We start from the raw sequence: 57,671 nt of genomic DNA, 5'->3' as shown, positions 1-57,671 counted from the left end.
AAAGTGCTCACCACCGTGTACAACACGATGGCCTACGGCAATTAAATGCTCATCTAAGTGGTGATCTTTAATTAGGCTCACAAGCGTATTAATTGCTTCACCATGCGCTTGATTAGCAGCTAAGGTGATAACGGTTTTATCACCTTGGTATTTATATTTAATAGATGGATTTTCTGAACCTAGGCGTTCAGCTAAGCCCGAAATAATTTCATGCCCGTTATCAGCATCAATAATGGCAAATTTTAAACTCGAACTACCACAGTTTAATACTAAAACGTGTTGTGATTTAGAGGGCGTAGTTGGCATAGATACAGTTTCCATAAACAATAAATTTAGTAAGTGTACGTTAAGATATGAACAATACACTTAAGGTGCAAATTAAAGGTAAACTTAGCCACCATATAGGTGATAAAAAAGCGACTAAAGTCTAATTTATAAGATGAGTATTTTAACCCAGTTAATAAATTTAGTTTAGTGTTTAGTTGCTTATATATACTAAAACAATAACTTTTACTGCTAAAGTGTGAAGCTATTTATTTGTGTTACACTTACAGGCAGTGGCAAGCAGGCGCTACGGGTATAAAAGTTTAGATGTGAGGAGTCATGATGCAAAAAAGTGTGATGTCACAATTACAAACGGGTAGGGCATATGCAAAAAAATGGCCTATGCGTAAAGAGTTAGCACCGTTGTTTAACGAATTTAAAGTAATTAAGGCAACCGAGCTGGCAATTACTGTAATGCCAATATTAGCCATGCTTACGTTATTTTTTCAGCTTAACTATTTAGGCCCCGATTTTTTACCGCAAGCGATTGCCAGTGCATTGTTTTTTTTATCGTTGCCGTTGCAAGGCTTGTTTTGGTTAGGTAAGCGAGCCGAAACACCATTAGAACCGAGCATGCAAAAATGGTACAACGAGTTATATACCAAAATGGTGGCAAATGGCTACCAAGCCCAAATAAGCGAAAACAAGCCCCGTTATATGGAACTTGCACACTTATTAAAAGACATGTTTGATAAAATGGATAAAGCGTTTACTAAAGAGCAATTTTAGAGCGCGTTTATCTATAAGTGTATGAGCAGAGCGCACGCTTTGCTCCATTTATTTATAACACTCCCTCTGGCATATGAGCTTACTCAATATAGCCTGTCAGTAATTTCTTCACAAACACTCGTTATTAAAATATCAATCGGCTTTACTAAACTCGGTAATGTAAAATGATAGGGTGACGCTTTGGGCGCCTTTTTCTTCAAGAGTTTGCCAATGTTCAGGTCTAAATTTCCACGCAAATGGTGTCATCATTATTAAATTTTTAATATCTGAAAAATTAAGCGTAACCTGCTCTGTAATGAGCTTTTGATCTGCTTTTATAAAGCCGCTTGGCGTGTCAATTTCAGTGTGTTTTGCTACATCTGCATAAATATATTCTTTAAGCTCTTTTAAATGCCACGGCCCTGGGCTTGCAACTACTAATGTGGCATTTGGCGCTGCTAAACGCGCCAGCTCTTGCTCAAACAAAGGCGCAAAAACACTCAGTAATACGTCAGCAGAGCCTGACTTAAAAGGCGCCTGGCTAATTGATGCAACGCTAAAATGACATTGTGGGTATCGCTTTGCTGCATATTTTACGGCTGATTTAGAAATATCGACGCCGTATACCTGCGCCTCTATTTTATCGGCAATGGCATGAGTATAAAACCCTTCGCCGCAGCCTAAATCTATTAGCACGTTTGGTTTGCGCTCACTAATTATATTACTTAATGCGCGCTGTAAAAATGCGTAAAAGCCTTGCTCTAAAAAAGCACGCCTTGCTTGTACCATTTCGAGCGAATCACCCGGTTGCTTTGAGTTTTTGTGTTGCACCGGTAATAAATTTACATAGCCTTCTTTGGCAAAGTCGAAGGTGTGATTATTGTCACATCGAAGTGATGAACTATGTTTTAAAAGTGCGTGGTTACATAAAGGGCATTGGTATTGCAGACTCATGAGTCTAGGTAGTCCTTATCATAAAAAGTTTTGACCCAGTGTGGCCGATAAGTGATCAAAAGCGTAATGGCCATACCGTTGAGCATTGCCTCAGGAAACCAAATGATAGCACTTAGGTATACGTAATTATCTGCCAATTCTTGCCAATTATATTGCCCTATAAGCAAATAAAATAAAGCCCCTAAGCTTATTTTTAGACATGCAATAAAGCCTGCCAATATAAAAGAGCACACAAAAATATAAACAAAAAAGTGACGCGGTAAATACTGATAACTCATTATAAAGCCAAGGTAGCTTAATAATGTAGGAATAAATGCACCAAACAGTATTTGCATGGGTAAAAGATTAAGATCAATGTTTGCAAAAGCTGCCAATAGGGCACTGGCCAGTAGGCTACTTAAAATAGCAAGGCGCCACCCTAAAATTAGCGTTGCGGCAGTTACACCTAAAATGTGTAAATCAAGACCGCTTAAAATACCCGCTTTAATTTGCCATAACATGGCAAACACTAACGCACACGCAAGTACCCCTATTTGCCGTGCAGGCGTTTTATAAAGTGCTTTATAGGTATTTTTTTCTACGCTTATAAAGGTAATAATTAAAACAAGGGCCCAAAGTAGCCCTTGCATTTTAAGCGTTAACATAGCAATTATTTAAAGGTTGACCAAATTGGCGCATGGTCAGAGGGCTTTTCTATGCCGCGTAATTCGTAATCTATGCCGGTATCAATACAGCGCTCGGCAAGGGCGTGGGTAGCAAGTACAACATCAATGCGTAGGCCACGATTATCTACAAACCCTTTAGAGCGATAATCAAACCACGAGTATTTATCGCTTGTATCAGGGTTTTGCTCTCTGAAGGTGTCTTTAAAGCCCCAATTTAATAATTTAGCAAGCCATTCGCGCTCCTCTGGTTGAAACGAGCACTTACCTGTTTTAAGCCAGCGTTTAGCGTTTACTTCACCAATACCAATATCTAAATCGGTAGGCGAAATATTGATATCGCCCATAACTATAACATCTTCATCGGGCGTGTGGTTTGTTTCTAAATGGGTCATTAAATCTTTGTAAAACTGGCGCTTATAAGGGAATTTTGTTTCGTGATTTATATTATCGCCTTGTGGGAAATAACCATTCATTACTGTTAGGTCGCGGCCATTTTCTTGCTCAACTGTCACACTTATCATGCGTTTTTGTGCTTCTTCAGTGTCGCTGGCAAAACCTTTTAAGACCGATTTAGGCTCATTTTTGCATAACATTGCCACACCGTAGTGCGCTTTTTGACCATGAAAATAAACGTGGTAACCCATTTTTTGTACGTCCTCGAGAGGGAACGCCTCATCATGAACTTTAATTTCTTGCAAACCAATAATGTCTGGCTGGTGTTTATCTATAATTGCTTGTAACTGGTGTAAGCGAGCTCGCAGACCATTGATATTGAAAGAAATAACCTTCATAAAATTTACCTTTAATTAGACTCTGTTTTTATAACTAAATTGTATCAGTAAATAAGCCTACATAACATGATCGAAATGAGAAAATAGCTGCGCAAATGTTGATCAATTGGTGCGTAAAGTTTAAACATTGTAAATGCTTTATTAATTATTTAAATAAATAAAAAATTCAATTGATATCGTAATTATTGAATATATAATGCGCAAAAATTACTTGTTTAGTCGTTCAAATAGGATCTCTCTCATGAAAACACAATTACTTTTAGCTACTGCTTTATTAGCCTCTGCGTCTGTATCAGCAAAAAGCAACACTTACTTTAGCCAAGATAATAAACTTGAATCTAAATTATGTGTATTAAGTGCAAATGAAGGCTTTAGCGCAGCGCGTAAAGAAGCAGCACAACACGGTGTATACTTATCGCGTTTTTCTAAAAGTGTTTTATGTAATGGTCAAGATATTCGCGACATTGCTAAAAAAGTAACGTCTAACCAAGCTGCTGAATCAAAAGTTGAAGTGTTTGCAAAAGATGCACACCAAGAAACACAGTTATGTATCACAGCGTTAAAGCAAGGCCTTGCGCCTGTTCGCCAAAAAATTGGTAACTTAAACTCATTAAAGTGTAACGGACAAAACGTAACTGAATTTGTAAAGCGTTACCAAAACGCAGCAATCTAATTGCGCGGTAACATGTAGATTAAAATAATGCCCAGTTTGTACTGGGTATTTTTTTGCAAAAATTACAAGGTATGCAGCAATCATTGCAAAGCTAAGTAATTGATTAATGTATATAAAATAAGCTAAATACACGTAACTTATTGATTGTTGGCGGCTTGTGCACTTTGGCATTGGACTTGTATTAGTTAAAGTGACATTTACTAACTACAAGGATACGTCTTATGAAAAAGTTAACACTCGCAACAACTATTTTAGCTTCGTTAAGTTTAGCCGCTTGTGCCTCAAACCAAGGCCTTGAAAAAATCGATAGCGATTTTGCAAGTTTAGATAACGACAGTGATGGTTATATTTCAAAAGTAGAAGCAGATGACGATAGCATCTGGGGCCACTTTTCAAATATTGATACCAATATGGATAACGAGATCAGTCGTAAAGAATTTAACACTTACATGCAGTTAAATACCGGTAAGGTAGCGACTGACAGCGAAGTAAGTGAGTCGGCATTTAAAGCTAAAATAGCTAAATTTGATAAAATCGAAAATGATTTTAGAAGTTTAGATAACGACAAAAATGGTTACATCTCAGTAGAAGAAGCTGACGATGATGATATTTCAAACCATTTTGGTTACATGGATGGCAACAATGATAAGCGCATCAGTAAAGGTGAGTTTAAAGGCTACATTAGCAAATACGGTAAGGCCGTTGCTGAAGATGATGCACTAAAGCATTATAAAAACAGCTAATATTAGCTAAATACGCTACACATAAGAGCCAGCATTAATTGCTGGCTTTTTTGTGCATTTAATTTGTTTTAAAAGCAGATATATTTTCCCCCTTTTGCGATGTTCTGTCATAATAGATGGCTACGTATTTTAAAGGGCAAAGCAAAATATTATGGCGGGTCGTCGAATTAGTGATGAACAATTAATTGAGATCATTGAAGCGGCTATATTTGTCGCAGACAAACCTGTTAGCAAACGCCACTTAAAAGATACTGTATTGGCTGATTTAGCTATTTCAATGTCACGAATTAACACTGCAATAGACGCTATACATACCCACTATCAAACACGTGGCATTAAGCTAGTTGAAGTAGGCAGTGGCTATCGCTTTCAAGCGTGTAGTAGTTTAAGCCCTTGGCTTAGTAATTTATGGCAAGAACGGGCACCTAAGTACTCTCGCGCACTACTAGAAACATTGTCGTTAATTGCCTACAGGCAACCAATAACGCGTGGTGAAATAGAGCAAGTACGAGGTGTAACAACCGGATCAGCAATTATTAAAACCCTCCTTGAGCGAGAGTGGGTTAAAGTAGTAGGGCATAAAGAAGTACCTGGTAAACCAGCGCTTTATGCAACAACAAAATTATTTTTAGATTATTTTTCGTTAACCGGTTTAGATGAACTCCCTGCATTGCCAGCGCAACAGGAAAGTAAAATAAACCAGTTATTAAGTGATCCTTCTGTGAGAGAACCATCCGAATGAGTATTCAAGGTGAAAAGTTACAAAAAGTCCTAGCCCGTGCAGGGGTAGGCTCACGACGTGAAATGGAAAAATACATTGATGCAAACCGCGTTAGTGTTAATGGTAAAGTGGCTAAATTAGGTGACCGTGTTGAGGAAACAGACTTAATACGTGTTGATGGCCACAGCGTAAAAATTGAAGAAAAAGCCGACCGTATTTGTCGTGTAATTATGTACAACAAGCCAGAAGGGGAGTTAAGTACACGTAAAGACCCAGAAGGACGTCGTACTGTTTTTGACCGTTTACCACGCATAGACGGTGAGCGTTGGATTGCTGTTGGTCGTCTAGATATTAACACGGCAGGTTTAATGTTATTTACCAACGATGGTGAGTTAGCTAACCGCTTAATGCACCCAAGTTATGAAGTTGAGCGTGAATATTCAGCCCGTGTATTTGGTGAAGTGACCAATGAAACCATTAAAAACCTAACGCGTGGCGTAGAGCTTGAAGATGGTCCGGCTAAATTTTTAACGGTTAAATCACTGGGTGGCGAAGGCATTAACCGTTGGTACAATGTAACGCTAAACGAAGGGCGTAATCGCGAAGTTCGCCGCTTATGGCAATCGCAGGATGTAGAAGTATCGCGACTTATTCGTATTCGTTACGGAAAATTAGAGCTAGATAAGCGCCTTCCTCAAGGTGGCTGGGCTGAACTTGATTTAGAAACCGTTAACTATTTACGCAAAACCGTTAAATTAGGCCGCGAAACACAAACTAAACTGTCGGTTATGCCTGAAAAACGCAAAGACAAGCGTGCTAAAATTAACCAAATTCGTAAAGCGGTTAAAAAGCATAACCAACGTGTTAAGCAAACTAAGCGTAAGTAATACTAACCCGCAATAATACTTAATCATTTTGCGGGGCTAAACGTGTCGCTACCTAGGTAAAAAAATGCTCATTTAGCACAGCTAAATTGTGAATTTTTTGCCTAGCGATCAACACGTTTTTCTAGCCTTAAAATAGATAATTTAATTAAGCTAATTGGTATAATTACCAAAAATTACCGACAAAAAAGCCGCAATGTATGCGGCTTTTTTTATAATTAAAAATGTAGTTTATTTTTTTTGTTGCGCATCGAGAGATTCACCGTTTACATCACTCGAGTCATCACTCATTAAATATAAATACGTTGGCATTAAATCTTCTGGGGTAGCAAGCTTATCGCGATCCTCCCCTGGATACGCTGATGCACGCATAGAGGTACGCGTTGCGCCAGGGTTTATACAATTTACACGGATATTGGTTTTACCTACTTCGCAGGCCCATGTTTGCATCATGCCTTCAACTGCAAATTTAGATATTGCATAAGGCCCCCAAAATTCGCGCCCTTTACGGCCAACGCTTGATGAAGTGAAAACAATAGAGGCATTCTCTGATTTACGCAGCACAGGGAATAGCGCTTTGGTGATCATTGCTTGCGCAGTAACATTCACTTTCATGATGTTTTCAAACGTAGAAGAGCAAAAGTACTCAAGTGGCCCTAGCGACCCTAAAATACCGGCATTATTTAATAAGCCGTCTAATCGGCCAAATTGACTTTCGATTGTAGCTGCTAAATCACGGTAGTTTTGTTTTGTCGCGCCTTTTAAGTCCATTGGCACAATAGCAGGCTGAGGGTAACCAGCATTGACAATCTCATCGTAAACGCATTCGAGCTTATTTGTTGTTTTACCAAGTAAAATAACTGTCGCGCCATGCTTTGCGTAGGTAATTGCTGCTACGCGGCCAATACCATCGCCGGCACCTGTAATTAAAATTACTTTATTTTGAAGTGCATTTGGAGTTGCTTGATAAGTTTGCATATAAATACCAATTTATAAAATTTTTTTGATTTTAACATAGCAAATCGTCAAGTAATCGAATTTATTGAAAATTTAGGTGGCGGAATTATAAACTTTACGTTAAGTTTAACTGGTCTAATGTCTCATTAATAAACTGATTACATTGTTTTAACTTTACTACACTGATTAAACACACTTACTTTGAACGAACACACTATAAAAATAAAGATATGTGCGGAGCCAACAATATGAAAAAAATGCTACTCTCACTCTCGGTTACAGCTGCGTTAGCAGGTTGTGGCGGCGGAGAAACATTAGAAGATGTTAAAAACGATACTGCAACCATAATACCTAATGCCACGGTGACCTTTGACCCTGCAAATGGGGTTTTATCTGTCCCTAACGATTTATTAATGAGCGGCACTCAAGACGGCACAATTAATATTCCAGGTGAATTAGACGATGATAACGTCTCTGTGCCTCGCACTGCTTATGCAGATCCGCAATTAGCGCTAGGTGCGTTAGATGGCTGGTCATCGCAAGTGCCTTACAAAATTGATTTAACTTTCCCTACAGGCGTATCGCTTGATGAAACCTCTGCAGCGTCGCCTGGTACAGTAAGAATTTTTGAAGTGGTTATGGGCGCAAGCTTAACTGACGCAGAATGTGCTGTTGTTACAGCTGGTTCAGCGTGTAAATTGGTAGGTGAATTAACCTACGGCGTAGACTTTATTTCTCAAGCCTCTGGCGATGCAGTTGCTATTATCCCATTAAAACCTTTCACACCAGGAAGTTCATACATAAATGTATTAACCACTGGATTAAAAGACTCTCAAGGGCGTTCTATTCAGCCTTCTTCTACTTACGCTTCTGTAAGTGAAGAAGCTCCATTGATTACTGATGCTCAGCTTGGTCTTCAAGCGGCAGTAAATAGCTATGAGAATGTGGTTGTAAGCTCAGGTGATATTACAAAAGATGATATTATATTTTCTGCTGCTATGACCATTCAATCAGCAGGCCCTGTGCTTGGCACAATTAAAAACTTACTGGCAGCTAGCTTACAAAATGATGCATTACCAACACCAATGGTAAGTGTACCTGAACAAGCAATGGTAAATGTGCAGCAAGTATTTGCAGCTGCGGGTGTTAGCGTATCGGATGCGTTCTCTGGTGTGCAATATTTAAAAGGTAGCGTTATGTTACCTATGTATTTAGGCACCCCAACAGGCACTGAAATAAGTGATTTAAATGATACATATTGGCAAGGTATGTGTGACAACGCGGTAGCTGTTTTAGGTTACAAATCTGCAGCAGGCGAGGCTTTCCCTGCAGAGCCAATTAGCGATAATGATGGGCTTTGTGCTGCGTTAAGTGACGGACAGTTGCGTGATTTAGGTTTAGACACTACGCGCCATTTAACTAAGTATAACTCTATTCCTAAAGTGCAAAGCATGGCGAATGTGCCAGTGCAAATAACCAAACCTATTTTACCGGTTATTAATTTTATTCGTGATTCACAAGGTCTTGATCCAATTGAAATGCCAGAAACTGGCTGGCCAGTTGTTATTATGCAACACGGTATAACAACAGACAAAGAAAGCATGTTGGCATTAACTGCACAACTTTCAATTCAAGGTTTTGCCACAGCGGCGATTGACCATCCTCGCCATGGTGAGCGTGGTGTAGATGTTGATGCTGATGGGACAGATGACTTTAATGCAACGACGGGTTCAGTACTAAGTTACATGAACTTAAACTCGTTGTTAGTGGCTCGTGATAGCTTGCGTCAATCATCAGCAGATTTATTAGGCTTACGCTTAGGTTTAAACTTTATTAATGATGCGACGATTAACGCACAAGATGTAACCTATGTAGGGCATTCTTTAGGCTCTATTGTTGCACCTGCATTTATAGCTCAGGCTAATACTCCGCTTGCAGATACAGTTGACCCATTATTTAAGGTAAACACGGTAGCACTTGCCAGTGGCGGTGGCGGTATAGCAAGCTTTTTACTTGAATCGGCTGCGTTTGGGCCATTTATTCAAGGCTCTGTATTATCGCAAGCTGGTACAGCAGAGTCGCAAGAGTTTAACGAGTTTCTACAAGCGGATGCTATTTCAAACTGTGGTACATTATTACCAGATATGGAAGCGTTTTTAACTTGTGGCTATCAGGCGTATGTAACCTCACTTACTACGGCAGGGGAAACTACAAAACTTGCTAACATCCAAGCGGTAATGACCGAGTTTGCTTTTGCAGCGCAAACCGCACTTGATAGCGGAGACCCAACAAACTATGCAGCAGCGGTAAATGCATTAGGTACACCTGTATACACTAATGTAGTTGTAGGCGATGGCGCAGATAACAAACCAGACCAAGTAATTCCGCCAGCGGCAGCAAATAACCCTATATCGGGCACAATTCCGTTAGCAACATTAATGGGGCTTGAAACAGTAAGCACTTCACAAGCACTAAGTGAAACCCCGGCGAGTTATTTGGTGAAATTTACAAAAGGGCACCATGGCTCAATTTTAACGCCAGCACAAGACGACGCCCAAGCGGCAACTGTTGAGGGCAGTGCAGCAGCAAACGCTGAAATGCAGCTCCAAGTAGCTACTTATTTAGCTGCACGCGGGCGTATGTTATTAGTCAGTAACCCAGAGGTTGTGACTGATTAATCAGCAAATACCTTATTAACCTTGAAAAGCCACTGTTTAGTGGCTTTTTTTTGTTATAAAGCATGATAAATTAGCTTAAATTTATAAATGGAGAGACCAGTTGGAATTTTTATACGAATACGGTTTGTTTTTTGCTAAAACGGTTACCTTTGTTATTGCTATTGCAATTATTTTAACCCTTATTGTGGGTTCAGCAGTAAAGCCTAAAGCTAAAAAAGGAGCCATAGAAATAGACGATTTGTCTGAGCAACTAGATGACTTAAAACACAGCTTTTTAGAAAATACTTTAACTAAAAAAGAGTTAAAGGCGCATCATAAAGCGCAAAAAGTCGAGTCTAAAAAAGCGGCAAATGATGAGCCGAAACCACGCCTATATGTTATTGATTTTATAGGTAGTATGGACGCTCATGAAGTTGAAAGCCTACGCGAAGAAGTGACCGCAATTATTGCCATTGCTAATCCTGAGAAAGATAAAGTATTAGTTCGCTTAGAAAGTGGGGGCGGCGTGGTGCATGGCTATGGTTTAGCTGCATCGCAATTACAGCGTTTTAAAACTGCAGGTATTAAGCTTTCGGTTTCTATTGATAAAGTAGCAGCGAGTGGCGGTTACATGATGGCCTGTGTGGCCGATGAAATATTAGCGGCTCCTTTTGCTATTGTTGGCTCTATTGGTGTAATTGCACAAATACCTAACTTTAATAAAATTTTAAAGAAAAACGATGTAGAGTTTGAGCAAATTACCGCAGGCGAATTTAAACGTACGTTAACCTTGTTCGGCGAAAACACAGATAAAGCCCGCGAAAAGTTTCGCGATGAAATAGAGCAAACACATGGTTTGTTTAAAGAGTTTGTAAGTAGCCAACGGCCAACACTTAATATTGATAATGTGGCAACGGGTGAGCATTGGTTTGCAACACAAGCAATTGAAAAGGGCTTAGTTGATGTAATTAAAACCAGTGATGATGCGTTATTAGAGCAACAAGCTGAGCGTCAAATATACAAAGTAAAATACAAAATTAAGAAAGGATTAAGTGATAAGTTAGCAATTGGGCTAAGTAGCTCTGTAAATAAAGCAGGCGTTAATTTAATGTCGCGTTTTAAAGCAATGAACCCATAAAACGTTATTAAAGGTAATAAAAACCCTTGCATAGCAAGGGTTTTTTTATGGGCTTAAATAATTACTCAGTAGATTTGTGGTAATCTTCTAAGTCTTTAGCTGCGTTCGGGTCGTTAAATATTGTTTCATCTAATTGACCTTCTGACTTAGCAACCACACAAGTTACCATACAGTCACCCGTTATATTAACGGCTGTGCGCGTCATATCGAGTAATCTGTCAACACCAATAATAATTGCAATCCCTTCTACTGGTAAACCTACTTGGTTAAGTACCATTGCAAGCATGATTAAACCCACACCAGGCACGCCCGCAGTGCCTACCGAGGCAAGCGTTGCGGTTAGAATAACCATTAAGTAATCAGAAATCGTTAAATCAACAGCAAACACTTGTGCAATAAATACTGTTGCCACGCCTTGCATAATGGCTGTGCCATCCATGTTAATGGTAGCGCCTAGCGGAATAGTAAAAGAGGCAACCGAGTTATTAGCGCCGAGTTTTTTGGTCGCAGTTTCAAGTGTAATAGGCATAGTTGCGCTTGAGCTTGAAGTGCTAAAACCAAATAAACACGCATGTTTCATTTTAGCTAAAAAGGTAAGCGGGTTAAGGCCTGTTAATACTTTTAAAATAATACTGTAATTAATAAACGCGTGAATTAATAACGCCGCCACTACTACAAGGAAGTACTTAGCTAGGCTGAGTATTAATCCCATTTCGATAGTGGTAAAAAGTTTAGCCATTAAAAAGAACACACCGTAAGGCGCAATGTTCATTAGTAGCGTTACTAGTTTTAAAATAACCGTGTTTAAATCTTCAAATACTGCGGCTACGCGTTTACCTGCTTTGCCACTTAGCGCCATTGATACACCAAATAAAAGCGCAAACACAATAACTTGCAGCATGTTCCCTTTAGCCATTGCTTCGAATGGGTTAGTAGGGAACATATCGATAATCACTCGCGCTAAGGTAGGGGCTTCTTTAGCATTAAAGCTTGCATCTGATGGCAGTGCAATGCCTTGACCTGGGTTAAATAATAACGCTAGTGAAATAGCTACGGTAATTGCCACGGCAGTTGTAACTAAATATAAGCCAATTGATTTACCACCTAAACGGCCTAATTTTTTAGGATCGCTCAAGCTACACGTACCACATACAAGCGATACAAATACCAGCGGAACAACCAACATTTTTAAGCTGGCAATAAAAATTTGTCCGCCAACATGGAAAAGGCCATCTACAAAAAAAGCTTTAATTGGCAAAGAGAATAACCCAAGAGGAATTAGATAATCGTCTTCACCAGCTAATATAGCCTGAAATAAAAAGCCTACTGCAATACCCAGTGCCATGCCAATCATGATACGGGTAGTTAAACTCATTGAACGTATTTTAGACATATTCCCTAATCTATTTTTTCAAATTTGCCATAGACTACCAGCAAGGAAATATTTACTACAGAAAAAAATAGCCTTTGCGGAATTATTTACATAAAAAAGTGACAAAAAACTGTGATATTAGACTAAGTTATAGGTTAATATTAGGTAAACAACTATTAGTAAATAATAACAACGCTAGGGAGAGGTCCATGCCTTTAACGCGACTACTCAGCATTACACTATTTAGCATTTTGCTTTGCGCTTGTGGTGGTGGTGGAACAATCGAAAAAGACGGCACCATCGGAGATGATGGCGATTCTACTACAGAAACATCCACTTACACGGTAACTTTAAAAGGTTACTTACAATCTAGTGACACTGAGTCAAACACGGTCACAGCGGCTGCTCCTTTAGAGCTTAGAGCTACTTTAGAAGATGAAGATGGCGATGCAGTGTCAGGTGAGCGTATTACTTTTACCCTTGCTGACTCAATTGGTGAACTAAACCCTATAGCAGGTACAGCGTTAACCCAATCAGATGGTATAGCGATACTGGAACTTACCGCGGGTGAAAATGCAGGAGCTGGTGAAGTAACAGCAACCTATACAGTAGATGGCGAAAGTTACACCGATACGTTTGCATTTGAGTCGGATGGCGCACAATCAACAGATCCACAATTGAGTGTAACGCTTGTTGATTCATCTGGGGCTACGACTCGAAGTGTTGATTATTTAAACCCTGTTACCGCGCAGGTTGAACTATTAATTGATAATGAACCCGCTGCTTACCAATTAATTGAGTTTGTACTTACTGGTTTAGGGAGTATAAATCCTACAAATGGTACAGCTTTAACAAACGAACAAGGCATTGCAACAATTAGCTTGCTTGCAGGGACTGAAGCTGGGGCTGGCTCTATTGTGGCCACCTACACCGATAACGAAAATACTGTTTATAGCTCTGAAGGTTATACATTTACAACTGAAGGGGATGCGCCCATTCAAGGTGAATCATTAGACTTTTCTATCGGTTTAAGCCTTACCTCTTCAACGACGTTATCAGAAATTAGCACAATCAGCGCCGCAGATAGCGCAGTTGTTAAAGCAACTATTCTTGACGGAGATGGCGTTGAAGTTGAAGGGGCAGTTGTAAACTTCTCATCAACTTTAGGTAACTTAATCCCAAGTATTGGTACTGCACTAACGAATGAAAGTGGTGTTGCATCAATTAACTTAACTTCGGGTACTGTAGAAGGTGCAGGCGTTATAACAGCCCAGTACGAAGGTGTTGAGCAAACGCTGGGTTTTTATACAAAAGGTGATGCTGTAAATCCAGACCAAAGTACTGCAGATATTAGTTTTTCAATCCTAGAAAATTGTCCAGCAGACTTTAAATCTCAAAGAGATGCAAGCCAGTGTGATCTAGTAACTAGTATCTCAGGTGATTCAACGGCGATTCTTTATATCGAAGTGACTAACGAGAATTCGACAACTCCTCTTACGCAGACCCTAGTAACAGCGAGTACAACAATTGGCTCAATTACACCTTCAACTGGCACGGCTATTACCGATGCAAATGGTATCGCACTTTTAGATATAGTTCCTGGTCAAGATGTAGGCGCCGGTGAAATTACTGTGTCAGTGCTCGATAGCGATTTAACTAAGGCATTTCAAATTGCTGCTGTAGATGTTGAAATTGCTATTAGCAGCTCGGTTGCAGACGATGAACTATTAGCTGCAGGTGCAACAGCACTTATCTCAATTGAAATCTCAAAAGACGGTGAGCTATATACCACACCACTTACTGTTGAATTTTCATCTGGTTGTGTTGGCTCTGGCCAAGCACTTATAGACGAAACAGTAACCAGCATTGGCGGCTTTGCACGCTCTACATACCGTCCGCTTACTTGTGTGGGTGGGGATATAATTACGGCTACCGTGATCACCGGTGGCGATACGGTTTCTGCTAGTACCACTATAAATGTATCACCTGCCAATATTGGCTTTTTACAATTTGTAGAAGTGACTGAACCAGTAATTGCATTAAAAGGTACGGGTGGTGCTGACAGAACTGAAATCTCTGAAGTAACATTTAAACTTGTGGATTCAAATGGCAATGATTTAGCTTCAAGAACGGTTAACTTTGAGCTGTCAACGGCAGTCGGTGGTATAACGTTAGGCACAGCCAGTGCAATTACTAATGCCAGCGGTGAAGTGACTACCTCAGTTCAATCAGGTTCAATTGCTACGCCTGTGCGTGTTATCGCATCTAGCGAAGAAGACGTAGATGGCGACACGGTTATTGTAACCGCCCCTTCAGATATTCTTGTAATTAGTACTGGCATTGCGGATCAAAATAGCTTTTCGCTATCGCGTTCTATATTTAACCCTCATGCGTTAAATGTTGATGGTAATACGGTATCGGTTAATGCTCGCCTAGCTGATCACTTTAACAACCCTGTGCCAGATGGAACAGCTGTTAGCTTTATCACAGAAGGGGGCGTAATAGAGCCAAGTTGTACAACAACCAATGGTACGTGTAGCGTAACGTGGACCAGCAGTAACCCACGCCCGTTTACTGACTCTATGTATGAAAATACCATTACGCAAAAGTGTGATGGTGGCTTACCATGCCCATTAGGAATTTTAAATAATGACTTAACGGTAGATTTACCGTTAGGTGGACGTGCCACTGTACATGCTTATGCAATTGGTGAAGAAACGTTCTCTGATTTAAATGGCAACGGCTACTTTGACAGTGAAGACTTTTTTGATGATTTATTTGATATTCCGGAAGCCTTTATCGATAACAATGAAGATGGCACCTATGGCGGTAAAGATTGTAATGATGGAACCGACCCATGTTCACGCGATAACTCAACCGGTGATGAGTTTGAAGAATTTGTTGATTTTGATGGCAATGGTACATGGACCACAGAAAATGGCCTATACAACGGCTTACTGTGTCGTGAAGAAGACGAAGCCGCAGGTATTTGTAGTCGTCAAATGGTTAACGTATTTCAAAACCAAGAAATCGTAATGTCGGGTGATACTGCATACTTTAGGCTAGTTACATACGCGGATGATTGTTCTGCTATCGCGGGTGCAACCGCTTCAGAGGTACGTGTAAACAGCGACCCTGCAAGTCCACTTGTTCGCCGTGTGCAAAACGATCCCACTAGCGCAATAATGTGTCAGGTTGATGCAATAGATTTAACTCAAACTGCATCAGGCACTGCTAGCCTAGGGCTTACGGTATTTATAGCAGATATATATAACAACCCAATGCCTGCTGAAACAACCATCTCTATTGACACAGACAATGGTATTTTAACAGGTAGTGATAATTACACTTACCCTAATACAACAAGTATTGTGCCTGTTGGTTTATCATTTGGTATTACGCGTGAAGACTTAGATGGAGGAAATGAGCAGTTTAGTGGTATTTTAACCGTTACTGCCGAAGCGCCTTCAGGGTTGGAAAGTACGCTTTCTGTTAGCGTAACCGACGATTTATAATCGGTAGAATGTAAAAAATGCCAACCTTAAGGTTGGCTTTTTTATTTGTGTTCTATATATTCCACAGCAATTATTTTAAAAACACCGGTTTGTATAATTTAACAACAAAAATTGTTTGTTTATTCAGTAAATACTGAAAAGTTTGTATTAAAAGCTTGTAACAATAGGTGTTTGTAGATATACCTATAAATATTCGCGCCGTTTATGTCGGCAAAACACATTTAAATATTTGGTTAGAAATAGGCAACTATGGGCAAATCGCTAGTAATTGTAGAGTCACCTGCTAAGGCTAAAACAATTAATAAATACTTAGGTAAAGACTTCATCGTAAAGTCCAGTATTGGACATGTGCGTGATTTACCTACTTCAGGTTCGAACAAAGCTAAAGTACCGGCGACTAAAACGCCAGCTGAAGTTCGTAAAATGGAGCCTGAAGAAAAGGCAGCGTATAAACAGCAACGAGATTACACTAACTTAGTTGCACGTATGGGTATTGATCCTGAAAAAGGGTGGGAGCCACATTACGAAATTTTGCCAGGTAAAGAGAAAGTAGTTCAAGAGTTAAAAAAGCTGGCCGAAAATGCAGACCAAGTTTATCTCGCAACGGATTTGGATAGAGAAGGGGAAGCAATTGCTTGGCACCTTCAAGAAATTATTGGTGGTGAGCCTGAAAAATATAAACGCGTTGTATTTAACGAAATTACAAAAAATGCGATTCAACAAGCGTTTGAAACACCTGGTGAACTAAATACCGACATGGTATATGCACAACAAACACGCCGCTTCTTAGACCGTGTAGTTGGCTTTATGGTATCGCCATTATTATGGGCTAAAGTAGCGCGCGGGCTTTCTGCTGGGCGTGTGCAATCGGTTGCGGTACGTTTATTAGTAGAGCGCGAACGTGAAATTAAAGCGTTTATTCCAGAAGAGTTTTGGGATATACACGCCGACGTTAAAAATACTGAGTCACAATTACGCTTAGAAGTCACTAAACAAGCAGACAAGCCATTTAAGCCGGTAAATGAGGCTCAGGCTACAGCCGCAGTTAAAAGCCTTGAGACAGCCGAATATAAAGTAATAAGTGTTGAAGAAAAACCAAGCAAAAGCCGCCCAAGTGCGCCTTTTATTACTTCAACCATGCAACAAGCCGCCAGTACACGTTTAGGCTATGGCGTTAAAAAAACAATGATGCTTGCACAGCGCCTCTACGAAGGCGGTTACATTACTTATATGCGTACCGATTCAACTAATCTGTCAAAAGATGCAGTTGAAATGTGTCGTGATTATGTAACCCAAGAGTTTGGCGCAAAGTACTTACCTAAAGACCCAATTAGCTACAGCTCTAAAGGCAATGCACAAGAAGCGCACGAAGCGATCCGTCCTTCAAGTGTCACTGTACTTTCTGGGCATGTTGAAGGTGTTGATGCCGATGCCAAAAAACTGTACGAATTAATTTGGCGTCAGTTTGTTGCCTGTCAAATGGTACCTGCAGAGTACGACTTAACAACGCTTACTGTGGCCGCTGATGAGTTTCAACTAAAAGCAAAAGGGCGAGTACTTCGCTTTGATGGTTGGACAAAAGTGCAACCTGCGGTACGTAAAAAGAATGAAGAAGATCAATCGCTGCCAGCAGTAAAAGAAGGCGAAGTACTTAGTTTAATTGAGCTTGACCCTAAGCAGCACTTTACTAAACCGCCAGCGCGCTTTAGTGAAGCAAGTTTAGTAAAAGAGCTTGAAAAACGTGGTATTGGTCGTCCATCTACGTACGCATCAATTATTTCAACAATCCAAGACCGTGGTTATGTACGGGTAGAAAACCGTCGTTTCTTCGCTGAAAAAATGGGCGAAATAGTAACCGACCGTTTGGTTGAAAACTTCACTGATTTAATGAACTTTGACTTTACAGCAAAAATGGAAGGTCGTTTAGATGATATCGCCGAAGGCGAGCGTGTATGGACCCAAGTGCTTGATAAGTTTTATGCTGATTTTTCTACGCAATTAAACATAGCCAAAGATGAGCCAGAGCAAGGCGGAATGCGCCTTAATCAAATGGTCGAAACCGACATTGACTGCCCTACATGTGGCAGAAAAATGGGTATTCGCACGGCATCTACAGGGGTGTTTTTAGGGTGTACAGGTTATAACTTACCGCCTAAAGAGCGTTGTACAACCACTATGAACCTAGTATCAGGGGATGAAGCGGTTGCGGCAGATGTTGAAGACATTGAAACTGAAACATTAATGCAAATGAAGCGCTGTCCAATCTGTGAAACGGCTATGGACTCTTACCTAATAGACGAAACCCGTAAATTACATGTTTGTGGTAATAACCCTGCATGTGAAGGGTATATCGTTGAGCAAGGTACCTTTAAAATTAAAGGATACGATGGGCCTATTATCGAATGTGATAAATGTGGTTCAGACATGGAGCTTAAATCGGGCCGTTTTGGTAAGTATTTTGGCTGTAACAACGAAGAGTGTAAAAATACGCGTAAGTTACTTAAAAACGGCGAAGCTGCACCACCAAAAGAAGATCCTGTACACATACCTGAACTTGAATGTGAAAAGTCAGAAGCTTATTTTGTTTTACGTGATGGGGCTGCAGGTATTTTCTTGGCGGCTAACACTTTCCCTAAATCACGCGAGACGAGAGCGCCTAAAGTGGCTGAGCTAAAGCGTTTTAGAGAGCGTATTTCACCTAAGTTTTATTACTTAGCTGATGCGCCAGAAAAAGATCCTGATGGTAATTTAGCCGTAGTACGTTATAGCCGTAAAAATAAAGCGCAATACGTGATGACTGAAGTTGACGGAAAAGCCACAGGCTGGACTGCTCACTATGAAGCGGGTAAATGGGTAGAAGAAGCGAAGAAAAAAGCAGCGCCTAAAAAGAAAGCGGCTGCAAAAAAATCGCCAGCTAAACCTAAAGCAAAAAAAGAAGCTGAATAAACCTTAAAATTTATTTAGCCTAAGATAAACAAAAACCGGAATGCACAGCTTGTGTCATTCCGGTTTTTTTATGATTATATGCGTCGCAATGGCTTTATTAGCCGCATATTTTTTATTGTTTAGATTTGTACAGTAGATACTTTTTTGTAACCTTCAGACTCTAATTCATCATTAACGCATTGAAGAACATAGCCAAATAGATCGTCGTTACTTACATCATCATCTTTAGCCCAATTTACACACATATCTGTGTATTCTTTAATTGTTTGTGCAGAAGCTACTGGTGCATCGTCTGCGATTGCAACCGTTGCAGATACAGCAAAAAGTGGTGCAACTATTAATGCTAGCAATGCTTTATTCATTTGTTGATTCCTAAATAAATGGTTTTACGATTTAAATACATTTTAAAGCTGTATTTAAATAGTGCCCAATGCAGAACAACTCTGTTGGTGCAGTGATTTTTAATCGAAATTAAAATAAAAGATAACGAAAAATTTTTATCGTCAAGATGAGTAAATTACGCTTAAATAATTATATAAGTAATTGTGTTGTAATAAATTATAAGCTAAGGTCGCTTTTTTATAAAAAGATAAGTTAATGTCAGAACACCGAGCAAAACCAACCAGTACGCCTCGTAAAATACACATAGTAGAGCAAGGCTTAGAGTCGTTTATATTTAAAGGGCGCTGGTTATTAGCCCCGTTTTTTGTAGGCCTACTATTTGCTGTTATATTGCTATTAATAAAGTTTTTTAAGCAACTTTATTTAATGGGTATTGCCACTTTTAGTGCAACAAACCAAGAGTTATTGGTGGGTATACTTACCCTCGTTGATACCGCTTTACTGGCTGGTTTATTACTTATTATTATTTTTAGTGGTTATGAGAATTTTGTTTCAAAGCTTAATATTGAGGGCCACGAAGATAGGCCGTCATGGATGGGGAAAGTAGGTTTCTCTGGCTTAAAAATGAAGCTTATTAGCGCTATTGTTGCCATATCTGCGGTTGAGCTTTTAAAGGTATTTATTAATTCTAATATTCATTCAAGTGATGAGTTATTTTGGAAAGTGATTATCCATGTCACCTTTGTAAGCTCTGGCGTATTATTTGCGTTCACTGATTATTTAAATAGTAAAACACAATCACATTAGAAATGTTAAGTTAGTGGTTTGGAGGTCGGTATTTCGTCTTAATACCGGCTATAGCAGCCCCACTATTTGAGCGCACAAAAAAGCCCGATAAAATCGGGCTTTTGAGCATCATACGTCAGGGCATTCTTATTTTACAAAAGCAAAGTAACAGTCAAAACCATTCATGTTTAGCTTATTACCATCTAAAGTAGCATTACAATGAGATAGTGAGTCATGCGCCTCAGTCACTGTTTTAGTCAACTCAAATGTTTGATTGGTATCAGCTAAGTTAAACACACATAACATAGTTTGCTCGTTTAGCGTTCTGTAAAAAGCGAGGATAGGCTCAGCAGTATCAATAAACTTAATATCGCCTGCTAATAACACAGTATGCTGTTTACGCCATGCCATAAACTCACGATAAGCATTAAGTATAGAGTTTGCATCTTTATCTTGTACAGACACAGCCTGCTGCGTATGCGCGCTATCAACCGGTAACCACGGTTTAGCAGCACTAAATCCTGCGTTTTGTGTGTTGTTACCTTCCCATGGCATTGGCGTTCTACAGCCGTCGCGACCTTTAAAGTTTGGCCAAAAGGTAATGCCATATGGGTCTTGTAGGTCTTCAAATGCTACAGAGGCTTCACCTAGCCCCAGCTCTTCACCTTGGTACATACATACGCTACCACGCAAAGAAGCTAATAAAGCAGTAAGCATTTTGCATTGTGCTGGGTTTATTTCACCATTTTGGCTCCAGCGGCTCGCAACACGCTCTACATCGTGGTTGCTAAACGCCCAGCACGGCCAACCTTCAGTCATGCGTTGCTCTAGAGTCTGTACGGTTTCTCTTATGTATTCACTTGAATAATCATCAGTGAGTAGCTCAAAACTATAGCCCATATGCAGCTTATCACCGCCTTGGGTATATTCTGCCATTGTTGCCAATGAATCTTCCGATGAAATTTCACCAAGTGATACAGTACCCGGGTATTTATTAAGTAGTGCACGTATGTCTTGCATAAACTCAATGTTTTCTGGTTGGGTGTTATTATAATAATGGTACTGAAACGCGTATGGGTTATCTTCACTAAAGCCACGGCCTTGGCGTTTATCTTTAGGCTTTGCAGGATTGTCACGTAATTGTGCATCGTGGTAGCAAAAGTTAATAGCGTCTAATCTAAAACCATCTACACCTTTTTTAAGCCAAAACTCTACGTTTTCTAAAACAGCTTTTCTTACATCTGGGTTATGAAAGTTTAAATCAGGCTGTTCGGTTAAAAAGTTATGTAAATAGTATTGACCGCGACGAGGCTCCCATTGCCAAGCACCGCCACCAAAAATAGATAACCAGTTATTAGGCGCTGTGCCATCTTCTTTAGCATCTGCCCATACGTACCAGTCAGCTTTATCATTGTTTTGGTTTTCGCGGCTATCTAAAAACCATTGATGTTGGTCTGATGTATGGCTTAACACTTGGTCAATAATAATTTTAATGTCGCGTTTATGTGCTTGATCTATTAACTCATCAAAGTCGTTTAAGTCACCAAATATGGGGTCTATATCGCGATAGTCACTTATGTCGTAGCCAAAATCTTTCATTGGAGATTTGAAAAAAGGAGAAATCCAAATAGCGTCAACGCCTAAGCTTTTAATGTAATCAATGCGATTAATTATCCCTTTAAGATCACCAATACCATCGTTATTGCTGTCTTGAAAGCTTCGCGGGTAAACCTGATAAATAACCGCACCTTTATACCACTGCTGTTGGGCCATGCTTTTCTCCGTCGTTCCACACAGTATTTATATTGTTATTAGTTTGATTGAAACAATCACTAAATTTTCAAAAAGCATACGTGAAGGGTGCTGCTCTGTAAAAAGTCTGCATACGTATGCAGCTAATTTACTTACATAAAAGCGGTTTTAGCTAAGCAGAAAGTTACGCATAAAAACCGCTGCAGCACTTTTACCAATCATGTTTATTTATGTGTAACTAAAACAACTGACTATTTTGGTGCTTATTTTTAAAGGGCTGCACAGCTTTGGTGATTCCACTCCTTGGTCAGACCAATTTAATCTGGTAATCTTTACAAAAGATATGCGTGTAAATTTATAAAAAACCTTTAATTAACGCTATTTACAAACGATGACAAAGGGATTTCAGTTAAATAATTGATGTATTTTTATAATGATAATAAATCACTAAGTTGCACCAAAATAAAACTTTTTAAAACAGTAGGTTAAAGTTTTATTTGTGAACTCATTGTTAACTTTTAGCGTTTTGCATAGTACTGAATACGTATGCATAAAGTTGTTAATAAAATAATTCGAGCGTTAATATTGATGCTGACAACAAAATTAGCTCGCCTGTTTGACTATCACTCAAATAAAGAAGCGGGTATCACAATATGGGTAACGGGAAAAACATCATGTCTATGTTCAAACCAAGTATATTAACTTTGGCATTAGCAACTGCAGGTTTAGCAAGCTTTACCTCTGTAGCAGCGCAAGAAGATACAGTTAAAAATGATGACGTTGAGGTTATCGAAGTAAAAGGCTTTCGTGGCAGTGTTGTTGAATCTATCAACACAAAACGCTTTTCTACACAGGTTGTAGAATCTATCTCTGCAGAAGATATAGGTAAACTACCTGACTCATCAATTGCTGAGTCTATTGCACGCTTACCTGGTTTAACAGCGCAGCGTTTAGATGGTCGCGCAAGCAGAGTATCAATTCGTGGTTTTGGTGAAAACGAAAGTGGTACTACATTTAACGGCCGTGAACAGGTATCTATTGGTGATAACCGCGGCGTAGAGTTTGACCTTTACCCATCAGAAATTATGAGCGGCGTTACGGTATATAAAACACCAAACGCAAGTATCGAAGCAGAAGGTATTGCCGGTGTTATTAACATGCAAACCGTGCGTCCTTTAAGTAAAGGCGAGCGTGTATTTCAAGTTAATGGCCAATACGAGCAAACCAGCTTTGATAAACTAAACCCAGACGGTAACGACGATGGTTACCGCGGTACTATTTCATACATCGATCAGTTTGCTGATGACACCATAGGTGTTGCATTTGCCTTAACTTCAATGAGCTCACCAAACCAAGAAAAACGTTGGAACGCTTGGGGCTACCCCGAAAGAGAAGTAGGTGGCCAAACATATTCAATTTTAGGTGGTGCAAAACCATTTGTACGTTCATCGACACTTGAACGTGATTCAGCCATGCTCGTACTAGAAGCTGCACCGACTGACAAACTAAATATGACGTTTGATGCATTATATGTAGATTTTACAGATGAAAAAATCTTACGTGGTATCGAAATTCCATTTGCATGGGGGCAAGGTGCACGGGACGAAGACTCATTCGTAATAGATCAGGAATCTGGTTTTATTACGAGTGCCGTTACCGAAGGTCAACGAGTTGTTGTTCGTAATGACTACGAAGAGCGTGAAGCAGAATTAACCGCGTTTGGTTTTAATACTAAATACGATATTGACGATTCATGGTCAGTTGAATTTGATGCAAGTTACTCGCATGTAGATCGTAAAGTGTGGAGCCTTGAAAGTTACTCAGGTACAGGGCGCGGTGATTCACGTGGTGTTGCAGATAATTTAGGTTACACCTTTAATGGTAGTAATACAGGTGCTACGTTTACTCATGACTTAGATTATAGTGATTACAGCCTTATTCAATTAGGTGGTCCTTTATCGTGGGGCGCAAGTAAGGCCTTAAATAATCAATATGGTTTAATTGATGCTGATGGAAATGACATTTCCGGTTATAAAGATCAGGCACAGGATGGATTCATAAATGCACCAACGATTGAAGATGAGCTGTCTACGTTAAAGCTAGCTGCATCAAAAGTATTAGAAAACGAATACTTCAGCTCAATTGAGTTTGGTATGTCTTATAAAGAGCGTGAAAAAACAAAAGATTCGCAAGGTTTCTTTATGACGTTATCTGGCTTTTCGCTTGATAATCCTGGCATGCTAGCTGTGCCAGAGCAATATCGCATGGGTAGCGTTGATCTAGGCTTTATTGGCATGGGTGACATGATTGCTTACGATGTTAATGGGTTAGTAAATGACGGTTACTACAGCTTGTTAGATGAAAGCTTAACGAATACGAGCCATTTAACAAAATCGTGGACGGTAAAAGAAGAAATTACCTCAGTATTTGCACAGGCTAATATTAATGCCGAAGTAAGCGGCTTAGCACTTACAGGTAATGTGGGTGTACGTTATGTTCATACCGACCAGTCATCGCAGGGTAATGCATTTAACACTGTTGATGATATTGTGGTGGCATCACCTACCAATATTAGCCACGATTACTCACACGTATTACCAAGCTTAAACTTATCACTTGCGATTGATGAGCAACAAACAGTTCGCTTTGGTGCGGCTAAAACAATCTCTCGTGCACGTTTAGACGAAATGAATGCATCTATTGACGCATCTTACAATACTACACAGGATGAAAATGGTAACTACTGGTCTGTATCCGGTGGTAATCCTAATTTAGAGCCAAAAGAAGCAACTGGTTACGATTTAACGTACGAAAACTACTTTAGTGATGAAGGTTACTTCTCTGCTGCATTTTTCTATAAAGACTTAACCCAGTGGATTTTTGATGGTAAATACGAAATTGATATGTCGGGCGTTGCTGACCCTTCAACAGGTGAAATCCCAGCTACATCTGAAGGGACTGGTAGTGGTAAAGTAAATGGCGGTGGCGGCGACCTATACGGTTACGAGCTATCTCTCGCATTGCCATTTAAAATTTTCCACCCGTCACTTGAAGGCTTTGGTTTAATTGCAAGCCATACCGGTATTGAATCAGACATTGAAGATCAAAACGGTAATGAGTACGAGCTACCGGGCCTGTCTGACAAAATTCAAAGCTTAACGGTTTACTACGAAATGAATGGTATTCAACTGCGTACCAGCATGCGAAAACGTAGTGCCTTTAAAGGTGATGTATACGGTTTAGGTTTTAACACCGAGCAAGTGGATATCCTAGGCGAAACAATTTGGGACATTCAAGCTGGTTACGACTTTAGTGAGGCCGGTGTTGAAAGCCTTGAAGGGTTATCAATTCAGTTCCAAGTTCAAAACTTAACAGAAGAGCCGTTTACATCGCTTTCTGGCGATAACGCGCTACAAGTTCGTGACTACCAAGATTACGGTCGTACTTACTTGTTAGGCTTTAGCTACAAGCTATAATAAAGGTTGTGTGTAGGAGCCCTTGTAATTTGTTTTACAAGGGCTTTTTTATAGCTACTTTATTTAAATTTTATCAAACTTAACAAAGCTTTAAACTGTAAACGTGGACAATAATATGAAACCAATAAAACACGTCGTAATCGCAGGCGGGGGCACGGCAGGGTGGATAACAGCCGCCTTGCTTAATAAAGTGTTAGGTAAAGTAATTAAAATAACCCTTATTGAGTCAAGTACTATTGGCACTATAGGCGTGGGTGAAGCAACAATTCCGCCTATTATTCAGCTTAATAACGCATTGGGTATAAACGAGCAAGATTTTATAAACGCTACAAATGCATCTATAAAATTAGGAATTGAGTTCGAAAATTGGAAAACCCCCTCTCATAGCTACATGCATGCTTTTGGCTCATTTGGGAAAGACTTCCCCTTTTGCGATTTTTACAATTTTTGGGTAAAAGGGCATATTAGCGGTGCAGAAGAAAGCTTATGGGATTTTTCTCTTAACTACCAAGCGGCTAAACAGCATAAATTTGCACCTTTAAATACCATACCTAATACACAATTGCCTGGCTTGAGTTATGCGTATCACTTTGATGCAACGTTATATGCTGAGTTTTTAAAAAACCTCGCAACATCACGCGGTGTTGAGCATATTGATGCCAAAATAGAGCAGGTAGAACAATGCCCTCTATCAGGGAATATAAAATCATTAACCCTTGGTAACACACAGCAGATTAATGGCGACTTTTTTATAGACGCTACAGGCCAGCGCGCCTTACTCATAGAGCAAACCCTTAACACCGGTTTTGTCGATTGGTCTCATTATTTACCCTGTGATAGTGCCGTGGCGGTGCAGTCTCAAGGTACTAGCGAGCTAAAACCTTATACGCGTTCAATTGCACACAGCGCAGGCTGGCAGTGGCAAATACCACTGCAAAGCCGAATAGGTAATGGCTTGGTGTATTGTAGTCGTTATTTAACTGACGATGCGGCAACGCAGTTATTAATAGATAATTTACCCGCTGAGCCAATGACTGAGCCGCGGGTAATTAAATTTAAAACAGGGCGGCGGTTAAAGCAATGGCATAAAAATGTGGTATCGGTTGGCCTTGCCAGTGGCTTTTTAGAGCCGTTAGAGTCTACGAGTATTCATTTAATACAAAGTGCCGTAACTCGTTTAATAAAGCTGTTTCCACACAATGGCATAAGCGAAGCTTTAGTTACTGAATTTAATAAGCAAAGCGTGATAGAAATAGAGCACATTCGTGATTTTATAATATTGCATTACACACTAACAGCGCGAGAAGACTCCCCATTTTGGCGACAATGTAAGCAAATGGACATTCCTGACTCATTGGCCCATAAGCTCAAATTATTTAAGCAAACCGGCAAAGTAGTGCGCGAAAACGACGAATTATTTGCCGAAGTTGCCTGGCAACAGGTGTTTATTGGCCAAGGGCTTATCCCCGAAGATTACAACAGCATTGTTGACTCACTCAGTAGTGAACAACTAAACGATTTATTCTCAACACTAAAAACGCTTATTACCTCAACGGTAGATCAATTACCCACTCATAAAGATTTTTTAGCAAAAATTAAAAAGGCCTGATGATGCAACTTTTAAAAAAACTTTTACTTGTAAGTGCCTGTACTTTACCAACCATTAGCTACGCACTTGACGTCGAGCCAGCTAATTGGTGGGTTGGCATGAACAAAAACACGATCACCATCATGGTTCATGAGCAAAACATTGCAAACGAGCAAATTAAATTAGCTAAATACAACGGCGTTAAGTTAAATAAAGTAACCCGTACCGACAATCCAAATTATGTATTTTTAAATATTACCATTACCGACGACGCTAAAGCCGGAACGCTTGAATTTAATAGCAGCGAAACAAGCAATAACTTTGAGTTTCCACTTCTTGAGCGAGATAAAAACAGCGCTCAGCGTAAAGGGTTTACATCAGCTGATACGCTTTATTTAATTAACCCTGATCGCTTTGCTAATGGTGATAAACAAAACGATACCGTCCCAAGCATGTTAGAAGCGGCAAACCCGAGTATAAAAGGTGGGCGCCACGGTGGTGATATTCAGGGCGTTATAAACGCGCTACCCTATTTAAACGACTTAGGCGTAACACAGCTATGGCTAACGCCTGTGCTTGAAAACAACATGCCTAACTATTCTTATCATGGTTATGCAATTACAGACTTTTATAAGGTTGACCCACGAATGGGCTCAAACCAGCTATACAAAACGTTATCAGTAAAAGCAAAAGAGCAGGGTATAGGGCTGGTAATGGATATGGTCCTTAACCATTTTGGCTCTGAGCATACTTGGGTTAACGATAAGCCAACTAAAGATTGGATTAACTTCAATGGTGAGTTTAATAAAGGCAAAAATGCCACCAGCCATGCGCGCCAAACCATACAAGACCCACACGCCAGTGAATACGATAAGCGCCAGTTTAACGATGGCTGGTTTGTAGAAACCATGCCTGATTTAAATCAGCGCCAACCACTGTTAAGTGAATACTTAATTCAAAATGCGATTTGGTGGATAGAGTACGCCGGTTTAAGCGGCATACGTGTTGATACCTACTCATATTCAGATAAAGCATTTTTGAGTGATTGGACAAAAGCCATAATGCAAGAGTATCCAGACTTTAATATTGTTGGAGAAGAGTGGACGTCTAACCCTGCTATTGCCTCTTACTGGCAACGTGGAAAGCATAACCAAGATGGCTATACATCAAGCTTACCAAGCGTGATGGACTTTTCGTTGCAAGAATCGGTAATTCAAGCGCTAAATGAAGATGAAAGCTGGAACACGGGTTGGGTTAAAGTATATGAATCGTTAGCTAATGACTTTTTATACCCTGATACAAATAACATTATGGTATTTGCCGATAATCACGATATGAGCCGTGTTTACACTGAGCTTGGCCAAGATGTAGCCAAAACAAAAATGGCGATGACCTTGTTTTTAACCACACGTGGCATATCGCAAATGTATTACGGTACGGAAGTACTATTAGATAACACCCCAAGTAAAGACCATGGTGATATTAGAATCGACTTCCCCGGCGGGTTTGAAGGGCAAACTCGTAATGCCTTTACCAAAGAGGGCTTAACAAAACAGCAAAAAGAGATGCATAACACCATCAGTACGCTGCTTAACTTTAGAAAAAACAGCTCAGCATTAGATAAAGGAAAGCTTGTACATTTTACGCCTCAACAAGGGGTTTATAGTTATGCGCGTATTAGCGATGAGCAAACAGTGTTGGTATTTATGAATAAAAACACACAAACGCTACAAAAAAATATTGAGTATATGCAAGAGGTAATGCCTAACAGCACAACAGCATTTAATTTATTTACTCAAAAAACACAAAAGCTTGGCAAAACCATTGAATTACCAGCGATGAGCGCAACGGTACTCGTTATAAATACGCCACAATAGTGACCTGAATACGTATGCAGCAACTGTATGGTTACTGCAGTAATCTTTAGTATAAAGTTAATAACAATACTGACAAAAAAGACACACAATGAAAAAATCAGTTTATGTACCCGCAGTACTGTGTAGTGCACTTATTGCTACAGGGTGTTCAGAAAATAACAAACCTGAACAACAGCAAGCACCTGCCCACACGCAAAATGAGCTTACCAAGCCGGTTGTATATCAAGTATTTACCCGTTTGTTTGGTAATACCGAAACAGCCAATGTGCCATGGGGCACTAAAGAGCAAAACGGCGTAGGTAAATTTGCCGACTTTAACGATGCAGCCCTCAAAGGCATTAAAGAGCTAGGTACCACGCACGTTTGGTATACTGGTGTATTACACCACGCGTTAGTGGGCGATTATACCGACTACGGCATTTCACAAGATGACCCCGATGTAGTAAAAGGCCGCGCAGGGTCACCGTACGCAATTAAAGATTACTACGATGTTAACCCCGATTTAGCCGTTAATGTAACAAACCGCATGGGAGAGTTTAGCCAGCTTATTGAACGTACACATAGCCACGGTATGAAAGTCATTATTGATATAGTGCCTAACCATGTTGCCCGAAATTATCAATCACTTGGAAAGCCTAAAGGCGTAGAGGATTTCGGCGCACAAGACGACACCAGTAAAACGTACGATAAAAATAACAACTTTTATTATGTGCCTGGGCAGTCATTTCAAGTGCCTACTTCTACAGCTTATACCGTGTTAGGGGGAAAGGCTCACCCACTTGCGGATGGCTTTTTTGATGAAACACCTGCTAAATGGACAGGTAACGGTGCCCGTGCACCAAAACCAGATATTAACGATTGGTACGAAACAGTAAAAGTAAATTATGGCGTAAAGCCTGATGGTAGCTACGATTTTGCTCAGCTGCCAAACGATTACAAAGACAAGGATTACCGTGCTCATTATGCGTTTTGGCAAGATAAAGAGCTACCAGATAGCTGGTACAAATTTAGAGACATTGCACTTTTTTGGCTAGACAAAGGCGTTGATGGCTTTAGATACGACATGGCCGAAATGGTACCGGTTGAATTTTGGAGCTTTTTAAATTCGTCAATAAAAATGCAAAAAAGCGATGCCTTTTTATTGGCCGAAGTATATAACCCGTTAATGTACCGTGCCTATATTCAGCAAGGTAAAATGGATTATCTTTACGATAAAGTCGGCTTTTACGATACCTTAAAAGCGATAATGCAACTTAAACAACCTGCCAATAGTATTTTTGATGCGCATCAAAGTGTGCTCGATATAGAGCAACACATGCTGCATTTTTTAGAAAATCACGACGAACAACGAATCGCAAGCCCAGACTTTGCAGGTAATGCCCAGTGGGGTAAACCTGCTTTAGTTGTTTCTAATTTAATTAGCCGCGCGCCAACACTTTTATATTTTGCTCAAGATGTGGGAGAAGATGGCTCTGAAAACGCGGGGTTTGGAGCGCCGACACGTACCAGCATTTTTGACTACATTGGCGTGCCAGCGCACCAAGCATGGATGAATAATGGGAAATTTGATGGCGCTAACTTAACCGCAGAGCAAGTAGCACTTCGTGAGTACTACAAAGCGGTTATGTCACTGAATAGTTTACCTGCTGTAGTAGGCGGAGAAATGTCGGCACTTAACCTTGTTGGAAGTGAACGTGTTGTTGGTTTTACCCGCTCTTTAGGCCAGCAAAGTGTATACGTGTTAAGTAACTTTAGCGAGCAGCCACAAACAGTTACGGTTAATTTATCAAAGGCACAATTAGGTGCAGTGAGTGAAAATACGCTATTAAATGATTTACTTGAAAATCACACCACCGAGCTTAAAGCTCACCCGCAAGGCGCTACATTTAACCTAACACTTGATGCATTTAGCAGCGCAGTATTAACAAATAAGGCTAATAATGAATAATCAAAATAATAATACCGATAAGCCAAATTTAAGTTTTTGGCAAATATGGAACATGTGCTTTGGCTTTTTAGGCATACAATTTGGTTTTGCCCTGCAAAACGGCAATGTGAGCCGAATATTTCAAACATTAGGCGCACAAGTTGATGATATTCCCATTTTATGGGTTGCAGCCCCACTTACAGGCTTAATTGTTCAGCCTATTATAGGCTATTGGAGCGATAAAACGTGGGGGCGCTTTGGTCGTCGTCGTCCGTTCTTTTTTATAGGCGCAGTTTTAACAACGCTTTCACTATTTATTATGCCGCATTCACCAACGCTTTGGATTGCCGCGGGTATGTTATGGATCATGGATGCGTCAATCAACGTAACCATGGAACCGTTTAGAGCACTTGTTGGTGATAACTTGTCAGAAAAACAACGCGCGACAGGTTACGGCTTACAAAGCTTTTTTATTGGTATTGGGGCGGTGTTAGCCTCAGCATTACCATGGATGATGACCAACTGGTTTGATGTTAGTAATACCGCAGCCCCAGGGCAAATTCCTGAATCTGTTAAATACTCATTTTATTGGGGCGGGGTGGTGTTACTTGTTGCCGTGCTTTGGACCGTAGCTCGTACTAAAGAATATAGCCCTGAGCAATTAGCGGCTTTTGAAAAGCAAAGCGCTCAACCTACAACAAGCAAAGTGGTTGATATTAACTTTAATAAAGGAGCCATTATTTTTGTGGTACTGGGTTTAGCAACTCTTGCATTAGTCATGGGCTTATCCCTTGAAAAAGAATTATACCTACTTGCTGGTGGTTTATTAGCCTTTGGTATTGTGCAGTGGATTGCAGCGGCGCTTAAAAGTGCGAATAAAACCCAAGGTGGTTTTTACCAAGTAGTACAAGATGTATTTACTATGCCAGAGGCCATGAAGCAGCTTGCCTGGGTGCAGTTTTTTAGCTGGTTTACTTTATTTGCTATGTGGATTTATACCACCGCTGCAGTAACAAGCTTTCATTATGGTAGTAGCGATGCAACTTCTAAAGCATTTAACGATGGTGCTGACTGGGTGGGTATTTTATTTGCCGCTTACAATGGATTTGCCGCAATAGCCGCTATGTGTATTCCGTTTTTAGTTAAAAAAATGGGATTAAAAGGCGCGCATTGCTTTAATTTATTGCTTGGCGCGTTAGGTCTTGCAAGCTTTATGTTTATACAAGACCCTAAAATGCTACTTATACCTATGATAGGCGTAGGGTTTGCGTGGGCGTCTATTTTATCACTCCCGTATGCCATGTTAAGTAACGCACTACCGAGTAACAAAATGGGCGTTTATATGGGGATTTTTAACTTTTTTATAGTTATACCTCAGTTACTTGCCGCCAGTGTTTTAGGGCTTATTTTACGCCACGTATTTTCTAATCAGCCTATTTACGCATTATTAATTGGTGCAGCTTCGTTTGTTATTGCTGCTGTTGCAGTAATGCGCGTTAAAAATTCTCATTAAGGACACACAATGAAAAAATATAACCTTATAACCGCCTCTCTTTTAACGTTAGGTTTAACGGCTTGCGGCGCTCAAAACACAAGCACGACTAACGAAAGTACCACAGCACAGGTTACATCGGCACCAGGCGCCCCAGGCGCACAGCCTTTTTGGGCTTATGCGGGTAAAACAGGTATTGGTACATCATACGAGCAATACCAAAACGGCCAATACACTGATGCAGCTGCAACGGGGGATGTGTCTAAAGTATGGTTTTCAATAGCTAAAGGTATGATCACCGAAACCATGTTTGGGCTTATTCACCAAGCACAAATAAAAGACATGCAATTTATAGTAACAGGTAAAGATTTTACCGTTAGTGAAGCGGATGATTTAAATGTCACCATTGATTACTTGCATAAAGATGCACAAGGTCGCCCGTTATCGCTGGCTTATAAAGTAACAAGCACTGATAAACAAGGCCGCTTTAGCCTAGAAAAACACATATTTACTGACCCAGATGGGCAAACCCTGTTTGTACGCAGCATATTTAATACTGAGCTTGAAGGGCTAAAAGCGTATGTGTCTGTTAATCCGTACATTAATAATAACGGCTTAGGTGACTTTGCTAAAACAACAGAGAAAGGGCTTGTAGCATGGGAAGATGATAACTATTTATCACTTCAATCCGCATCACCATTTAAAGCAAAAACAGTTGGGTTTACAGGAAAAAGTGACGGCATTAATGCACTTAAAACTACGCAATCTATAACTACCCAATACACAAATACTGGCGAAACGGCTGGTAATGTGAGCATGCTTGCAGAGCTTGGCGAGATAACTGCAAATACCACTTTTGATTTAGCCCTGAGCTTTGGTAAAACGCAGCAGCAAAGTATAAAGCAAGGCGAAAAAAGCTTAGCTAAAGGCTACCAAGCGGTGCTCGATCACTACAATGGCAAGGGTGAAGCGCTAGGCTGGGAAGATTACCTACAAAGCCTAAAACCGCTTAATACCATGGTTGAACAAACAGCCGATAACGGTAAGCTTTTATACACCAGTGCCATGGTATTAAAAGCACAAGAAGATAAAACACACGCAGGGGCATTAATTGCTTCTTTATCTAACCCATGGGGCGAAACGGTTTCAGCCAAAGAAGGTTCTACGGGTTATAAAGCGGTATGGGTGCGCGATTTTTATCAAGTAGCCATGGCATTTATGGCGCTTGGCGATACTGCCACAGCAAAAACAGCGTTCGAATACCTTGAAAAAGTGCAAGTAAACAGCAAAACACCAGGTAATAAAGGCGATACAGGCTGGTTTTTACAAAAAACACACGTCGATGGTGAGTTAGAATGGGTAGGAGTACAGCTTGATCAAACTGCTATGCCTATCATGCTGGCATGGAAGTTACATAAAGCCAACGTACTTAGCGATGAAGAGCTAAAAAGCTGGTACGGCAAAATGTTAAAACCAGCGGCAGATTTTTTAGTCGAGGGGGGACTTGCTAAAATTTTGTGGAACGACACACAAATTACACCTCCGGCAACACAACAAGAGCGCTGGGAAGAGCAAAGCGGTTATTCGCCATCTACAACTGCGGCAATAGTGGCAGGCCTTATTACCGCAAGTGATATCGCAACGCTTAGTGGCGATGATAAAAACGCGCAGCGCTACCTTGCCACGGCTAAAAAATACAGCAGCGATATTGAATCGCAAATGTTTACTACCGAAGGTAACTTAAAAGGCGAAAATAGCGATGGCGAATACTTTATTCGCATAGGCCAAGATACCGATGCAAACTCAAACACTAAAATTAACGCTAATAATGGCCGCGAAGGGTTTAATAAAAAGCAAATTTTAGATGGCGGGTTTTTAGAGCTAGTACGCTATGGTGTACGCGGTGCAAATGATGAAAGCATAGTTAAAACACTACCTGAGTATGACGACGAAACACTAGAAGATAACCTACAAGTTAAATACAGCTTTAGCTTTGACGATGGCAGCGGCACTTTTGCTGGCTACCGCCGCTATGGCAATGATGGTTACGGTGAAGATGAAGTTAAAGGCACAAACTATGCTGAGGGTGGCAGCAATACACCTGGCCAACGTGGGCGTGTATGGCCATTTTTCACCGGTGAGCGCGGGCATTACGAAATCGCAGCAGCTAATGCAAACAACGCTCTGGATGATGCTAAACAGGCGCAAATTAAAAACAGCTATGTAAAAGGCTTAGAGCAATTTGCTAATAATGGCCTTATGTTACCAGAGCAAGTATGGGATGGTGTAGGGGTTAACAAAGCAGGTTATGAGCTAGGCGAGGGGACTAATTCAGCAACACCATTGGCATGGACTCATGCCGAGTATATTAAATTAGTTCGTTCACTGAGCGACAAACAAGTTTGGGATCATTACCCAGTTGTTGAGAAAGCTTTAAAATAAGGCTAGTTCAAAATGTAAAATTAAAGCCACGGTTAACAGCCGTGGCTTTTTTGTATCTAAACGGGGTGTTTATGCTTAGTAAGCACAATGACGTTGAGTGATAAATTCTTAACTAGACCCTCTGGCAATTAATACCGGCGGTAAAAGGGTGCTTTGCACCTCTTCTTCGCGTATTAATTTAAGTAAGTTCTCTACTAACATTTGCCCTGCGACGGTGGTGTCTTGCGCTATGGTTGTAAGCGGTGGGTTTATGTAGCTTGCAATGGCTATGTTATCAAAACCGACCACGGCCACTTCGTTAGGAACATTAATATTAGCTTCTTTTAAAGCGCGAATTGCACCAATGGCAATTAAATCACTGGCGGCAAATAAGGCGTTAAATTTTATGTTATTAGCAATAAGTGAGCGTGTAGCATGATAACCAGACTCTTCAGTTGAAATAGCATTGGCCATTTTTCGCTCATTAATGGTTATACCATTAGTAAGTAGCTCATCTTTAAACCCCTGAAAGCGGGCAAAAAATTCTGGGCTGTGATCAGATGCATCACCGATAAACGCGCAATCGGTGCGGTTATGGGCAATTAAATGGCCAGCGGCTAGTTTGCCCCCGCCGTAGTTGTCGCAGCATACAGTAAGATCTGGGCGGTTATCTACTGTGGCGCCCCAGCATACAAACTTAGTGTTTTGGTCAAGCAAGGTTTTAAATTTTGGTTGAAAGTCTATGTAATCACCATAGCCGAGCAAAATAATGCCATCGGCTCTGTGGCTGTCTTCGTAGTCGGCTTGCCAATCGGCGCTAGCTGATTGAAACGATACCAATAAGTCGTAACCTTCTTTTGCACACGCACGAGTAATACTGCCCAGCATTGATAAAAAGAATGGATTTATTTGTGATTCATCTGATGTTGGGTCTTCAAACAACAATAGCGCAAGGGTACTACTTTGCTGAGTACGTAAGTTGCTGGCATTTTTATCAACTTTATAGTTAAGTTGTTTTGCTATGTCGTGGACGCGTTTGCGTGTTTCTTCATTAACAAGGGGGCTGTTACGTAAAGCGCGAGATACAGTTGATTGTGAAACCCCTGCATAATGGGCAATGTCAAATGAGGTGGCTTTACCTTTCATTGATACAACTTAATTAAATGCTAAATAATTGTGTCATTTTCGACTATTAGTGAATTATTTCAAGCTTTTTGCGATTTATTATTGATCTAATCCTGACACCGGTGTCATAATGCCAATGTTTTATCATTTTGTTGTCAAAACGTATTAGCTGCTATTTTATATAGCAGCCTTTTTTACTGTGATAGCTACTTTGAGGTGATAGCTCAAAGTGTATAAATAACAACGCATAGCTGTTGTAAAATAATAAGCATAAGCCGCTTACACAAAAGAGATAATACCATGAGCCAAAATTCTTCTGCCCAGTTTAACCCTATCTTAGTTGCCGATATTGGTGGCACCAATGCGCGCTTTGCATTAATTACCGACTTTAATGAGCAAACTAACCAATTTGTTATTGAGCATATTAACATATTTCCCAGTGCTAATTTTGGCTCATTAGAAAGCGCACTTGAACAATACTTAACAACGATTCCTCATGTTACGCCAACTCAGGCATGTTTAGCTGTTGCAGGCCCTATAAAAGCAGGCCAAGTGCATTTAACCAATTTGGGTTGGCATTTTAGTGTTAGTGAATTTAAAGCACATTTTAATCTAACACAATTAGAAGTAATTAATGACTTTGCTGCTTTTGCCTATGCAGCGCCTTATTTAGACTCAACGCAAAATATTACTATTAAGCCTGGTCAAGCCGATGCAAATGCAAATATTGGTGTTATGGGACCAGGTACTGGCTTTGGTGCTGCGTGTTTAGTGCGTACAGCGCAGTCAACTGCAGTGTTAAGCTCTGAGGGCGGGCATATGTCGCTTGCTCCTGTAAACGAGCTAGACGCTTTATTAATTAACGAGCTTCGTAAAGAGCACCCTCATGTATCTATAGAAACTGTTTTTTCAGGCCCAGGTATTGCTCATTTATACAAAGCAATGGCAGCCGTGAAAGGGGTTACAGCTAAAAATTTAGACGCAGCACAAATTAGTAGCCTTGCAAACAGTGGCGAGTGTGAAGTGTGCAATGCAACGCTTAATCAGTTTTGTGATTGGATAGGCAGTGTGGCAGGCGATTTAGCGGTAGTATACGGCGCATTAGGTGGCCTATTTATAGGCGGCGGTATTTTACCGCGTATGCAAACGCGATTACTTGAAAGCCGTTTTGTAGAGCGTTTTTCGCAAAAAGGTGTTATGTCGCAATATGCAGGGCAAATTCCAGTCACTTTAGTAACACAAGATAACATACCGCTAATTGGGGCGGGTGCGTGTTTATATAACAGCAAGTAAATTTGCTTAATGGTTGTATTTGGATAATGAACAAATGAAAAAAGTAACCATAAATAGCGTAGCAAGCCATGCAGGCGTTTCTAAAAAAACCGTGTCGCGGGTTTTAAATAATGAGCCTAACGTGAGTGCAGCTACGCGCGAAAAAGTACTTAAAGTATTTAAAGAGCTTGATTACACGCCTAACCCAATAGCACGCGGACTTGCGCAAAATCGCAGCTTTATTATTGGCTGCTTATACGACAACCCCAGTAAAAGTTATATAACTCGCGTACAAACGGGTGCGCTTGCTGCCTGTAAAGAAAATAACTACAACTTACTAATACACCCGTGTGAATTACGTGGCGATGATTTAATTAACGATATAGAGCAGTTATTACAAACCTCGCGTTTAGATGGCGTAGTACTTACCCCGCCATTTGGTGATTTTGAAAAGCTCGCTAATTTTTTAAAAGCTAAAAAAATACCCTATGCACGGGTTGCCTCGGCACTGCTAGAAGATGATTCAATTTCAGTGCGCAGTAATGACGAGCAGGGCGCTTATGAAATAACCGAGCACTTAATTTCGCTTGGTCATAAGTCGATTGCTTTTATTAAAGGCCACCCTGATCACAGTGCTACGCAACAGCGCTTTAAAGGTTACAGACGAGCGTTGGCAAGCCACGGTATAGAATTTGACGAGCGCTTAGTAGAAGAGGGTAACTTTAGTTATCACTCAGGTGTAGACAGTGCGCGCAGCATTTTAGATTTATCGCCACGTCCTACAGCGGTATTTGCATCAAACGATTACATGGCGGCGGCGGTATTAAAACTTGCCACACAGCGCCAATTACGCGTACCCGATGATATCTCTATTGCAGGGTTTGATAACGCACCAATTGCACGCCATATATGGCCGGGCTTAACGACTATTGCACAACCTGTAGAAGAAATGACTAAACAAGCTGTTACGCAGCTTATATCGCATATTTCGCAGCCACAAGAGCAGCCGTATCAGGTAACGCTAGAATCACGCTTAATTACCCGCGAGTCTACTGCTGCAATAAAATAACCCCCTTTTTTGTTTTTCACAGTAACCCGAATTTGAGTGACGCTAATTCGGGTTTTTTTTGTGCGGATTTTAGCAAATAAACTAAAATTAGCATGGTCATTAATTGGTCACGTTAAAATTTTACACTATTTTTGTTACTCAGGGTTGACACCGGTGTCAATGCTATGCGTTAATACAGTGACACCGGTGTCAGGGTTGTTGTGAGAGGCTCCCTGGTAGCGTACCTTTGAACGGGTAAATCAAAGATGCTCAGTGCAGTTATTTACGTGGAGTCTGTAATTGCTACTGAGCCTTTTTCCTCTAACTAATAGAGATGAGCTAAATTATGTTGCACCCTCGCATTGAAGAAGTCACCCAACGCGTTATTGAACGCAGTAAACAAACCCGTCAAGATTATTTAGATCGTATTTCGCACGCAAAAAAACAAACAAGAGTCCGTGCCGGGCTAGGCTGCGGAAACATCGCTCACGTTATGGCTGCGTGTAGCAGCGACGACAAAGCGCGCTTAAAGGCTGATGAGCAGCCAAATCTTGCTATTATCAACTCATATAACGATATGCTTTCGGCCCATGTGCCATACAAAGATTTCCCAGATTTAATTAAAGACCTTGCTACTAAGTACGACGCCACTGCCCAAGTTGCAGGCGGTGTGCCAGCAATGTGTGATGGCGTTACGCAAGGGCGTGACGGCATGGAATTATCGCTTTTTTCTCGCGACGTAATTGCTATGTCTACTGCGGTATCACTATCGCATGACGTATTTGACGGCGTTTTTTGTTTAGGCGTATGTGACAAAATTGTCCCAGGTTTATTAATTGGTGCCTTATCTTTTGGTCACTTACCGGTATTCTTTTTACCTGCTGGGCCAATGCAATCTGGTATTCCTAACAAAGAAAAAGCACGTATTCGCCAAAAATTTGCACAAGGTTTAGTAAGCCGTGAAGACTTACTTGAAGCTGAAAGCGCCTCGTACCACAGCGCAGGTACTTGTACGTTTTACGGTACTGCTAACTCAAACCAAATGTTAATGGAAATAATGGGCTTACACCTTCCAGGTAGCTCGTTTATTAACCCTTACACTGAGCTTCGCGATGGTTTAACAGGTAATGCTGTAGAAACCATGCTTAAGCAGCTTACAGATGATAAAGAAAGCCCGTGTTTAGCAGATGTAATCAGCGAAAAAACCATTATTAATGGTTTAGTTGGCTTGCTATCTACAGGTGGCTCAACTAACCACGCTATTCATATTGTTGCTATCGCAAAAGCGGCGGGTATTCAAGTAACGTGGAAAGACATGTCTGATTTATCAGAAGTTGTACCACTACTTACGCGTATTTACCCTAACGGCTCAGCCGATGTAAACCATTTCCAAGCCGCGGGCGGTATGGGCTTCTTAATGCGTGAATTAGCCGGCGCAGGTTACTTGCATACTGATGTTAAAACAATGCTTGGTGAAGGTTTAGCGCCTTACATGATGGAGCCGCGTTTAGATAAAGACGACAGCTTAATTATGAGCAACTCAACAGGCCCTTCAAAAGTGAAATGGGTAGATTGCCCAGAAAACTCACTCGATGAAGAAGTACTGCGTCCAATTAGCAATCCATTTAGCAAGCAAGGCGGCCTACAACTACTTACAGGTAACCTAGGTAAAGCAGTCATTAAAGTCTCTGCTGTAGCCACTGAGCATCAAGTAGTAACAGCCCCAGCTAAAGTATTTAGCTCTCAAGGCGAACTGCAAGAGGCATACAGCCGTGGCGAGTTAAACCAAGACTTTATTGCCGTGCTTAAAGAGCAAGGCCCTAAAGCGAAAGGTATGCCAGAGCTGCATAAATTAACGCCAGTAATGGCAACACTTCAAGACGAAGGCTTTAAAGTAGCTATTGTGACTGATGGCCGTATGTCGGGCGCATCAGGTAAAGTGCCTGCTGCTATTCACTTAGCGCCAGAAGCTGTTGAAGGTGGCATTATTGCAAAAATTCTTGAGGGCGATTTAGTAACCCTGGATGCGCCAAACGGAATATTAAAAGTACATGTTAGCGACGAAGAGCTTGCTAAGCGTGAACTACAACTTAGCCAACCAAGCTTAACCTTTGGTACCGGCCGAGAGTTATTTACTGGATTTAGAAATATTGTAAGCAGCGCCGATTTAGGTGCGAGTGCTTTTGGACTTGAATAATAATTGCCACACACTGGGTAATGAGGAACAAGTAATGAGTATTGAAAAAATCTTAGCGTCGGCACCTGTGGTGCCAGTGGTTGTAATCGAAAAACTAGAAGATGCAGCACCACTCGCTAGAGCGTTATACAACGGTGGCTTAAAAGCCCTTGAAATTACGCTACGCACGCCTGTTGCAGTGGAAGCTGTAAAACTAATGAAAGCAGAAGTTCCAGAAGCTTACGTTGGTACAGGTACAGTGGTTGATAAAGCTAGCTTTGATGCTTCAGTAGAAGCAGGCGCTGATTTTATGGTAAGCCCAGGTGTAAGTGATGAATTATTAGCATTAGCTAAAGATTCAGACATCCCTTTTTTACCGGGTGCAGCAACTGCAAGCGAAGTAATGCAGTTAGCAAGCCATGGCTTTAAGTACTTAAAATTCTTCCCTGCAGAGGCTGCAGGTGGAACGGCAATGCTTAAGTCGATTGGCGGGCCATTGCCGCACATTACTTTTTGCCCAACCGGTGGTATTAGCCTAGCAACAGCCCCTAATTACTTAGCGCTTAATAACGTTATTTGTGTTGGTGGTACGTGGATGCTAGATAAGCAACTAATTGAAAACAAAGACTGGCAAGCCATTGAAGCGCTTGCTCGACAAGCAAGTGAAGTTAAATAGGAGTCTAAAAATGATTAATGTAGCAATTAATGGCTATGGCCGTATCGGTCGCAACGTATTACGTGCACTTTACGAGTCAGCACAAAACAGTGAAATTAAAATTGTAGCAATTAACGATTTAGCACCGGCTAACGTAAATGCGCATTTAACACAATTTGACTCAGTTCACGGTCAATTTTCTCAAAAAGTAACGTTATCAGATAACACTATGCTGATTGGTGATGACGTAATTACTTTGACTCAAGAGCGTGACCCTGCAAACTTACCGTGGAAAGAGTTAAACGTAGATATCGTTTTAGAATGTACTGGTTTTTTCACTAAGCGTGAAGACGCAGCTAAGCACATTACAGCAGGTGCTAAAAAAGTTATTGTATCTGCTCCTGGTAAAGATTTAGATGCAACGGTAGTACATGGTGTTAACAGCGACGTAATTAACGCTGATAGCAACATTATCTCTAACGCATCATGTACTACTAACTGTTTAGCGCCAATTGCAAAAGCAATTAACGACACAGTAGGTATTGAGCAAGGTAGCATGACTACAATTCATGCTTATACAAACGATCAAAACTTATCTGACGTTTATCACCCAGACCTATACCGTGCACGTAGTGCAACTCAGTCTATGATCCCAACTAAAACAGGTGCTGCTGCAGCTGTTGGCTTAGTACTTCCTGAGCTTGCGGGTAAATTAGACGGTATGTCGGTACGTGTACCTACTATCAATGTTTCTTTAGTTGATTTTACGTTTATTACTAAGCGCGAAACAACAGCTGAAGAAATCAACGAAGTAATGAAAGCCGCAGCAACAGGTTCAATGAAAGAAATTTTAGAGTACAACGAGCTTCCGCTTGTTTCTATTGATTTTAATCACAACCCTGCGTCATCAATTTTTGATGCAACGCAAACTAAAGCTGATGGCAAACTAGTTAAAGTAATGGCTTGGTACGACAACGAGTGGGGTTTCTCAAACCGCATGTTAGACCAAGTTAAAGCATTAGGTCAGTACTTATAATTGACCCTGTAAAAGTTTAGCTTTATCCAACCAAGCCTGCATTATGCAGGCTTTTTTATTTTGATCGATTTATACCCACTCGTTTAATAAAGCGCTTAGCTCTTTAAAACTAGGGCGCGATGCAATATCCGTATTTATAGCACGCGCTGCTATATCGGACATTTTATTAAACAGTTCGTTTTGCTTATCTGCAGTGCTAACAGTGCTTAATAAGTCCTCAATTAAGCAACCAAAAGCACGTACTTCTACTAACAGTATTTGCTGTTGCTGATATTCGCTAAGCATGGCTAAATTTGTTGCAGCACCAAAATCACCAAATAAAACATCGTATTGCTCGTTGATCATGGTGTTATGGGCGTAAATATCGCCATGGCTTACGTAATTATCATGTAGGTGAGTTAGCGTATTTGCCATCTGTTTTGCTATTTTATAAACAGCTTCAATAGGGTAATTACAACCGTCATTAAATGTATCGCGCGTACAGGTTTCTAAACTTGGCGGCAAACCTAAATTAGTAAAGCGTGTATCTATTAGCTCCATAACTAAACCAAGCTGTGTGCTTTGCTCTATGTAGCTTAATACGTTAATTAAGTTTTTATGATAGCCTGCTTGTAAACAGCAGTTTACTTCATCAAGTGGGTAGCCATCGCTTGTTATTGCCCCTTTAAATAATTTTACCGCCACATCGTGCTGTGCTGTTTTAGCTAAATGAATAATGCCCGATGCACCTTGGCCAATTACTTTTTTAAGCTCAAAATTTTCAAGTGGCGTGTTTTGTAAACGACTGTTAGTTAAGCACTGAGCTTTATTAAATGCATTACCCGCAAAGGCAAGCCAAGCAAGTTTGGGGAGTTCTAATAGCCAATTATCAAGTTTTGTTAGGTTATTAGCAGAGAGCCTAACTAGCTCTAAATTAGTACAAGAGGCCATACTCGCGGGTAGTTGTTTTAGGTTATTTCCTGCAAGGGCGAGCTTTTTAAGCTGTGTGTAATTACCAAAGTCACTTGGCAATGCGCTTAATTTGTTATCGGTCAGTATTAACCATTCAATATTTTTAGGTAAGCTGTTTAGTGCAAACTCTGTTATTTGATTGCCTTTAAATGCAACCATAATTAAAGCAGGGCACTTAGCGAGTACTTTAGGTATATGTTTAAATTGGTTAAACGATAAGAACACCCGCTTAAGCTTTGTTAAGCATGCAAACTCATCTGGCAGTGTAGTGAGATTATTGTTTGATAAATCGAGTACTTCTAAGGTATCTGCAAGGGTTAAAATTTCTAAAGGAAACTCAGTTAAGCCTTCTACGAGTTGTAAGCGAGTAACACCATTCAACCTACCAGACTTAAGCTCTGCAAGGGTATTCATAAATTTTCACAAGCCTTTTAAAATAAAAAAGCCAACATCGCTGTTGGCTTAAAGTAAATACGTTTAGTAAAGTTTAAAATTGCGCGTTATGGTAAACGTTTTGCACGTCGTCACAATCTTCAAGCATGGCTAAAAAGCGCTCCATTACTTCTACGTCTTCACCTTCAATAGGGGCTTCAACTTGTGGTACAAACGAAATTAAATCTACGTCAAAATCTGTAATACCCATTTCTTCAAGCGCTGTACGGGTGTTGTTGTATTCTGTATGTGGTGCAAAAACCGTCACTTTACCGTTTTCTACTTCTACATCTGTTACATCAACATCGGCCATCATAAGGGCTTCTAGTACAGCTTCATCGTCATCGCCATCAAAAACAAAAATAGCGAGGTGATCAAATAAATGTGATACCGAATTTTGTGCGCCTATTTTAGCGTTTGCTTTGGTAAAACAAATACGTACATCAGCAAACGTACGCTTATTGTTGTCGGTTAAACAGTCAACAATAATCATACAGTTACCAGGGCCGTAACCCTCATAACGTGTGGCTGCGTAATCTTCACCGCCGCCGCCTTTGGCTTTGTCTATTGCGCGCTCAATAACGTGTGCGGGTACCTGGTCTTTTTTAGCGCGCTCGATTAAACGGCGCAGCGCAAGGTTACCATCTGGATCTACGCCACCATTTTTAGCGCAAATGTATATTTCTTTACCGTACTTAGAATAAACTTTAGTTTTAGCACCCGCAGTTTTAGCCATTGAATCTTTTTTGTTTTGGTAAGCTCTTCCCATCTGCGTTTCGCCTTAATATATGTAAATTATTGAATAAAATTGCAAGGCCGTATTCTAAAGGTAAAGCCGCAGTATCGCCAGTAAATGGCGTTAATTAATCTTCCTGCTGCTGTAATTGCCACATTTGAGCGTATTGTCCGTTTTGTAATAAAAGCGCTGAATGTGTGCCTTGCTCAACTAGTTCGCCCTTTTTAAATACTAATATGTTATCGGCATCAACTATAGTTGATAGCCGGTGTGCAATCACAATACTGGTGTGGTTTTGAGTTACATCGCGCATTGCCTTTAAAATGGCTTGCTCCGCGTGCGAGTCGAGCGCCGAGGTTGCCTCATCAAAAATTAAAATAGGAGATTGCTTTAAAATTGCACGTGCAATTGCAATACGTTGTTTTTCGCCGCCAGATACTTTTAAACCGCGCTCGCCTACCAACGTTTTATCGCCTTGCGCTAAAGTTGAAATAAAGTCTTTTAAATGGGCCATTTCTATTGCCTTATCTATTTCATTATCGCTTGCTGTGGGTCTGCCATAGGCAATGTTTTCGCGTATGCTGGTGTTAAATAGCACGGTGTCTTGTGGCACTATAGCAATGGCTTTACGCAGGCTATCGAGGGTGACGGAGTCTATAGCTTGGTTATCTATGGTTATACTGCCCGCGCTAATATCGTAAAAGCGATAAAGTAACCGCGCCAACGAGCTTTTACCTGCACCACTTGCACCTACAACGGCAACCTTACTGCCTGCTTTAACTTGAAAGCTAATATTACTAAGAATAGGGCGGCTGGCATCGTAACTAAAACTGACATTATTAAAGGCTATATTTCCTTTGCTAACACAAAGGTGTTGAGCATGGGGTCGCTGCGTTACCTGTGGTTTTTTATTAAGTAAGCCCAGCATGTTTTCTAAATCGGTTAGGGCGCGCCTTATTTCTCGATAAACAAATCCTAAAAAGTTAAGCGGCAAAAATAATTGGATCATGTAGGCGTTTATCATTACAAGTTCGCCAATTGTTAGAGCGCCCGTTACCACTTCTTTGGCACCTAACCACATTAGCGCTGTAATAGCGCTTGCAATTATTAACGCTTGGCCTGAATTAAGCGCAAGCAACGACATTCTATTTTTTAAACGGGCGGTTTCCCAATTTGCTAAAAAAGAGTCGTATGTTTTAGCTTCAAATTCTTCGTTATTAAAATATTTTACAGTTTCGTAGTTAAGCAGGCTGTCTATGGCGCGCGTATTACTAAGATTATCGGCGGCGTTTGCCTCACGTATAAAGCGGTTTCGCCACTGCGTTACTGTTACAGTAAAGGTAATATAAATAGCAACCGCTAATAAAGTTATTAATGCAAACCAAATAGAGAATAGCGAGCCAAAAATAATAGCAACGGTCAGTATTTCAAAAAGGGTGGGGACAATATTAAACATTAAAAAACGCATTAAAAAGCTCAGCCCACTAGTACCACGCTCTATATCACGGCTTATTCCACCTGTTTGCCTATCGAGATGAAAAGCAAGCTCTAGCGAGTGTAAATGTTTAAATACTTTTAACCCAATATCACGCATCGCGTGCTCTGTCACACGAGAGAACACCGCATCTCTTACTTCGCCTAAAAACACGCTGGCAAACCTAAGCCCACCATACATAAGCAATAGTAATGCAGGGATAACTAAAACTGGATTAATTGATTTATCAACCGAGTCGATAATTTCTTTTAATGCCCAAGGCATTAAAAGAGTTGCGCCTTTAGCTCCTATAAGCGCTAAAAGGGCTAAAAGTACGCGCCCTTTAAATTTAGTAATGTATGGCCACAGCGTTTTAATGCTTTGTTTTAAGGTCATTGCATCGGCGCGTTTTATAGTACTGTGTTTAGAGCGCATTACGGATCTCAGTCAAATAAATACTTAATTAATATGCATTGTATTTTAAATACTTGCCCATATATACTACGCATCCCTTATTTTAGTTTGACGCAACCATGTTTAACGTTCGTGTGTTTATATCTGCTTTTTTGCTGTTTTGTGCGCTTTTTAGTGTTCAAAGTAGTGCGCAGTGCGCAACACATAAATTAAACACTGTAACCACCTCATTGAGTGTGTTTGCTGATAGCGTTGAGTTAGCTAAAACGCTGCCTATATCAACATCAGTAAAGGGAAGTGAGCACAAAAAAACACATCAAACAGGGTTTGACGCTCATCAACCTAGGTTAACGGCTAGTAATTCTTTGTTATTTTTACATGTCGCGCAAAGTGAGCCTGAATACGACGTTGTATTTGAATTTTTTGCACACACCCTTTTTAGAGAAATATACCTAAGCCCCAACGCGTTTATTGCCCAACAGCCATGGTATACACTTGTAACACATAGCAAAAAGTCGCGACTCAGCGGCTGGAAAGACGCTAATTTACTCTATACCGCCGTAAGTACCTACCACGCTTAATTTTCTTATTTAATTTTATTAGGTTTTAACGTTTTATGTTTAAGCCTTGAGATTAATTGTGCTTTTAAAAAGTACGTTACCGGTTCTGGTAATAAGGAAACACCATGTTAAGTGTAAAAAAAGATCACAAGCCGTTTATGGCTAAATTTAAATTAAGCTATATAGCCATGCTTATTGTGCTGGTTTTATTAGCCATTAGCGCATTACCCAACTTATACCCAAATAAATCGTGGTTACATGTAAGAAATGCACCTCATAGCGAAACACAAGTTGTGTCAAGTACTAATGCATTAGTTACTTTTTTAAATAACCAAGGCTTAAAAGTTAAGCAAGGGCTCAATAATCAAACATCTATAAATATTTTGTTAAACGAGCCAACTAAAAGCGCACAAGCGCAAGCGGCTATAAAGGCACAATACCCACACACGCAAGTTAAAATTGTAGAGCATGCAACGAGCCCACTTTGGCTGCAAGAATTTGGTTTATCACCAATAAAATTGGGACTAGATTTAAACGGCGGTGTGTTATTTGTACTCGACGTAGATTTAGATAAAGCAATTGATGAGCAATTAGTCAGTGCGTATCAGCAAGCAAAATCAATTATTATTAAGCAAAAAGCGCACGGCCTTAAAGTGCTGCAAACAGGGCACGGCTTTGAAATAAATGCTCACCCAAATGGAGCAAAAAAACTTACCCCGGTAATTAATGAGCTACAAAGTCGATTTGCTAATTTAGCAGTTTCAACAACCAGTAATGGTGATATTAAAAATGCAAAATTCACCTATTCAGAGCAAGGGCGAAGCAACTTTGATAAAGAAGTAATGAGTCAAACGCTCACAACGCTTCGCTCACGCATAGAAGAATTAGGCATTACCGAAGCCGTCACTCAGCGCCAAGGTAAAAACCGTATACGCATAGAGCTACCTGGCGTGCAAGACCCAACAGAGGCAAAGCGCATTATAGGCGCAACTGCATCACTTGGGTTTTATCAGTTAAAAGAAATCGGTGGGCAAACATTTGATATGCAATCTGGCGGGACCATCAAACTTGATCCTGTGCCAATTTTTACCGGTGAGCATATTAATAATGCCACCATAGGGCGCGACGATTGGGGTAAACCCCTTGTGCAACTTAGCCTTGATGGGCAAGGCGGCGATGCCATGTCGTCGTTTTCAAAAGCGAATATTGGTAAGCCTATGGCCACGGTTTACTCTGAGTACTCTCAAAATGCTAAAGGTGAAACGGTTAAAAAAAGCGAAGTTATAAATGTGGCAAATATTGCGCAGCATTTAAGTTCACGTTTTAGTATTACCAATATGAAAAGCCAACAAGCAGCGGCCGATTTAGCACTATTATTACGCGCAGGCTCGCTAACAGCACCGGTTACTATTGTGCACGAGCAAACAATTGGCCCAAGCCTAGGTCAAGAAAATATAACTAACGGCTTGGCCGCATTGATGCTGGGAATGGGTATTACACTTGCCTTTATGGCAATGTGGTATCGCCGCTTAGGGCTTATTGCAAACGTAGCGCTGTTATTAAACTTAACGTCGCTTGTGGGGCTAATGTCGTTATTACCAGGGGTTGTGTTAACACTTCCGGGTATTGCCGGGCTGGTACTTACCATTGGTATGGCGGTAGATACCAACGTTATTATATTTGAGCGAATAAAAGAAGAGCGTAGAAAAGGTCGCTCTGCTTATCAAGCTATTCAAGAAGGTTACAAGCAGGCCGCTAACACCATATTTGATGCCAATATAACCACCATGATCACCGCGCTTATTTTATATGGAATAGGTTACGGCCCTGTTAAAGGTTTTGCCATAACATTGGCACTTGGCTTAATAACCTCGGTATTTACTGGCGTGTACGTATCAAAAGTACTAAGCCAAACGGTATATTTAAAAATGGCTAAAAAAGCAGGAGTAAATGCACATGCTTAACACTTTTTTAAAGGGCAAGGCGGGTACACGTCTGCGTTTTTCGGGCATGCTTTTGAGCGCCATACTTGTACTGCTATCGGTATTTACGCTTAGTCAAAAAGGGCTTAATTTTGGGCTCGACTTTACCGGTGGTTACCTAACAGAATTTACCACCAGCCAAGGTGTTGAGCTAAAACAACTTGAGCAATTTATTACTAAAAATCACAATGGCGAGTTTGAACTAACCGCACAAGGTAATAATCACTTTCAACTACGCGAAGCGCCCAGCGGTTCAACAGCAAATAGTAGTGATTGGCAAAGCGCCATTACACAAAATGCAGACATTAACGCCGAGGTTTTATCATCAGCATATATTGGCTCGCAAGTGGGTGATGAACTGTTTGAACAAGGTTGTTTAGCGCTATTTTCAGCCATGGTTGCAGTAATGCTTTATTTAGCTGTACGGTTTGAATGGCGTTTAGCTGTTGGCTCTGTGGTTGCGCTAGTGCATGATTTATTACTGGTACTGGGGCTATTTTCGCTATTAAATATTGAGTTTAATTTAACGGTACTTGCCAGTTTGCTGGCCATTATAGGTTATTCACTTAACGACTCTATAATAGTAGGCGATAGAGTACGCGAGCTTTTACGTGTTAAATCTAATAATGCGCTTAGCCCCGCAAGTATTATTAACAACGCCATAAAAAGTACCTTAACGCGTACGCTTATTACATCGGGCACCACGCTTGCTACAGTTGCAAGTGTTTGGCTCCTCGCTGGTGCGCCATTACAAGGCTTTGCCATCGCGCTATTTACTGGCATTGTAGTCGGTACGTTCTCATCTATTTGTATTGCGGCTACTTTACCTGAGCTTTTAGGGTTAAGTGCTAAAAATTACGAAGAAAAACAAGATGCAGAAACGCAAGCGTTGCTCGATATGCCCTAGCAATAAATGCTTTTAAAAATCTGCATTAAAACACAGGCGCTTAAAATAATGGTTTTAAGCGCCTTATAACGGTAAAATTAATCACATAGTTTACCGTATTGGTTATTAGCGCCTTTCATGAATAAATCCCACGTAATAGAACACCTTAAATTTGCACTCGAAGCACAATTAAACAGTGCAAAACAAGCTGCCAAAGCCGCGCACGACGCCGCCACTCACGAAGAAAGCGTTGCAGAAACGCAATACGACACCCTAGGACTCGAGGCCGCTTATTTAGCACAAGGCCAAGCCGAGCGTGTAAACGATTGCTACAAAAGTATTAAACAATTTGAAGCCATTTTTAAAGAGCCCACTTACAAAAAAGTGATTATAAGCTCTCTCGTTTGCCTAGAAGATGAAAACGCCTTACAAAAATGGTTTTACTTAGGCCCAGCCGCAGGCGGTTTAACGGTTGAAGTAAAAGGGCTGACTATTCAAGTTGTTACACCAGAAGCACCGCTAGGTAAACAACTTTTAGGCAAACAACTTGATGATGAAGTAAGCCTAACCATTGCAGGAAAAAACCATGAATATGATGTGGTAGAGATTTTATAAAGCATTGGTTTTATATGTAGGTCGGATAAGCGAAGCGCCATCCGACAAAACCATATCAATACAATAAACGCTTATACTTATAAATTAATTGTCGGATGGCATGGCTTCGCCATTTATCCGACCTACGTCAATGTTGTAAATATCCTAAAATTGCGCTTTATTTATCTAATGCGTAACAAATAATACAATGGATATGCAATGCAATATCGTCGTAATTATGTAAAAGGTGGGACGTACTTTTTTACAGTTAATTTGCTCGATAGGAATAAATCGTTGTTGGTTGAGCATATCGATTTATTAAGAGAGTCTATCCGTTTTGTTAAATCTCAAAGGCCATTTTATATAGATGCATGGGTTGTGCTGCCCGATCACCTTCATGCAGTTTTAACTTTACCAGATGATGATGTGGATTATTCGACTCGCTGGCGAGAAATTAAAAAGCGATTTTCAAAATCACTCCCAAAGACAGAGTTTTTAACTCAAACACGGAAGCGTAAAAATGAACGTGGAATTTGGCAGCGCCGTTTTTGGGAACATACTATTAGGGATGATAATGATTATTGGCATCATGTTAACTATGTTCATTTTAATCCGTTAAAACATGGCCTAGTTAGTCAAGTAGCTGATTGGCCTTATTCAAGTTTTCATAGAGCCGTGAAACAAGGCATTTATGCAAATAATTGGTGCGGATAAAAAATATAAATATTTCGTAGGTCGGATAAGCGAAGCGCCATCCGACAAAGCTATAGCTTCATAATACACTTTAATTTTGTACAAAAGTTTTTGTTAAATGAAATAATTTCGGCCTTTATTACGCGTCGGATGGCATGGCTTCGCCATTTATCCGACCTACCCAACTAGTTAGCCTTTTTCACAAACTTCGCTGTTACCATCATTTCGCCAATACCATCTACTTTGCAATCTAGCTCGTGATCTTTTTTATCAAGCACACGCCTAACGACCGCTTTAGTACCGATTTTAATAACTTGTGAGCTGCCTTTTATTTTTAAATCTTTGGCTACGGTTACTTTATCGCCATCAGTAAGTAAAGTGCCGTTGGCATCTTTAACTAAAATTGCGCCTTCATCGCTTGTACTATTTGGGTTCCATTCATAGGCGCATTCAGGGCATATAAGCAGTTGTTGGTCTTCGTAAACATATTCAGATTGGCACTGTGGGCAGGTAGGGTGTGACATTTATAACGCTCATAAAATAGTAATTTTGCGTATTTTAATCTGCATTAATAGGAAAATATAGTTAATCAATATTTTTTATCTTCACGCTAAAAATATCTCGTTTGTGTGGTTTTTAAAAAGAGCATATAAAGCAGATGTCGCTTAAGCAATTTAAGCGCTAACACTTACAGTAGGTATTTGTTAAAGCACCCATCGTATTAAGTGATACGCGCAATGCCCACTTAGTACGCTGGGTGTTTCTATTTATAGTGCTGAGTATTTTATTAGGCATGCTTTTTATATTTCTGACTTAACTAGGAAAAGTCGTGTTTAAAACCTTAATAGTGGTTGATAACAACGAGCAAACACTTGCTCAATCGTTCGACAATGTAATTACGTTTAATAGTTACTTACGTGATTACCCAAAACATAATGAACCTAAAACCCGCATTATTAATTTATGCGACTCAAGCCAATACTTGAGTAAAGGTTACTATTGCTCATTACTTGCAGAGGCCCGTAAACACCAAGTATTACCCAGCGTTAAAACAATAAACGCGCTTCGAAGCGGTCAAGCTCCTATGTTAAATATTGGCTCTATTGATGGCGAAATTTACTTTGGTAATGCCTTAAACGAATTACAAAGCAAAGCGGCTAAATCGGTATTTAAGCAATACCCAGCGCCTATTTTATATGTAGATGAGCAAGGCTTGTTACAGCAAGGTTCGCTTAGCACTTTAAACGATGAACAATTCAGCAATTTTGTAGCAAAACTAAATACGTTTACTCAAACCCAGTGGCGCATTGGTACTGTGCAGCGCCGTTTTAGATGGGACATGGCAATCCTTGTTGATCATAACGAAAAAGTACCACCGAGCGATAAAGACGCCATAGCCCGCTTTATAAAAGCAGCGGCTAAGCATGGTATTAATGCTCATGCATTAAGCTTTGAAGAAATAGACAACATTGCCCAGTTTGATGCGTTATTTATTCGCCAAACTACAGCAATTGACCACCCAACGTATCGCCTTGCTAGTAAAGCGCAAAGCCTTGGTTTAGTGGTTATTGACGACGCTGAGTCTATTTTACGCTGTTGTAATAAAGTGTATTTACACGATGCGTTTAATTATCAAAAAGTGCCCAGTTTAAAAACGGTGGTAGTGGCTGATCAATCAGCGCAAACGCTTGAGCAATTAGAAGAGGCGTTTACCTATCCGCTGGTTTTAAAAATGCCTGAAGGGTCGTTTTCTAAAGGGGTGTTTAAAGTTGCAAACCGCAGTGAGCTTGAAGCTAAACTAACAGAGCTGTTTGAATATAGCGCATTGGTACTTGCACAAGAATACATGTACACAGAATACGATTGGCGAGTAGGTGTATTAAATGGCCGCGCTATTTATGCGTGTCGCTACTTAATGGCGCGTAATCATTGGCAAATTTATAATCACGATGCTAAACGGTTTTTCTCTGGTGGCTTTGAAACGCTACCTACCTTTGAGTTACCAAAAGCCGTGTTAGATGCCGCTTTAAAAGCATGTAAAACTGTGGGTAAAGGCTTATATGGCGTAGATGTTAAAGAGCATCAAGGTAAAGCATATGTGCTTGAAGTAAATGACAATCCAAGTATTGATCACAAAGTAGAAGATGGCTATTTAGGCGACGAGCTATACATGATCATTATGGACGAATTTAAACAACGCCTAGAAGCGCGAGGCCGTGGGTAATAACATGCGTAACCTTGTTATTCGAAAGGCTATTAGCAGTGATTTAACTGCACTGATTGACGTTGAAAATACTTCCTTTAATAACGATAAATTGAGCCCGCGTAGTTTAAAGCGCTGGTTAAGTGCTAAGCACGGTATTTTGCTCGTTGCAGACAACGGCGAGCAAGTATGCGGCTATGGGCTGGTGTGGTGCCATAAAGGCACGCGTTTGGCGCGTTTATATTCGCTTGCTGTAAAACCCACAATGCAAGGCAAAGGCATTGCCAAAATGCTATTAGCTGAGCTTGAAAAACAAACCAGTGAGCGTGGGCGTATTTACCTTCGCTTAGAAGTGGCGGTAAATAACGAAAGTGCGATAGGGCTTTATAAAAGTTTGGGTTACAGAGTGTTTGGCCAATATAGCGATTATTATGACGATCACAGTGATGCACTGCGAATGCAAAAAAATATTCGCCAAACGCGTGAGCTAAAAGTAGCGCGATTAACGCCGTGGTACCAACAAACTACCGAGTTTACCTGTGGGCCTGCTGCGCTATTAATGGCAATGGGGGCACTTGAGCCAACAACTGAGCTTAGCCAATCGCATGAGCTGGCACTTTGGCGTGAAGGCACCACCATTTTTATGACATCGGGTCATGGTGGTTGCCATCCGTTTGGTTTAGCGTTGGCGGCTAATAAACGCGGCTTTAAAAGCGAGGTAATGGTAAATACCACAGAGCCTTTGTTTTTAGATGGCGTACGCAATGAAAACAAAAAAGTGGTGCTTTCAACAGTACACCAACAATTTGTAGAGGGTATAGCGCAGGCAAATATACCGCTTAGCTATAAAGATGTTGAGCTTGAGCATATTGAACAATGGTTAAGCCAAGGCTTTAGTGTGCTGCTACTAATTAGCACATACAGTTTTGATGGTAAAAAATCACCTCATTGGGTGTGCGTTACCCACCTTGATGAGCACTGCGTGTATGTTCATGACCCGTTTTGCGAGCCAGGAAGCGACAAACAACTCGCTATAGATTGCCAGTACGTACCTATAGCGCGCAGTGATTTTAGTAAAATGTCAGCATTTGGTAGCCAACGTTTAAGAACCGCAGTGGCCATTGCTAATAATTAATAGGTTTATAAAAGAGAGTGACTTTTTTAGATTTAATTGATGTAGCCCCTTATTCGTGGGCAGCCATTGGCACCGCCGCTTTTTGCGGTGCCATAATTGGCTTAGAACGGCAATTGCGCGGTAAACCTGTGGGTATTCGTACCTCTGCGCTCATAACGCTGGGCACGTATTTGTTTTTATCAACCGCGTTTAACTTACAAGGCGATGTGATTGATCATTCGCGTGTAGTAGGGCAAATAATTACAGGTATTGGCTTTTTAGGTGCAGGGGTCATGCTTGCAAAAGACGGCGCTGTAGTAGGGGTAACCTCTGCTGCAACCATTTGGGTGCTTGCCTCAATTGGCGTAATGATAGCCACCGACAATTTAGGCGCTGCCATTAAACTTTCGGTGCTGGTGGTTGGTATTTTATACGGTGTAGATGTACTGGAGGCAAAATTTAAAAGCCTAAGCAAAGGCGTGCACACTAAAGTAAAAAATTATCAAAAGCGTTACTACCGAAAAGACTTTAACGACTCAGAGCGCCACTGATTTAACGCCACAAATTTAGTGGCGTTATTATATGGGAGTATTAGTTAAAGCGTGACTGCTTGGTACCCTATTGCCTCGTTAATAGGCGCAGGGCGACCAATAAAATAGCCTTGTACGTTATCTACTTTCAGCTGCCTCAATGTGAGAAGCTCTTCTTTATTTTCGATGCCTTCAGCTACAATCGTACAATTAATTGCTTTTGCAAAACCACATAATGCTTTTGCGAGTAAAAACTTTCTTTGGTCGTTATTTATATTTTCAGTCAGGCTTATATCAAGTTTTATAATATCGGCTTCTAACTCCAATATGTGCTGAAAAGACGAAAACCCAGCACCTACATCGTCAATAGCTAATTTTACGCCTTTATTTCTCAATGGCTCAAGTGCCGCGCGCATAGCTTGGTAATCTAAAATAGGCGAGTGCTCTGTGACTTCTAATATAATGCGGGTACAATCAACATTTTGTAATACATTATTAATTGAGCCCGATAATATATGTGCAGGGGATGTATTTATAGTCACGTAGGCATGTGGGGCAAGTTCATCCATACAGTGTAGGGTGTTTTGTATAGCAAGAATTTCTAGGGCTTCACCTAGCCCTAAGTTGTCGGCGTCTTTAAACCATACATCGGGGGTTTTGTAAGGTTGAGTAAAAAAGCGTGAAAGCGATTCATAACCCGATAGCCGATTCGTCGCTAGGTTAAAAATGGGTTGAAAATAAATAGTGATGGCATTTGTTTTTATAATATTTTCAATCAGTATTTTTGTTTCATTACTTATGATCTCTGATTGTGATCTTTGTTCAATGAGCTCGGTAGCAAGCTCTGAAATTAGTTTTAAAAAAGCCAGATCTCTATCATTTAAGTTGTCATCAAATGTGGTTTTATAACAGCAAAAGGTACCATACGTTTTGCCTGATGCTAAAACAATCGGTACACCTATGTAAGCGCCTATATTTAACTTTTTGGTGACCGGCATAGCCTTAGTAATAGGGTGTTTATGTGTGTTAGGAATTATTGGTTCAAGGTCGTTGTCTGAAATTTTTTTACAGTAAGTCTCACAAATAGGATCTGAATTACCTACTGATACGCAGTGGTTATCGGTATGATTATCGACCACCTTAAAAACCCGATCTGTTTGTGTAAATTCTGATATAAACGCCACATCCATTTTAAGATGTTTGCGAACAAGCGAAAGTAACCTTAATAACTTTTCGTCCACAGAGCCATTATTTTGTTGTTCAAAAAGGTGCTGTTTTATTTCATCGCTCATACAATAACCTAGCTAGGATTTTAGCTAATAGTGTAATTTATATAAGGAAAAAAGCCACTTAATTGCAGCTTTGTATTAGCCAAATAGTTTTCTTCGTACTACTTTTCTGTACTCGCTTGGCGTTTGGCTAAGCACTTTTTTAAACACGCGGGTTAAATGACCTTGGTCGTTATAGCCGACCTCAAGTGCTACTTCTTGAATCGTTAAATTAGATGAAGCTAATAGCTCTTTAGCGCCTTCTACCCGTAATTGTTGCCAATATTCTATAGGGCTTTGATTAGTTGCAAGCTTAAAGCGGCGGGTAAATGTACGATAACTCAAACTAAATTGGGCGGCTACTTCTTGTAAGTTTAACTCGCTGGCTAAATTAGTTTTAAGCCAAAACTGAATTTGCGCTATGAGTTCATCTGGATGGCGGTCAACTGCGCCTTCAAGGTAGCGCTGATCTTCGTATGGTTTACGTACTTCGTGCGAAAAGTTACGCTCTACATGTTGCGCAGCGGCTTTGCCATAGTATTGGCTAATGATATGTACGATCACATCGGCAAGGGCATTTAAACTTGCCACCGTATACATGCGCTCAGACTGGGTGATAAAAAAGTCGGGCTTTAGGCGCACTAACGGGTAGTCGTGGCTAAATTGTTTAGCGTAATGCCAATGGGTTGTTGCAGGGTGCCCATCAAGTAAGCCCGCTTCTGCAACTAGGCAATTACCCGTGCCTACACCAATTATATGACTGCCGGTTTCAAAGCTTTCTTGTAGCCATTCCACCACTTCTTTATTAGTACGTACGACCGGACGAGGGTTTCGCCATATACCGGGCACAATAATTAGGTCGTTGTAGGGCGCGTTGTGTGTGGTGCAGTCGGGGACTATGGCAAGCCCAGTACGGTTTTGTATTGGCTCATTATTTTTAGCAATTAAATTTATACTAAGTGGTCTAAAATCCGTGTGGCTTAAATGGCCTTTTGCATAAGCCTCACCCGCTCTTAGCATTTCAATAGGCAGTGTTAAACTGGTAATAAGTAAATGCGGGTACACTGCTATGGCAATATTTAACGCTGGGTTTACTGATTTTTTATGCATGTGAATGCTCCGACCAGTACTTTTTGGCCTTTAATGCTGAATATTTGGCTATTAAAGCACAAAGTGCTGTGGTTAATCCAATTAAACTGTTTGCTTCTCCCATAACACGTTTTAAAGGTTAATTATGACAGCATTACCCGTAATAGTAGGCATGGGTGGTATTAACGCCGCTGGCCGTACTTCTTTTCATCAAGGTTACCGCCGTATCGTGTTAGACGCATTAAACGCACAAGCTCGTAGTGAAACATTTTTAGGCCTCGCCACATTAATGAACTTAGTACGCGTTGTTGATGGTCAATTACAAGACACAAACGGTAATAATGTTGAGCAAAGCGACATAGAAGCACGCTTTGGTGAGCAAATTATTGCTGGCACACTTATTCGTAAAATTGAAAAAGAACATTTTGACGCAGATGCCACGCCTTGGCAGCAAAAGATGACGTTAAAGTCCTCTGATGAAAACGCAATTGTGTTTGAAACGCGCGCACGCGATTTACCAACCCCAGTGCCTGCCAGTTGGAAAGTTCAAGAGCTTGAAGGCAAAAAAGTAAAAGTGACTATAGCGGCAGAGCTAGATGTAAAATTAGATTCTACCCGTGATAACCCAATTAAATCGGCAGGCCAGTTTCCTACCGGGTTTGATCCATCAATAATGTATAACAGCCGTTACCAGCCACGTGGTTTGCAAGCCACTATATTTGCA

Annotated in this window: 45 protein-coding genes (2 of these 45 cut by a window edge); 30 read left to right on the top strand and 15 right to left on the bottom strand. The window is 40.5% G+C overall.

The features are described 5' to 3' along the window. A protein-coding gene (locus tag SJY38_RS07510) for an acetate kinase (protein ID WP_377109518.1) crosses the window boundary here: on the bottom strand, positions 1–306 show its start. Its footprint begins 909 nt before the window's first position; the window shows 306 of its 1,215 coding nt (coding positions 1–306); it begins with the start codon at positions 304–306; its stop codon lies beyond the left edge, outside the window. A 300-nt stretch (positions 307–606) separates the two neighbouring features. Between SJY38_RS07510 and yfbV the strand changes: the two genes are divergently transcribed. Continuing rightward, the gene (yfbV, locus tag SJY38_RS07505) at positions 607–1,053 is read left to right on the top strand and encodes a terminus macrodomain insulation protein YfbV (protein ID WP_024034026.1); all 447 of its coding nucleotides are present in this window, start codon (positions 607–609) and stop codon (positions 1,051–1,053) included. A gap of 132 nt (positions 1,054–1,185) precedes the next feature. Here yfbV and SJY38_RS07500 read toward each other — a convergent pair whose 3' ends face one another. Genes SJY38_RS07500 through xthA form a run of 3 tightly spaced genes read right to left on the bottom strand, consistent with a single transcriptional unit; the run spans position 1,186 to position 3,442 of the window. Further along, on the bottom strand, positions 1,186–1,986 hold the full coding sequence (locus SJY38_RS07500; RefSeq protein ID WP_377109517.1) for a putative RNA methyltransferase: 801 nt from the start codon (positions 1,984–1,986) through the stop codon (positions 1,186–1,188). Beyond that, positions 1,983–2,630, bottom strand: a complete 648-nt coding sequence (locus SJY38_RS07495; RefSeq protein WP_024034028.1) for an energy-coupling factor ABC transporter permease — start codon at positions 2,628–2,630, stop codon at positions 1,983–1,985. Before SJY38_RS07495 ends, SJY38_RS07500 begins: the two co-directional genes overlap by 4 nt. 5 nt (positions 2,631–2,635) lie before the next feature. After that, positions 2,636–3,442 (bottom strand): exodeoxyribonuclease III, encoded by an 807-nt coding sequence (gene xthA / locus SJY38_RS07490; RefSeq protein ID WP_096041844.1) that lies wholly within the window; start codon positions 3,440–3,442, stop codon positions 2,636–2,638. Positions 3,443–3,683: 241 nt separating this feature from the next. On the opposite strand from xthA, the gene SJY38_RS07485 reads away from it, so the two are divergent. The 4 genes from SJY38_RS07485 (at position 3,684) to rluB (ending at position 6,466) form a co-directional block, all read left to right on the top strand. Continuing rightward, complete coding sequence (locus tag SJY38_RS07485; protein WP_004587783.1) at positions 3,684–4,115, top strand: hypothetical protein; 432 nt, start codon at positions 3,684–3,686, stop codon at positions 4,113–4,115. 221 nt (positions 4,116–4,336) lie between these two features. Further along, on the top strand, positions 4,337–4,858 hold the full coding sequence (locus SJY38_RS07480) for an EF-hand domain-containing protein (RefSeq protein ID WP_004587784.1): 522 nt from the start codon (positions 4,337–4,339) through the stop codon (positions 4,856–4,858). Positions 4,859–5,009: 151 nt separating this feature from the next. Then, positions 5,010–5,600 (top strand): SMC-Scp complex subunit ScpB, encoded by a 591-nt coding sequence (scpB, locus tag SJY38_RS07475; protein ID WP_024034031.1) that lies wholly within the window; start codon positions 5,010–5,012, stop codon positions 5,598–5,600. Continuing rightward, positions 5,597–6,466: a 23S rRNA pseudouridine(2605) synthase RluB gene (rluB, locus tag SJY38_RS07470; protein WP_004587786.1), complete on the top strand. Its 870-nt coding sequence runs from the start codon at positions 5,597–5,599 to the stop codon at positions 6,464–6,466. The genes scpB and rluB overlap by 4 nt, the downstream gene beginning before the upstream one ends. Positions 6,467–6,694: 228 nt before the next feature. On the opposite strand, the gene SJY38_RS07465 is transcribed toward rluB, so the two are convergent. Beyond that, the gene (locus SJY38_RS07465) at positions 6,695–7,441 is read right to left on the bottom strand and encodes a YciK family oxidoreductase (RefSeq protein ID WP_377109516.1); all 747 of its coding nucleotides are present in this window, start codon (positions 7,439–7,441) and stop codon (positions 6,695–6,697) included. A 227-nt stretch (positions 7,442–7,668) separates the two neighbouring features. Between SJY38_RS07465 and SJY38_RS07460 the strand changes: the two genes are divergently transcribed. After that, complete coding sequence (locus tag SJY38_RS07460; RefSeq protein ID WP_377109515.1) at positions 7,669–10,098, top strand: VolA/Pla-1 family phospholipase; 2,430 nt, start codon at positions 7,669–7,671, stop codon at positions 10,096–10,098. A gap of 100 nt (positions 10,099–10,198) precedes the next feature. Continuing rightward, a complete protein-coding gene (gene sohB, locus SJY38_RS07455) occupies positions 10,199–11,215 on the top strand; it encodes a protease SohB (RefSeq protein WP_029772521.1) in 1,017 nt (338 codons plus the stop codon). A 61-nt stretch (positions 11,216–11,276) separates the two neighbouring features. Here sohB and SJY38_RS07450 read toward each other — a convergent pair whose 3' ends face one another. Next, positions 11,277–12,608 carry a dicarboxylate/amino acid:cation symporter gene (locus SJY38_RS07450; protein WP_004587790.1) on the bottom strand — a complete coding sequence of 444 codons (1,332 nt, stop codon included), beginning with the start codon at positions 12,606–12,608 and terminating at the stop codon, positions 11,277–11,279. Positions 12,609–12,796: 188 nt separating this feature from the next. Here SJY38_RS07450 and SJY38_RS07445 point away from each other — a divergent pair, with 188 nt between their 5' ends. Both SJY38_RS07445 and topA read left to right on the top strand, forming a co-directional pair. Continuing rightward, positions 12,797–16,102 carry an Ig-like domain-containing protein gene (locus SJY38_RS07445; protein WP_377109514.1) on the top strand — a complete coding sequence of 1,102 codons (3,306 nt, stop codon included), beginning with the start codon at positions 12,797–12,799 and terminating at the stop codon, positions 16,100–16,102. A gap of 249 nt (positions 16,103–16,351) precedes the next feature. After that, a complete protein-coding gene (topA, locus tag SJY38_RS07440; protein WP_055253275.1) occupies positions 16,352–19,048 on the top strand; it encodes a type I DNA topoisomerase in 2,697 nt (898 codons plus the stop codon). Between the two features lie 119 nt (positions 19,049–19,167). Here the strand turns inward: topA and SJY38_RS07435 are convergent, their stop codons facing one another. Next, positions 19,168–19,410, bottom strand: coding sequence for a hypothetical protein (locus SJY38_RS07435; protein WP_004587793.1), 243 nt, complete (start codon positions 19,408–19,410; stop codon positions 19,168–19,170). Positions 19,411–19,645: 235 nt separating this feature from the next. On the opposite strand from SJY38_RS07435, the gene SJY38_RS07430 reads away from it, so the two are divergent. After that, complete coding sequence (locus SJY38_RS07430) at positions 19,646–20,197, top strand: TIGR00645 family protein (protein WP_377109513.1); 552 nt, start codon at positions 19,646–19,648, stop codon at positions 20,195–20,197. A gap of 126 nt (positions 20,198–20,323) precedes the next feature. Here SJY38_RS07430 and SJY38_RS07425 read toward each other — a convergent pair whose 3' ends face one another. Beyond that, positions 20,324–21,949 carry an alpha-glucosidase family protein gene (locus SJY38_RS07425; protein ID WP_096739693.1) on the bottom strand — a complete coding sequence of 542 codons (1,626 nt, stop codon included), beginning with the start codon at positions 21,947–21,949 and terminating at the stop codon, positions 20,324–20,326. Positions 21,950–22,602: 653 nt separating this feature from the next. Between SJY38_RS07425 and SJY38_RS07420 the strand changes: the two genes are divergently transcribed. From SJY38_RS07420 to SJY38_RS07395, 6 genes are all read left to right on the top strand, one after another. Further along, a complete protein-coding gene (locus SJY38_RS07420; RefSeq protein ID WP_377109512.1) occupies positions 22,603–25,404 on the top strand; it encodes a TonB-dependent receptor in 2,802 nt (933 codons plus the stop codon). Positions 25,405–25,519: 115 nt separating this feature from the next. Then, positions 25,520–27,013 carry a tryptophan halogenase family protein gene (locus tag SJY38_RS07415; RefSeq protein ID WP_377109511.1) on the top strand — a complete coding sequence of 498 codons (1,494 nt, stop codon included), beginning with the start codon at positions 25,520–25,522 and terminating at the stop codon, positions 27,011–27,013. After that, positions 27,013–28,869 carry a glycoside hydrolase family 13 protein gene (locus SJY38_RS07410; protein ID WP_377109510.1) on the top strand — a complete coding sequence of 619 codons (1,857 nt, stop codon included), beginning with the start codon at positions 27,013–27,015 and terminating at the stop codon, positions 28,867–28,869. Before SJY38_RS07415 ends, SJY38_RS07410 begins: the two co-directional genes overlap by 1 nt. A gap of 88 nt (positions 28,870–28,957) precedes the next feature. Beyond that, a complete protein-coding gene (locus SJY38_RS07405; protein WP_377109509.1) occupies positions 28,958–30,817 on the top strand; it encodes an alpha-amylase family glycosyl hydrolase in 1,860 nt (619 codons plus the stop codon). Continuing rightward, positions 30,810–32,309 carry an MFS transporter gene (locus SJY38_RS07400; protein WP_377109508.1) on the top strand — a complete coding sequence of 500 codons (1,500 nt, stop codon included), beginning with the start codon at positions 30,810–30,812 and terminating at the stop codon, positions 32,307–32,309. The genes SJY38_RS07405 and SJY38_RS07400 overlap by 8 nt, the downstream gene beginning before the upstream one ends. A 9-nt stretch (positions 32,310–32,318) precedes the next feature. Then, a complete protein-coding gene (locus SJY38_RS07395; protein WP_377109507.1) occupies positions 32,319–34,730 on the top strand; it encodes a glycoside hydrolase family 15 protein in 2,412 nt (803 codons plus the stop codon). A 108-nt stretch (positions 34,731–34,838) separates the two neighbouring features. On the opposite strand, the gene SJY38_RS07390 is transcribed toward SJY38_RS07395, so the two are convergent. Beyond that, positions 34,839–35,855, bottom strand: a complete 1,017-nt coding sequence (locus SJY38_RS07390) for a LacI family DNA-binding transcriptional regulator (RefSeq protein WP_054982417.1) — start codon at positions 35,853–35,855, stop codon at positions 34,839–34,841. Positions 35,856–36,134: 279 nt separating this feature from the next. Between SJY38_RS07390 and glk the strand changes: the two genes are divergently transcribed. The 5 genes from glk to gap all read left to right on the top strand — a co-directional run bounded on the left by glk (position 36,135) and on the right by gap (position 42,021). Next, positions 36,135–37,127 (top strand): glucokinase, encoded by a 993-nt coding sequence (gene glk, locus SJY38_RS07385; RefSeq protein ID WP_377109506.1) that lies wholly within the window; start codon positions 36,135–36,137, stop codon positions 37,125–37,127. Between the two features lie 34 nt (positions 37,128–37,161). Continuing rightward, positions 37,162–38,175 (top strand): LacI family DNA-binding transcriptional regulator, encoded by a 1,014-nt coding sequence (locus tag SJY38_RS07380; RefSeq protein WP_024034047.1) that lies wholly within the window; start codon positions 37,162–37,164, stop codon positions 38,173–38,175. 325 nt (positions 38,176–38,500) lie between these two features. Continuing rightward, positions 38,501–40,351 carry a phosphogluconate dehydratase gene (gene edd / locus SJY38_RS07375; RefSeq protein WP_029773525.1) on the top strand — a complete coding sequence of 617 codons (1,851 nt, stop codon included), beginning with the start codon at positions 38,501–38,503 and terminating at the stop codon, positions 40,349–40,351. 34 nt (positions 40,352–40,385) lie between these two features. Then, positions 40,386–41,006, top strand: a complete 621-nt coding sequence (gene eda, locus SJY38_RS07370) for a bifunctional 4-hydroxy-2-oxoglutarate aldolase/2-dehydro-3-deoxy-phosphogluconate aldolase (RefSeq protein WP_004587806.1) — start codon at positions 40,386–40,388, stop codon at positions 41,004–41,006. Positions 41,007–41,016: 10 nt separating this feature from the next. Next, positions 41,017–42,021, top strand: a complete 1,005-nt coding sequence (gene gap, locus SJY38_RS07365) for a type I glyceraldehyde-3-phosphate dehydrogenase (protein WP_029773117.1) — start codon at positions 41,017–41,019, stop codon at positions 42,019–42,021. Positions 42,022–42,090: 69 nt separating this feature from the next. Here the strand turns inward: gap and SJY38_RS07360 are convergent, their stop codons facing one another. The 3 genes from SJY38_RS07360 to SJY38_RS07350 form a co-directional block, all read right to left on the bottom strand. After that, complete coding sequence (locus tag SJY38_RS07360) at positions 42,091–43,386, bottom strand: protein kinase (RefSeq protein ID WP_377109505.1); 1,296 nt, start codon at positions 43,384–43,386, stop codon at positions 42,091–42,093. A gap of 73 nt (positions 43,387–43,459) precedes the next feature. Next, positions 43,460–44,173 (bottom strand): YebC/PmpR family DNA-binding transcriptional regulator, encoded by a 714-nt coding sequence (locus SJY38_RS07355; protein WP_004587809.1) that lies wholly within the window; start codon positions 44,171–44,173, stop codon positions 43,460–43,462. A gap of 94 nt (positions 44,174–44,267) precedes the next feature. After that, positions 44,268–46,049 (bottom strand): ABCB family ABC transporter ATP-binding protein/permease, encoded by a 1,782-nt coding sequence (locus SJY38_RS07350; RefSeq protein ID WP_377109504.1) that lies wholly within the window; start codon positions 46,047–46,049, stop codon positions 44,268–44,270. Positions 46,050–46,147: 98 nt separating this feature from the next. Here SJY38_RS07350 and SJY38_RS07345 point away from each other — a divergent pair, with 98 nt between their 5' ends. The 5 genes from SJY38_RS07345 to SJY38_RS07325 all read left to right on the top strand — a co-directional run bounded on the left by SJY38_RS07345 (position 46,148) and on the right by SJY38_RS07325 (position 50,764). Continuing rightward, positions 46,148–46,609 carry a hypothetical protein gene (locus SJY38_RS07345; protein ID WP_121637401.1) on the top strand — a complete coding sequence of 154 codons (462 nt, stop codon included), beginning with the start codon at positions 46,148–46,150 and terminating at the stop codon, positions 46,607–46,609. 104 nt (positions 46,610–46,713) lie between these two features. Further along, entirely contained in the window at positions 46,714–48,552 is a 1,839-nt protein-coding gene (gene secD, locus SJY38_RS07340; protein WP_377109503.1) for a protein translocase subunit SecD, read from the top strand. Then, positions 48,545–49,477, top strand: a complete 933-nt coding sequence (gene secF, locus SJY38_RS07335; protein ID WP_377109502.1) for a protein translocase subunit SecF — start codon at positions 48,545–48,547, stop codon at positions 49,475–49,477. The genes secD and secF overlap by 8 nt, the downstream gene beginning before the upstream one ends. 117 nt (positions 49,478–49,594) lie before the next feature. Beyond that, positions 49,595–50,071: a GreA/GreB family elongation factor gene (locus SJY38_RS07330; RefSeq protein ID WP_138578176.1), complete on the top strand. Its 477-nt coding sequence runs from the start codon at positions 49,595–49,597 to the stop codon at positions 50,069–50,071. A gap of 198 nt (positions 50,072–50,269) precedes the next feature. Continuing rightward, complete coding sequence (locus SJY38_RS07325) at positions 50,270–50,764, top strand: transposase (protein ID WP_377109501.1); 495 nt, start codon at positions 50,270–50,272, stop codon at positions 50,762–50,764. A gap of 164 nt (positions 50,765–50,928) precedes the next feature. Here the strand turns inward: SJY38_RS07325 and SJY38_RS07320 are convergent, their stop codons facing one another. Beyond that, positions 50,929–51,267 carry a zinc ribbon domain-containing protein YjdM gene (locus tag SJY38_RS07320; RefSeq protein WP_138578172.1) on the bottom strand — a complete coding sequence of 113 codons (339 nt, stop codon included), beginning with the start codon at positions 51,265–51,267 and terminating at the stop codon, positions 50,929–50,931. Positions 51,268–51,572: 305 nt separating this feature from the next. Here SJY38_RS07320 and SJY38_RS07315 point away from each other — a divergent pair, with 305 nt between their 5' ends. The 3 genes from SJY38_RS07315 to SJY38_RS07305 are packed head-to-tail and all read left to right on the top strand — an operon-like array spanning position 51,573 to position 54,611. After that, on the top strand, positions 51,573–52,967 hold the full coding sequence (locus SJY38_RS07315; RefSeq protein ID WP_377109500.1) for a RimK family protein: 1,395 nt from the start codon (positions 51,573–51,575) through the stop codon (positions 52,965–52,967). A gap of 4 nt (positions 52,968–52,971) precedes the next feature. Then, on the top strand, positions 52,972–54,081 hold the full coding sequence (locus SJY38_RS07310) for a peptidase C39 family protein (protein ID WP_377109499.1): 1,110 nt from the start codon (positions 52,972–52,974) through the stop codon (positions 54,079–54,081). Between the two features lie 17 nt (positions 54,082–54,098). Next, positions 54,099–54,611, top strand: coding sequence for an MgtC/SapB family protein (locus SJY38_RS07305; protein ID WP_121637407.1), 513 nt, complete (start codon positions 54,099–54,101; stop codon positions 54,609–54,611). Between the two features lie 44 nt (positions 54,612–54,655). On the opposite strand, the gene SJY38_RS07300 is transcribed toward SJY38_RS07305, so the two are convergent. Further along, positions 54,656–55,882, bottom strand: a complete 1,227-nt coding sequence (locus tag SJY38_RS07300) for an EAL domain-containing protein (protein WP_377109498.1) — start codon at positions 55,880–55,882, stop codon at positions 54,656–54,658. 75 nt (positions 55,883–55,957) lie between these two features. Next, a complete protein-coding gene (locus tag SJY38_RS07295; RefSeq protein WP_054982430.1) occupies positions 55,958–56,968 on the bottom strand; it encodes a GlxA family transcriptional regulator in 1,011 nt (336 codons plus the stop codon). A gap of 124 nt (positions 56,969–57,092) precedes the next feature. Here SJY38_RS07295 and SJY38_RS07290 point away from each other — a divergent pair, with 124 nt between their 5' ends. Further along, positions 57,093–57,671: the 5' end (the start) of a beta-ketoacyl synthase gene (locus tag SJY38_RS07290; RefSeq protein ID WP_377109497.1), read on the top strand. It continues 1,329 nt past the right edge of the window; the window shows 579 of its 1,908 coding nt (coding positions 1–579); it begins with the start codon at positions 57,093–57,095; its stop codon lies beyond the right edge, outside the window.

The sequence above is a fragment of the Pseudoalteromonas sp. R86517 genome, from assembly GCF_042466295.1.
Taxonomy (GTDB): domain Bacteria; phylum Pseudomonadota; class Gammaproteobacteria; order Enterobacterales; family Alteromonadaceae; genus Pseudoalteromonas; species Pseudoalteromonas atlantica.
The sequence above is the reverse complement of the archived record's forward strand: the minus strand, read 5'-3'. Positions and strand labels throughout refer to the sequence as shown.

Excerpts from the sequence above, each read along its gene's own strand:
- yfbV (WP_024034026.1), top strand. The coding sequence starts at position 607 with ATGCAAAAAAGTGTGATGTCACAATTACAAACGGGTAGGGCATATGCA.
- SJY38_RS07500 (WP_377109517.1), bottom strand. The coding sequence starts at position 1,986 with ATGAGTCTGCAATACCAATGCCCTTTATGTAACCACGCACTTTTAAAA.
- SJY38_RS07495 (WP_024034028.1), bottom strand. The coding sequence starts at position 2,630 with ATGTTAACGCTTAAAATGCAAGGGCTACTTTGGGCCCTTGTTTTAATT.
- xthA (WP_096041844.1), bottom strand. The coding sequence starts at position 3,442 with ATGAAGGTTATTTCTTTCAATATCAATGGTCTGCGAGCTCGCTTACAC.
- SJY38_RS07485 (WP_004587783.1), top strand. The coding sequence starts at position 3,684 with ATGAAAACACAATTACTTTTAGCTACTGCTTTATTAGCCTCTGCGTCT.
- SJY38_RS07480 (WP_004587784.1), top strand. The coding sequence starts at position 4,337 with ATGAAAAAGTTAACACTCGCAACAACTATTTTAGCTTCGTTAAGTTTA.
- scpB (WP_024034031.1), top strand. The coding sequence starts at position 5,010 with ATGGCGGGTCGTCGAATTAGTGATGAACAATTAATTGAGATCATTGAA.
- rluB (WP_004587786.1), top strand. The coding sequence starts at position 5,597 with ATGAGTATTCAAGGTGAAAAGTTACAAAAAGTCCTAGCCCGTGCAGGG.
- SJY38_RS07465 (WP_377109516.1), bottom strand. The coding sequence starts at position 7,441 with ATGCAAACTTATCAAGCAACTCCAAATGCACTTCAAAATAAAGTAATT.
- SJY38_RS07460 (WP_377109515.1), top strand. The coding sequence starts at position 7,669 with ATGAAAAAAATGCTACTCTCACTCTCGGTTACAGCTGCGTTAGCAGGT.
- SJY38_RS07450 (WP_004587790.1), bottom strand. The coding sequence starts at position 12,608 with ATGTCTAAAATACGTTCAATGAGTTTAACTACCCGTATCATGATTGGC.
- SJY38_RS07445 (WP_377109514.1), top strand. The coding sequence starts at position 12,797 with ATGCCTTTAACGCGACTACTCAGCATTACACTATTTAGCATTTTGCTT.
- topA (WP_055253275.1), top strand. The coding sequence starts at position 16,352 with ATGGGCAAATCGCTAGTAATTGTAGAGTCACCTGCTAAGGCTAAAACA.
- SJY38_RS07435 (WP_004587793.1), bottom strand. The coding sequence starts at position 19,410 with ATGAATAAAGCATTGCTAGCATTAATAGTTGCACCACTTTTTGCTGTA.
- SJY38_RS07430 (WP_377109513.1), top strand. The coding sequence starts at position 19,646 with ATGTCAGAACACCGAGCAAAACCAACCAGTACGCCTCGTAAAATACAC.
- SJY38_RS07425 (WP_096739693.1), bottom strand. The coding sequence starts at position 21,949 with ATGGCCCAACAGCAGTGGTATAAAGGTGCGGTTATTTATCAGGTTTAC.
- SJY38_RS07420 (WP_377109512.1), top strand. The coding sequence starts at position 22,603 with ATGTCTATGTTCAAACCAAGTATATTAACTTTGGCATTAGCAACTGCA.
- SJY38_RS07415 (WP_377109511.1), top strand. The coding sequence starts at position 25,520 with ATGAAACCAATAAAACACGTCGTAATCGCAGGCGGGGGCACGGCAGGG.
- SJY38_RS07410 (WP_377109510.1), top strand. The coding sequence starts at position 27,013 with ATGATGCAACTTTTAAAAAAACTTTTACTTGTAAGTGCCTGTACTTTA.
- SJY38_RS07405 (WP_377109509.1), top strand. The coding sequence starts at position 28,958 with ATGAAAAAATCAGTTTATGTACCCGCAGTACTGTGTAGTGCACTTATT.
- SJY38_RS07400 (WP_377109508.1), top strand. The coding sequence starts at position 30,810 with ATGAATAATCAAAATAATAATACCGATAAGCCAAATTTAAGTTTTTGG.
- SJY38_RS07395 (WP_377109507.1), top strand. The coding sequence starts at position 32,319 with ATGAAAAAATATAACCTTATAACCGCCTCTCTTTTAACGTTAGGTTTA.
- SJY38_RS07390 (WP_054982417.1), bottom strand. The coding sequence starts at position 35,855 with ATGAAAGGTAAAGCCACCTCATTTGACATTGCCCATTATGCAGGGGTT.
- glk (WP_377109506.1), top strand. The coding sequence starts at position 36,135 with ATGAGCCAAAATTCTTCTGCCCAGTTTAACCCTATCTTAGTTGCCGAT.
- SJY38_RS07380 (WP_024034047.1), top strand. The coding sequence starts at position 37,162 with ATGAAAAAAGTAACCATAAATAGCGTAGCAAGCCATGCAGGCGTTTCT.
- edd (WP_029773525.1), top strand. The coding sequence starts at position 38,501 with ATGTTGCACCCTCGCATTGAAGAAGTCACCCAACGCGTTATTGAACGC.
- eda (WP_004587806.1), top strand. The coding sequence starts at position 40,386 with ATGAGTATTGAAAAAATCTTAGCGTCGGCACCTGTGGTGCCAGTGGTT.
- gap (WP_029773117.1), top strand. The coding sequence starts at position 41,017 with ATGATTAATGTAGCAATTAATGGCTATGGCCGTATCGGTCGCAACGTA.
- SJY38_RS07360 (WP_377109505.1), bottom strand. The coding sequence starts at position 43,386 with ATGAATACCCTTGCAGAGCTTAAGTCTGGTAGGTTGAATGGTGTTACT.
- SJY38_RS07355 (WP_004587809.1), bottom strand. The coding sequence starts at position 44,173 with ATGGGAAGAGCTTACCAAAACAAAAAAGATTCAATGGCTAAAACTGCG.
- SJY38_RS07350 (WP_377109504.1), bottom strand. The coding sequence starts at position 46,049 with ATGCGCTCTAAACACAGTACTATAAAACGCGCCGATGCAATGACCTTA.
- SJY38_RS07345 (WP_121637401.1), top strand. The coding sequence starts at position 46,148 with ATGTTTAACGTTCGTGTGTTTATATCTGCTTTTTTGCTGTTTTGTGCG.
- secD (WP_377109503.1), top strand. The coding sequence starts at position 46,714 with ATGTTAAGTGTAAAAAAAGATCACAAGCCGTTTATGGCTAAATTTAAA.
- secF (WP_377109502.1), top strand. The coding sequence starts at position 48,545 with ATGCTTAACACTTTTTTAAAGGGCAAGGCGGGTACACGTCTGCGTTTT.
- SJY38_RS07330 (WP_138578176.1), top strand. The coding sequence starts at position 49,595 with ATGAATAAATCCCACGTAATAGAACACCTTAAATTTGCACTCGAAGCA.
- SJY38_RS07325 (WP_377109501.1), top strand. The coding sequence starts at position 50,270 with ATGCAATATCGTCGTAATTATGTAAAAGGTGGGACGTACTTTTTTACA.
- SJY38_RS07320 (WP_138578172.1), bottom strand. The coding sequence starts at position 51,267 with ATGTCACACCCTACCTGCCCACAGTGCCAATCTGAATATGTTTACGAA.
- SJY38_RS07310 (WP_377109499.1), top strand. The coding sequence starts at position 52,972 with ATGCGTAACCTTGTTATTCGAAAGGCTATTAGCAGTGATTTAACTGCA.
- SJY38_RS07300 (WP_377109498.1), bottom strand. The coding sequence starts at position 55,882 with ATGAGCGATGAAATAAAACAGCACCTTTTTGAACAACAAAATAATGGC.
- SJY38_RS07295 (WP_054982430.1), bottom strand. The coding sequence starts at position 56,968 with ATGCATAAAAAATCAGTAAACCCAGCGTTAAATATTGCCATAGCAGTG.